At 72.1% G+C, this 55,624-nt stretch carries 56 protein-coding genes and 1 pseudogene (2 of these 57 only partly in view); 30 read left to right on the forward strand and 27 right to left on the reverse strand.

All coding sequences use genetic code 11. The annotated features are described in order from the left end of the window. A protein-coding gene (locus OG570_RS39140) for a putative quinol monooxygenase (RefSeq protein WP_326953845.1) crosses the window boundary here: on the forward strand, positions 1 to 322 show its 3' portion. Its footprint begins 44 nt before the window's first position; the window shows 322 of its 366 coding nt (coding positions 45-366); its start codon lies off the left edge, out of view; it ends in the stop codon at positions 320 to 322. Here OG570_RS39140 and OG570_RS39145 read toward each other — a convergent pair. After that, the gene (locus OG570_RS39145) at positions 288 to 890 is read right to left on the reverse strand and encodes a TetR/AcrR family transcriptional regulator (RefSeq protein WP_326953846.1); all 603 of its coding nucleotides are present in this window, start codon (positions 888 to 890) and stop codon (positions 288 to 290) included. The genes OG570_RS39140 and OG570_RS39145 overlap by 35 nt on opposite strands. Before the next feature lie 113 nt (positions 891 to 1,003). Between OG570_RS39145 and OG570_RS39150 the strand changes: the two genes are divergently transcribed. Then, positions 1,004 to 1,765, forward strand: coding sequence for a class I SAM-dependent methyltransferase (locus tag OG570_RS39150; protein ID WP_326960288.1), 762 nt, complete (start codon positions 1,004 to 1,006; stop codon positions 1,763 to 1,765). 1 nt (position 1,766) lies between these two features. On the opposite strand, the gene OG570_RS39155 is transcribed toward OG570_RS39150, so the two are convergent. Together OG570_RS39155 and OG570_RS39160 are read right to left on the reverse strand one after the other, a co-directional pair. Further along, a complete protein-coding gene (locus OG570_RS39155) occupies positions 1,767 to 2,504 on the reverse strand; it encodes an ABC transporter permease (protein WP_326953847.1) in 738 nt (245 codons plus the stop codon). Next, positions 2,497 to 3,321 carry an ABC transporter ATP-binding protein gene (locus OG570_RS39160; protein WP_326953848.1) on the reverse strand — a complete coding sequence of 275 codons (825 nt, stop codon included), beginning with the start codon at positions 3,319 to 3,321 and terminating at the stop codon, positions 2,497 to 2,499. The genes OG570_RS39155 and OG570_RS39160 overlap by 8 nt, the downstream gene beginning before the upstream one ends. A 63-nt stretch (positions 3,322 to 3,384) precedes the next feature. On the opposite strand from OG570_RS39160, the gene OG570_RS39165 reads away from it, so the two are divergent. Then, positions 3,385 to 4,008, forward strand: a complete 624-nt coding sequence (locus tag OG570_RS39165) for a TetR/AcrR family transcriptional regulator (protein ID WP_326951512.1) — start codon at positions 3,385 to 3,387, stop codon at positions 4,006 to 4,008. A 3-nt stretch (positions 4,009 to 4,011) separates the two neighbouring features. Here the strand turns inward: OG570_RS39165 and OG570_RS39170 are convergent, their stop codons facing one another. The 6 genes from OG570_RS39170 to OG570_RS39195 are packed head-to-tail and all read right to left on the reverse strand — an operon-like array spanning position 4,012 to position 7,568. Then, a complete protein-coding gene (locus OG570_RS39170) occupies positions 4,012 to 4,446 on the reverse strand; it encodes a VOC family protein (RefSeq protein WP_326953849.1) in 435 nt (144 codons plus the stop codon). Between the two features lie 41 nt (positions 4,447 to 4,487). After that, the gene (locus tag OG570_RS39175) at positions 4,488 to 5,165 is read right to left on the reverse strand and encodes a haloacid dehalogenase type II (RefSeq protein WP_326953850.1); all 678 of its coding nucleotides are present in this window, start codon (positions 5,163 to 5,165) and stop codon (positions 4,488 to 4,490) included. Between the two features lie 35 nt (positions 5,166 to 5,200). Then, positions 5,201 to 6,148, reverse strand: coding sequence for an NAD(P)-dependent alcohol dehydrogenase (locus OG570_RS39180; RefSeq protein ID WP_326953851.1), 948 nt, complete (start codon positions 6,146 to 6,148; stop codon positions 5,201 to 5,203). A gap of 60 nt (positions 6,149 to 6,208) precedes the next feature. Next, on the reverse strand, positions 6,209 to 6,595 hold the full coding sequence (locus OG570_RS39185) for a VOC family protein (RefSeq protein WP_326953852.1): 387 nt from the start codon (positions 6,593 to 6,595) through the stop codon (positions 6,209 to 6,211). Beyond that, the gene (locus OG570_RS39190; RefSeq protein ID WP_326953853.1) at positions 6,592 to 6,963 is read right to left on the reverse strand and encodes an SgcJ/EcaC family oxidoreductase; all 372 of its coding nucleotides are present in this window, start codon (positions 6,961 to 6,963) and stop codon (positions 6,592 to 6,594) included. Before OG570_RS39190 ends, OG570_RS39185 begins: the two co-directional genes overlap by 4 nt. Then, a complete protein-coding gene (locus tag OG570_RS39195; RefSeq protein WP_326953854.1) occupies positions 6,960 to 7,568 on the reverse strand; it encodes a hypothetical protein in 609 nt (202 codons plus the stop codon). The genes OG570_RS39190 and OG570_RS39195 overlap by 4 nt, the downstream gene beginning before the upstream one ends. Positions 7,569 to 7,653: 85 nt before the next feature. On the opposite strand from OG570_RS39195, the gene OG570_RS39200 reads away from it, so the two are divergent. The 3 genes from OG570_RS39200 to OG570_RS39210 all read left to right on the forward strand — a co-directional run bounded on the left by OG570_RS39200 (position 7,654) and on the right by OG570_RS39210 (position 9,941). Further along, complete coding sequence (locus OG570_RS39200) at positions 7,654 to 8,616, forward strand: LysR family transcriptional regulator (RefSeq protein ID WP_326953855.1); 963 nt, start codon at positions 7,654 to 7,656, stop codon at positions 8,614 to 8,616. A 102-nt stretch (positions 8,617 to 8,718) separates the two neighbouring features. Continuing rightward, positions 8,719 to 8,850, forward strand: coding sequence for a hypothetical protein (locus tag OG570_RS39205; protein WP_326948963.1), 132 nt, complete (start codon positions 8,719 to 8,721; stop codon positions 8,848 to 8,850). Beyond that, positions 8,847 to 9,941, forward strand: coding sequence for a YeiH family protein (locus OG570_RS39210; RefSeq protein WP_326953856.1), 1,095 nt, complete (start codon positions 8,847 to 8,849; stop codon positions 9,939 to 9,941). The genes OG570_RS39205 and OG570_RS39210 overlap by 4 nt, the downstream gene beginning before the upstream one ends. Positions 9,942 to 9,983: 42 nt before the next feature. Here the strand turns inward: OG570_RS39210 and OG570_RS48465 are convergent, their stop codons facing one another. Next, the gene (locus tag OG570_RS48465) at positions 9,984 to 11,348 is read right to left on the reverse strand and encodes a beta-1,3-glucanase family protein (RefSeq protein ID WP_442788223.1); all 1,365 of its coding nucleotides are present in this window, start codon (positions 11,346 to 11,348) and stop codon (positions 9,984 to 9,986) included. 240 nt (positions 11,349 to 11,588) lie between these two features. Next, positions 11,589 to 11,780, reverse strand: a complete 192-nt coding sequence (locus OG570_RS39225) for a hypothetical protein (RefSeq protein ID WP_326953857.1) — start codon at positions 11,778 to 11,780, stop codon at positions 11,589 to 11,591. Positions 11,781 to 12,081: 301 nt separating this feature from the next. Between OG570_RS39225 and OG570_RS39230 the strand changes: the two genes are divergently transcribed. Next, on the forward strand, positions 12,082 to 13,905 hold the full coding sequence (locus OG570_RS39230) for an arabinofuranosidase catalytic domain-containing protein (protein ID WP_326953858.1): 1,824 nt from the start codon (positions 12,082 to 12,084) through the stop codon (positions 13,903 to 13,905). 224 nt (positions 13,906 to 14,129) lie between these two features. Beyond that, the gene (locus OG570_RS39235; protein ID WP_326953859.1) at positions 14,130 to 14,837 is read left to right on the forward strand and encodes a hypothetical protein; all 708 of its coding nucleotides are present in this window, start codon (positions 14,130 to 14,132) and stop codon (positions 14,835 to 14,837) included. A 115-nt stretch (positions 14,838 to 14,952) separates the two neighbouring features. Here the strand turns inward: OG570_RS39235 and OG570_RS39240 are convergent, their stop codons facing one another. Continuing rightward, positions 14,953 to 15,798 (reverse strand): hypothetical protein, encoded by an 846-nt coding sequence (locus tag OG570_RS39240; RefSeq protein ID WP_326953860.1) that lies wholly within the window; start codon positions 15,796 to 15,798, stop codon positions 14,953 to 14,955. Positions 15,799 to 15,965: 167 nt separating this feature from the next. Here OG570_RS39240 and OG570_RS39245 point away from each other — a divergent pair, with 167 nt between their 5' ends. Both OG570_RS39245 and OG570_RS39250 read left to right on the forward strand, forming a co-directional pair. Next, positions 15,966 to 16,679, forward strand: a complete 714-nt coding sequence (locus tag OG570_RS39245; RefSeq protein WP_326953861.1) for a TetR/AcrR family transcriptional regulator — start codon at positions 15,966 to 15,968, stop codon at positions 16,677 to 16,679. Then, positions 16,676 to 17,815, forward strand: coding sequence for an FAD-dependent oxidoreductase (locus OG570_RS39250; protein ID WP_326953862.1), 1,140 nt, complete (start codon positions 16,676 to 16,678; stop codon positions 17,813 to 17,815). The genes OG570_RS39245 and OG570_RS39250 overlap by 4 nt, the downstream gene beginning before the upstream one ends. 4 nt (positions 17,816 to 17,819) lie before the next feature. Here OG570_RS39250 and OG570_RS39255 read toward each other — a convergent pair whose 3' ends face one another. Further along, positions 17,820 to 18,638, reverse strand: a complete 819-nt coding sequence (locus tag OG570_RS39255) for an NAD(P)H-binding protein (RefSeq protein ID WP_326953863.1) — start codon at positions 18,636 to 18,638, stop codon at positions 17,820 to 17,822. A gap of 82 nt (positions 18,639 to 18,720) precedes the next feature. Here OG570_RS39255 and OG570_RS39260 point away from each other — a divergent pair, with 82 nt between their 5' ends. Continuing rightward, the gene (locus OG570_RS39260) at positions 18,721 to 19,659 is read left to right on the forward strand and encodes an AraC family transcriptional regulator (protein WP_326953864.1); all 939 of its coding nucleotides are present in this window, start codon (positions 18,721 to 18,723) and stop codon (positions 19,657 to 19,659) included. Here the strand turns inward: OG570_RS39260 and OG570_RS39265 are convergent. Continuing rightward, positions 19,646 to 20,170: a winged helix-turn-helix transcriptional regulator gene (locus tag OG570_RS39265; protein WP_326953865.1), complete on the reverse strand. Its 525-nt coding sequence runs from the start codon at positions 20,168 to 20,170 to the stop codon at positions 19,646 to 19,648. The two genes, OG570_RS39260 and OG570_RS39265, sit on opposite strands and share 14 nt — an antisense overlap. A 92-nt stretch (positions 20,171 to 20,262) precedes the next feature. Between OG570_RS39265 and OG570_RS39270 the strand changes: the two genes are divergently transcribed. From OG570_RS39270 to OG570_RS39285, 4 genes and pseudogenes are all read left to right on the forward strand, one after another. Then, the gene (locus OG570_RS39270; protein ID WP_326953866.1) at positions 20,263 to 20,571 is read left to right on the forward strand and encodes a putative quinol monooxygenase; all 309 of its coding nucleotides are present in this window, start codon (positions 20,263 to 20,265) and stop codon (positions 20,569 to 20,571) included. Positions 20,572 to 20,653: 82 nt separating this feature from the next. Next, entirely contained in the window at positions 20,654 to 21,562 is a 909-nt protein-coding gene (locus OG570_RS39275; RefSeq protein ID WP_326953867.1) for an NmrA family NAD(P)-binding protein, read from the forward strand. A 10-nt stretch (positions 21,563 to 21,572) separates the two neighbouring features. Further along, positions 21,573 to 22,450 (forward strand): annotated as a pseudogene (locus OG570_RS39280) (SDR family oxidoreductase). Beyond that, positions 22,362 to 22,970, forward strand: coding sequence for a GNAT family N-acetyltransferase (locus OG570_RS39285; protein ID WP_326953868.1), 609 nt, complete (start codon positions 22,362 to 22,364; stop codon positions 22,968 to 22,970). The pseudogene OG570_RS39280 and the gene OG570_RS39285 overlap by 89 nt, the downstream one beginning before the upstream one ends. Before the next feature lie 36 nt (positions 22,971 to 23,006). Here the strand turns inward: OG570_RS39285 and OG570_RS39290 are convergent, their stop codons facing one another. Further along, entirely contained in the window at positions 23,007 to 26,285 is a 3,279-nt protein-coding gene (locus OG570_RS39290; protein ID WP_326953869.1) for a trypsin-like serine protease, read from the reverse strand. 339 nt (positions 26,286 to 26,624) lie between these two features. Here OG570_RS39290 and OG570_RS39295 point away from each other — a divergent pair, with 339 nt between their 5' ends. The 6 genes from OG570_RS39295 (at position 26,625) to OG570_RS39320 (ending at position 32,802) form a co-directional block, all read left to right on the forward strand. Then, positions 26,625 to 27,560, forward strand: a complete 936-nt coding sequence (locus OG570_RS39295) for an XRE family transcriptional regulator (RefSeq protein WP_247051139.1) — start codon at positions 26,625 to 26,627, stop codon at positions 27,558 to 27,560. A 10-nt stretch (positions 27,561 to 27,570) separates the two neighbouring features. Further along, the gene (locus OG570_RS39300) at positions 27,571 to 28,467 is read left to right on the forward strand and encodes an XRE family transcriptional regulator (protein WP_326953870.1); all 897 of its coding nucleotides are present in this window, start codon (positions 27,571 to 27,573) and stop codon (positions 28,465 to 28,467) included. 175 nt (positions 28,468 to 28,642) lie between these two features. Further along, positions 28,643 to 29,182, forward strand: a complete 540-nt coding sequence (locus OG570_RS39305; RefSeq protein WP_326953871.1) for a CHAP domain-containing protein — start codon at positions 28,643 to 28,645, stop codon at positions 29,180 to 29,182. A gap of 159 nt (positions 29,183 to 29,341) precedes the next feature. Continuing rightward, positions 29,342 to 30,718, forward strand: a complete 1,377-nt coding sequence (locus OG570_RS39310) for a lamin tail domain-containing protein (RefSeq protein WP_326953872.1) — start codon at positions 29,342 to 29,344, stop codon at positions 30,716 to 30,718. 141 nt (positions 30,719 to 30,859) lie between these two features. Then, entirely contained in the window at positions 30,860 to 32,524 is a 1,665-nt protein-coding gene (locus tag OG570_RS39315) for a discoidin domain-containing protein (protein ID WP_326953873.1), read from the forward strand. A 131-nt stretch (positions 32,525 to 32,655) separates the two neighbouring features. Beyond that, the gene (locus OG570_RS39320) at positions 32,656 to 32,802 is read left to right on the forward strand and encodes a hypothetical protein (RefSeq protein WP_326953874.1); all 147 of its coding nucleotides are present in this window, start codon (positions 32,656 to 32,658) and stop codon (positions 32,800 to 32,802) included. 21 nt (positions 32,803 to 32,823) lie between these two features. Here OG570_RS39320 and OG570_RS39325 read toward each other — a convergent pair whose 3' ends face one another. After that, positions 32,824 to 33,588, reverse strand: a complete 765-nt coding sequence (locus OG570_RS39325; RefSeq protein WP_326953875.1) for an AfsR/SARP family transcriptional regulator — start codon at positions 33,586 to 33,588, stop codon at positions 32,824 to 32,826. Between the two features lie 357 nt (positions 33,589 to 33,945). On the opposite strand from OG570_RS39325, the gene OG570_RS39330 reads away from it, so the two are divergent. Both OG570_RS39330 and OG570_RS39335 read left to right on the forward strand, forming a co-directional pair. Beyond that, the gene (locus OG570_RS39330) at positions 33,946 to 34,884 is read left to right on the forward strand and encodes a hypothetical protein (RefSeq protein WP_326948940.1); all 939 of its coding nucleotides are present in this window, start codon (positions 33,946 to 33,948) and stop codon (positions 34,882 to 34,884) included. 90 nt (positions 34,885 to 34,974) lie between these two features. Beyond that, complete coding sequence (locus tag OG570_RS39335; protein ID WP_326953876.1) at positions 34,975 to 36,297, forward strand: cytochrome P450; 1,323 nt, start codon at positions 34,975 to 34,977, stop codon at positions 36,295 to 36,297. A gap of 337 nt (positions 36,298 to 36,634) precedes the next feature. Here the strand turns inward: OG570_RS39335 and OG570_RS39340 are convergent, their stop codons facing one another. From OG570_RS39340 to OG570_RS39350, 3 genes are all read right to left on the reverse strand, one after another. Continuing rightward, positions 36,635 to 37,672, reverse strand: a complete 1,038-nt coding sequence (locus OG570_RS39340) for an ion channel (RefSeq protein ID WP_326953877.1) — start codon at positions 37,670 to 37,672, stop codon at positions 36,635 to 36,637. A 463-nt stretch (positions 37,673 to 38,135) separates the two neighbouring features. Next, positions 38,136 to 39,464, reverse strand: a complete 1,329-nt coding sequence (locus OG570_RS39345) for an LLM class flavin-dependent oxidoreductase (protein ID WP_326953878.1) — start codon at positions 39,462 to 39,464, stop codon at positions 38,136 to 38,138. A gap of 27 nt (positions 39,465 to 39,491) precedes the next feature. After that, positions 39,492 to 40,415, reverse strand: coding sequence for an ABC transporter substrate-binding protein (locus tag OG570_RS39350; RefSeq protein WP_326948937.1), 924 nt, complete (start codon positions 40,413 to 40,415; stop codon positions 39,492 to 39,494). 260 nt (positions 40,416 to 40,675) lie between these two features. Here OG570_RS39350 and OG570_RS39355 point away from each other — a divergent pair, with 260 nt between their 5' ends. Genes OG570_RS39355 through OG570_RS39365 form a run of 3 tightly spaced genes read left to right on the forward strand, consistent with a single transcriptional unit; the run spans position 40,676 to position 44,272 of the window. Next, positions 40,676 to 42,100: a PLP-dependent cysteine synthase family protein gene (locus tag OG570_RS39355; RefSeq protein ID WP_326953879.1), complete on the forward strand. Its 1,425-nt coding sequence runs from the start codon at positions 40,676 to 40,678 to the stop codon at positions 42,098 to 42,100. Next, a complete protein-coding gene (locus OG570_RS39360; protein WP_326953880.1) occupies positions 42,097 to 43,158 on the forward strand; it encodes an LLM class flavin-dependent oxidoreductase in 1,062 nt (353 codons plus the stop codon). The genes OG570_RS39355 and OG570_RS39360 overlap by 4 nt, the downstream gene beginning before the upstream one ends. Further along, positions 43,151 to 44,272, forward strand: coding sequence for an LLM class flavin-dependent oxidoreductase (locus OG570_RS39365; protein ID WP_326953881.1), 1,122 nt, complete (start codon positions 43,151 to 43,153; stop codon positions 44,270 to 44,272). The genes OG570_RS39360 and OG570_RS39365 overlap by 8 nt, the downstream gene beginning before the upstream one ends. Before the next feature lie 10 nt (positions 44,273 to 44,282). On the opposite strand, the gene OG570_RS39370 is transcribed toward OG570_RS39365, so the two are convergent. Further along, positions 44,283 to 45,407 (reverse strand): FAD-dependent oxidoreductase, encoded by a 1,125-nt coding sequence (locus OG570_RS39370; protein WP_326953882.1) that lies wholly within the window; start codon positions 45,405 to 45,407, stop codon positions 44,283 to 44,285. A gap of 88 nt (positions 45,408 to 45,495) precedes the next feature. Here OG570_RS39370 and OG570_RS39375 point away from each other — a divergent pair, with 88 nt between their 5' ends. Continuing rightward, positions 45,496 to 46,185 (forward strand): TetR/AcrR family transcriptional regulator, encoded by a 690-nt coding sequence (locus OG570_RS39375; protein ID WP_326953883.1) that lies wholly within the window; start codon positions 45,496 to 45,498, stop codon positions 46,183 to 46,185. Positions 46,186 to 46,209: 24 nt separating this feature from the next. Here OG570_RS39375 and OG570_RS39380 read toward each other — a convergent pair whose 3' ends face one another. Together OG570_RS39380 and OG570_RS39385 are read right to left on the reverse strand one after the other, a co-directional pair. Continuing rightward, positions 46,210 to 47,337 (reverse strand): mandelate racemase/muconate lactonizing enzyme family protein, encoded by a 1,128-nt coding sequence (locus tag OG570_RS39380; protein WP_326953884.1) that lies wholly within the window; start codon positions 47,335 to 47,337, stop codon positions 46,210 to 46,212. Continuing rightward, positions 47,334 to 48,077 (reverse strand): creatininase family protein, encoded by a 744-nt coding sequence (locus tag OG570_RS39385; protein WP_326953885.1) that lies wholly within the window; start codon positions 48,075 to 48,077, stop codon positions 47,334 to 47,336. Before OG570_RS39385 ends, OG570_RS39380 begins: the two co-directional genes overlap by 4 nt. A 41-nt stretch (positions 48,078 to 48,118) precedes the next feature. On the opposite strand from OG570_RS39385, the gene OG570_RS39390 reads away from it, so the two are divergent. Further along, entirely contained in the window at positions 48,119 to 49,051 is a 933-nt protein-coding gene (locus OG570_RS39390; protein ID WP_326953886.1) for an ROK family protein, read from the forward strand. A 5-nt stretch (positions 49,052 to 49,056) separates the two neighbouring features. Here the strand turns inward: OG570_RS39390 and OG570_RS39395 are convergent, their stop codons facing one another. From OG570_RS39395 to OG570_RS39415, 5 genes are read right to left on the reverse strand one after another with little or no spacing between them, the layout of a single operon-like run. After that, a complete protein-coding gene (locus OG570_RS39395) occupies positions 49,057 to 49,860 on the reverse strand; it encodes an ATP-binding cassette domain-containing protein (RefSeq protein ID WP_326953887.1) in 804 nt (267 codons plus the stop codon). Next, positions 49,857 to 50,651, reverse strand: coding sequence for an ABC transporter ATP-binding protein (locus OG570_RS39400; RefSeq protein ID WP_326948927.1), 795 nt, complete (start codon positions 50,649 to 50,651; stop codon positions 49,857 to 49,859). Before OG570_RS39400 ends, OG570_RS39395 begins: the two co-directional genes overlap by 4 nt. Next, positions 50,648 to 51,526: an ABC transporter permease gene (locus tag OG570_RS39405; RefSeq protein WP_326953888.1), complete on the reverse strand. Its 879-nt coding sequence runs from the start codon at positions 51,524 to 51,526 to the stop codon at positions 50,648 to 50,650. Before OG570_RS39405 ends, OG570_RS39400 begins: the two co-directional genes overlap by 4 nt. Further along, the gene (locus OG570_RS39410) at positions 51,523 to 52,494 is read right to left on the reverse strand and encodes an ABC transporter permease (protein WP_326953889.1); all 972 of its coding nucleotides are present in this window, start codon (positions 52,492 to 52,494) and stop codon (positions 51,523 to 51,525) included. Before OG570_RS39410 ends, OG570_RS39405 begins: the two co-directional genes overlap by 4 nt. After that, a complete protein-coding gene (locus tag OG570_RS39415) occupies positions 52,491 to 54,032 on the reverse strand; it encodes an ABC transporter substrate-binding protein (RefSeq protein ID WP_326953890.1) in 1,542 nt (513 codons plus the stop codon). The genes OG570_RS39410 and OG570_RS39415 overlap by 4 nt, the downstream gene beginning before the upstream one ends. Before the next feature lie 73 nt (positions 54,033 to 54,105). On the opposite strand from OG570_RS39415, the gene OG570_RS39420 reads away from it, so the two are divergent. Next, positions 54,106 to 54,912, forward strand: coding sequence for an IclR family transcriptional regulator (locus tag OG570_RS39420; RefSeq protein ID WP_326953891.1), 807 nt, complete (start codon positions 54,106 to 54,108; stop codon positions 54,910 to 54,912). After that, on the forward strand, positions 54,902 to 55,624 hold the 5' portion of the coding sequence (locus OG570_RS39425; protein WP_326953892.1) for a serine hydrolase domain-containing protein. Its footprint extends 282 nt past the window's final position; 723 of the gene's 1,005 nt are visible here — the first part of the coding sequence; its start codon is at positions 54,902 to 54,904; its stop codon lies off the right edge, out of view. Before OG570_RS39420 ends, OG570_RS39425 begins: the two co-directional genes overlap by 11 nt.

Below are 55,624 nucleotides of genomic sequence, written 5' to 3' on the forward strand. Positions count from 1 at the left end.
CACCCATCTCGGCTTCGCCACGGCCAAGCCGGGGTGCGCGGACCGGGTCGAGGAGCTGATCCTCGGGCTGGTCGAGCCGCTGCGGGCGGAGGAGGGCGCGCTCGAGTTCCACGTCCACCGGGATCGGGCCGACCGGGACACCTTCGTGATCTACGAGATGTTCCGGTCGAAGACCGACCTGGACAAGCACCTGGCCCAGCCGTACACGCAGGAGTTCATCCGGGCGGTCGGGCCGTACGTCACCGGGCCGCTGCGGCAGCAGTTCCTGCGGATGTCGAGCCCGCTGCCTACAGCAGGCGCCGCTGGACGACGTCCGCGATGACCGTCGCCACCAGCTGGTCGACCTCCCCGGCCGGCGGCGGCCCACCGCGGCGGCCGGCGAACAGCAGGTGCCCGGCCCCGATCAGCGACAGCGCGACGTTCTCGACGTCGGCGTCCGCGGCGATGCGGCCCAGCGCTCGTTCCTCCGTGAGGTAGGCCGCGAACATCCCGCGGGCTTCGGCGAGCACCGGCACCCCGTGGGGCAGGCCGGAGCGGCGCAGGCGGGTGCGGACCTCGTCGCGGAAGAAGACCAGGCTGACCATGGCCAGCGCGATCGGGTCGAGCAGCTCCGTCAACGCGGCGGCGAGGTTGCCCGCGACCGTGCCCGTGCCGGCCGCGGCGCGCAGCGACCCGGCCTGGTCGTCGACCCGAATGATGCGTTCGTGGACGAGTTCGGCCAGGAACTCGTCGAAGTCGGCGAAGTGCCGGTGCAGCACACCCTTCGCGCAGTCGGCCTCCGTGGTGACCGATCGGCTGGTCAGCGCGCTCGGCCCGTCCCGGAGCAGGACGCGTTCGGCGGCGTCGAACAGCTGCCGCCGCGCGTCGCGGATGTGCACTCCGGTCGGCACCCGGCCGTCCTCCCTTGCCCGTGTGGGCAAGTGCCCACTATGGTGGGCACATGCCCACTTCCCCTTCGGAACAGCCCTATTCTGCCGGAACCGCGCCCCATCGGGCTCGGCGGATCGCGGAGTCGTTCGGGGTCGATCCCGGACGTTACGACCGCGCCCGGCCGCCGTACCCCGCCGCGCTGATCGAGCGGATCCTCGCGGCCGGGCCCGGCCGCGAGGTCCTGGACGTCGGCTGCGGAACCGGCATCGAGGCCCGGCAGTTCCTGGCGGCCGGCTGCCGGGTGCTCGGCGTCGACCCCGACGCGCGGATGGCCGGGTTCGCCCGCGAGACCGGCGTCGACGTCGAGGTCGCGACCTTCGAGGCCTGGGACCCCGCCGGCCGGACGTTCGACGCCGTCGTCGCCGGCCAGGCGTGGCACTGGGTGGACCCCGTCGCCGGCGCGGCCAAGGCCGTGGAAGTGCTCCGACCGGGTGGCCGGCTGGCCGTTTTCGGGCACGTCTACGACATGCCGCCCGGCGTCGCGGAGGTCTACGCGGCGGCGCTGAAGCGCGTCGCCCCCGACTCCCCCATGAGCGTCGCGGGCCACGACCGCTCCGCGTTGGACATCTACCAAACGATGTTCGCCGCGGCCGCCGACGGCATGCGTCAGGTACCGGGCCTCGGCGAGCCGGAACAGTGGCGGTTCGACTGGGAACAGCCGTACACACGCGACGAATGGCTCGACCTGCTGCCCACCACCGGCGTGCTGACGCGGCTCCCGGCCGGCCAGGTCGCCGACGTCCTGGCCGACGTCGGCGCGGCCGTCGACAAGATCGGCGGCCGGTTCACCTTGCCGTACACGACGCTGGCGGCCGTCGCCCCGCGCGCCGGCTGACTCACCCCCGCAGCCGGCTCAGGCCGCGCTCCAGCCGCACCACGGCAACGGCGCCGGCGACGACGGCCAGCCCGCCGAGGACCGCGGCCGCGCGGAAGACGTCGCCGGACTGCCCTTCGACGGCGCCGCGCAGCATCGTCATCGCCCAGTAACCGGGCGAGATCGGGGCGATCGCGTGCGCCCAGCCCGGCAGCATCGCGGCCGGGATCAACGCGCCGCCGAGCGAGGAGACGACCAGCGAGCCGACGTCGCAGACCGCCGACAGCTCGCCGTGGCTGCGCACGAGCGTCGCCACCGCGGTGCCGACGGCCAGCAGCGTCAGGCTCCAGACGAGCACCGCGAACCCGAGCAGCACCGGCGACGCGGGCGCGGGCATGCCCACCACGTAGTGCCCGAACACCAGCAGCAGGGCCTGCTGCACCACCAGGACGGTGAACACGGGCACCGCCTTGCCCGCCAGCAGTTCCACCGCCGTCGCCGGGGTGGCACGCAGCCGGTCCCACGTGTGCCACGTCCGTTCCGACAGCAGCGCGGTGCCCACAATGGACAGTGCGAGGACGGTGAACATCACCAGCAGGCCGAGCACGGCCTGGGTGGCGCCGTCGGCGATCGACGCGGCGAAGAGCGGCTTGAACACCAGCATCAGCACCATCGGCATCACCGCGTAACTGATCAGGTGACCGGGATCGCGGAGCCGCAGCACCGCGTTGTGGTGCACCAGCACCGAAAACCTACTCATGCGCCACCGCCCGGTAGAGGTCGTCGAGGGTCGGCCGGCGCAGCTCGACGTCGCGGACGTGCGCGGACGTCGTCGCCAGCACACCCGCCAGCGCCGCCCCGGGATCGGTGGCGGCGACGCGGATCTCGCCGTCGTCGGTGCTGAGCAGGATCTCGCCGGGCAGCCCACCGAGCAGGTCCGCCGCGGTGCCGCGGGCGATCACCCGGCCGCTCTTGGCGACCGCGAGGGTCGCGCCCAGTTCGGTGAGCTCGGGCAGGTAGTGGGTGGTGTAGACGACCGCCGCGCCGTCCGCGGCCGCGGCGCGGACGGCGGCGAGCAGGGCGGCCCGGGTCTGCGGGTCGACGCCCGCGGTGGGTTCGTCGAGCAGCAGCAGGCGCGGCCGGTGCAGCATCGCCGTCGCCGCCTGCGTCCGCCTTTGCTGACCGCCCGACAGCACGCCGACCCGCCGGTGCAGGAACGCCGTGAGCAGCAACGCGTCGGCGATCCGGTCGATGGCCTCGGCCAGCGCGCGGCGGCGCAGCCCGGCCAGGCCGCCGAAGAGCCGGAGCGTCTCGGCGACGGTGACGTCGGGGTAGAGCGCCGGTTCTTGCGGTGCGAAGCCGAGCAGGGCCCGGGCGGCTTTCGGTGCCCGGCCGCCGATCCGCACCTCACCGGCGTCCGGCGTGGCCAGGCCGGCCACCAGCCGGGCGAACGTCGTCTTGCCGGCGCCGTTGTGGCCGACCAGGCCGACCACCTCGCCGGGCTCGGCGCGCAGCGTGAACCCGGCCAACGCGCGGGTCGCGCCGTAGTGCTTCACCAGATCGGTGACTTCGAGCATCCCCCACCTCCAGTCTACGGTGTAGACCAGCAATCTACACCGTAGACTGACCCGGTGCGCAAGATGAAAACCGAGCGGCGAGACGAGATCGTCGACGCGGCGATGGCCCTGGCCCGGGAGAAGGGGCTCGGCGCGGTGTCGATGCGCGCCGTCGCCGGGCGGCTCGAGCTGACGCCGATGGCCCTCTACGGTTACTTCCGCGGCAAGGACGACCTGCTCGACGCGATCGTCGGCCGGCTGCTCGGCCTGCTCCCGGAGCCCGACCCGGCCGCGCCGCCGCTCGAGCGGCTCAGCCTGCTCGCGGGCGGTGTGCGTGTCCTCGCCAAGGAACACCCCGCCGTGGTGACCCTGCTCTTCACGCGGCCGTCGGTCACCGAAGACGCCGTCGTCGCGGTCGACCGGATCTACCAGGCGCTGCTGGACGCGGGGGTCCCCGACGCCCACGTCGCCCGCCTCGAACGGCTGCTGACCACGTTCGTGCTGGGGTTCGTCATCTCCGAGACCCAGGGCCGGTTCTCCGACGGCAACCGGGACATGCGCTCACGCCGCGCGTTGCTCGGCCCGGCGGAACTGCCCGCCCACCACCGCCTCGGCCCGCTGCTCGACCCCCAGGTCGACTGGGACACCGAGTTCGACACCGACCTCGCCGACCTCGTCACGGTGATCGAGCGGGTCGCCGGCCGCTGACGCTCAGTCCAGGCAGAACTCGTTTCCCTCGACGTCCTGCATGGTGATGCACGATTCGTTGAAGCCGTCGGCCAGCAGCACCCGCTCCTGGACCGCGCCGAGCGCGACCAGCCGCGCACTCTCGGCCTGGAGGGCGGCGAGCCGCTCGTCCCCCACGAGCCCGGTGCCGACGCGGACGTCGAGGTGCACCCGGTTCTTGACGGCCTTGCCTTCGGGGACACGCTGGAAGAACAAACGCGGGCCTTCGCCGGTGGGATCGACGCACGCGAACGCCGAGCCCTGACGCTCGGGCGACAGGGTGCGGTCGAAGTCGTCCCAGGTGTCGAACCCCTTCGGCGGCGGCGGGAGGACGTACCCCAGCACCTCGCACCAGAACCGGGCGACGCGCTCGGGATCCGCGCAGTCGAAGGTGATCTGTACCTGCCTGACCGAACTCATCGGCCCACCCTAACCGGATCGGCATGTCGACACCCGCTGGTTTAGCAGCCCAGCTGGCCGGCGAGGTCCGCGAGGCCCTCGGCGTGGAGGTCGAACCGATCCGAGGACGCCGGCGGGTCGCCGACGGGCCGGGCGACGTACGCGGTCCGCAGGCCGGCCCGCTGCGCGCCGCGCAGATCCCACGCGTGCGCCGCCACCATCAGCAGCCGTTCCGGCGGACTGCCGGACACCTCGACCGCCAGCCGGTACACCGCCGGGTCCGGCTTGTAGGCCCGCGCGTCCTCGGCGGAAAGCGCCTGGTGCCACCGCAACCCCGCGTGGGCGTTGAGCCCCAGCAGCGCCGTGCGACTGGCGTTCGACAGCCCGATCAGCGGGAACCGGCCGGCGAGCCGCGCGAGACCGCCGACGGTGTCCGGCCACGCGGGGAGCCGCCGGGCCGACAAGGCGAGTGCGGCCGGGTCGGCGATCCCCGCGGCCTCGGCGACGACCTGGGCGGCTTCGCGGTCGAGGACGTCGCTGACGACGTACTGCCGCTCGCCGTCGGCGATGCGCCGCTGCTCGGCCTCGATGTGGTCCTGCCAGCGCCGCACGAGTTCGTCGACCACCGGATCCGCGAGGGCGGGCCCGGACTCGCGGATGCCGGCGCGGATCCCGGCGGGTTCGTCGACGAGCGTGCCGAGCACGTCGAACACCACGGCGTCGAACTCGAAAGCCGGCATCGTTGTCCTTTCGGCGGGCCGAACGCCAACCTAGCTCAGGACAGGTCGACGACGATCTTGCCGCGCACCCCGCCTCGCTCCAGCGCACCGTGGGCGGCGGCGATGTCGGCCAGCGGGAACACCCGGTCGACCTGCGGGCGGATCGCCCCCGCCGCGACCCAGCGGCCCAGCTCGGCCAGCAGCGGCGTGGTCGGGTTGCCGCTGAAGAAGCGGACCCACCGGCGCCGGCGCAGCGCGTTCGCCGCGATGTAGCCCAGGGAGCGGACCGGGCGCCCGGGCTCGAACGCGATCGTGACCATCCGGCCCCGCGGCGTCAGCAAGCGGCGGAAGGCGGGCAGCTCGGTGCCGACCGTGTCGAGGACGACGTCGAAGCGGCCCAGCTTTCCGGGCGCGCGGTAGTCGATCGCCTCGTCCGCGCCCAGCTCCCGCGCCAGGTCCAGGTTGCCCGCGCTCGCCAGGCCGGTGACGTGCGCGCCCATCGCCTTGCCGAGCTGGACGGCGATGTAGCCGACGCCGCCGGTCGCGCCGCGGACCAGCAGCCGCTCGCCGGGCGCGAGGGCGGCCAGGTCGCGCAACGCCGTGATCGCCGTGGTCCCGACGGCGAGCGCGACCGCCTGCACCACGTCAAGTCCTGACGGGACGTGGTCCAGCCGGTCGGCCGGCAGGGCGACGTACTCCGCGGCCGATCCCAGCCGCCGGCCCAGCACGCCCCAGACCCGGTCGCCCGCCGCGAACCGGCTGGTCCCCGGCTCGACGACCTCGCCGGCCAGGTCGACCCCGACGCCCTTCGGGAACTTCGTGCCGGTGAACGGCCGCAGTTTCCCCGCGCGCACGGTGGATTCGCCGCCGTTGACCGACACCGCGCGCACCCGGACCAGGACCTCGCCGGCGCGCGGCCGGGGCAGCGGCGCCGTGGTCACGGACAGGACCTCAGGCGGTCCGTAGCGGTCGTAGGTCGCGAGCCGCATCGAAGTGGATAGCATTCTCCACTTCTAACACGGGATCCGGCCGCAGCACGCGAAGTGAGAAGAGCGCCGGTGGGATCACCCCGCTTCAGTGTTGATGCCGGGCGGCAGGAAACCGTGCTCGGACAGGTCGAACCAGTTCCCCTCCGGATCGATCGCCCGGTACTCGGCGAACGGGCGGTCGCCGCCGCGCAGGACGGGCCGCGGCACGCCGGCCGCGGCGAGGCGGTCGGCGACCGGCGGGACGTCGGCGACCTGGAAGCCGAAGTGGTTGAAGCCGGTCGCGACGTCGCCGTCCAGCCGCTGCTGGATGAGCGCCAGGTTGAGGTACCCGTCGGTGACGAAGCGGCTGCCGTCGGGGTCGGTGTGGAACAGGTCCATGCCGAACTGCGCGCAGTAGAACGCGGCCATCCGCTCGGCGTCCTGGACGACGAACGCGAGGTGCCGCAGCCGGGGGCGGGTCATCGAGGGGGTCCCTTCGGGATCATGTTGTGGAAGGCGGTGATTTCGGGGGCGCCGGTGTGCCGGACCACAGCTTGGGCGTGCGTCACGACGCCGTCGGGCGCGATCTCCGACGTCGCGTGCACCAGGGACAGATCAGGTGTGAGCCGGCGGATCAGCGTCACCGACGCCGACAACGTCGTCCCGCGATAAGCCGTGGCGAAGAGCTGCGCGTGGCCCGATTCGACGGCGTCCCGCCCGGAAAGCGCTTCGCCGCGGACGTTCACGAAGTCGACGTCGGCGGCGAAGACCGAGGCGAACCGCGCGGCGTCACCGCGGGCCCACCCGGCCGTCATGGTGTGCCACAACGCGCGGATCTCCTCGTCCGTCACGCGGTCACCCCCGCCGACGCGAGCACGCGCAACGAGACGGGTGCGCAGTCGCCGTCCCACGCGGCCAGTGAGTAGTAGAACCCGCCGTGCTGCCGTTCCAGGTAGCAGACGACGTTCAGCGGCCAGCCCGCGCCGCGGAAGACGTACTCGTCCATCGGGGTCGGCCGGTCGCTCAGCGGCCGGCCGCGTTCGCACTCCGGGCCGAGCCGGTGCCAGTCCGGGTGCAGGTGGATCGAACCGAGGAGGTCGAGGCCGCGGTCGTCGCCGTCGCGGGAGATGCGGAGCAGGTCGGCGGGCGCGACCCACCACGCGCGCACGGCGTTCTCGTACGCCGAGCCGAACCGCGGGACGATCGTCGTCGCGAACTCCGCCCGCGCGCTGGGATCGGTGGTACGGGCGTTGCGGGCGAAGGCGATGTCCGACACCAGCAGCGCGTCCTCGGCGACCGTGCCCAGCAGCACGCCGAAGCAGGGTCTCGGCGTGTCGGGGGTGATGCAGGCGTACTCGGCGGCCGCGGCGTCCAGGAACCGGCGGACGACGTCGTCCGAGACCAGGGCGGGGAGCGCCGTCTTTCCGCTCAGCGGAACACAAGCCAGTGCTGTCACGCGGAGGAACGTAACCGGGCCGCGGCGGGGGCGGCCATGATCGTCACGGGATCGGCCCTATTGCACCAGGCGATAATGTTTCGGGATGCGTCTGGAGATCCGGCACCTGGAACTCGTCGTCGAGGTGGCGGAAGCCGGCAGCCTGCGACGCGCCGCCGCGCGGCTGCACCTGAGCCAGCCGGCCGTGACGACGCAGCTCAAACGCATCGAGCAGTTCGTCGGCGGCGCGTTGTTCCTCCGCTCCCCCGAAGGCGTGGTGCCGACGCACACCGGCGCGGAACTGATCCGGGACGCGCGCAACCTGCTGCGCCAGTTCGACGCGCTGCAGCGCACCGCCCGCGTCAACGCCGCGAGCGAGTCCGGCGCGCCGGTGAAGGTGGGCGGGATCCCGGCGCAGCAGTTCAGCCTGCTGGTCAACGCCCTGACCGCGATGCTGCCACGCCGCGAGGTGACCAGCCGCACGATCCGCGAAACCGGGACGCTCACGGCGTTGCTGCGCTCCGGCGAGCTGGATGTCGCGGTGCTGCGCCAGTTTTCGGGGTTCCCGGTGAGCCCGCCCGACGGCGTCGAACACCGGTTGCTGGTGCGGGAGCCGTTCTTCATCGGCGTCTCGCGGCGGCACCCGCTCGCCGAGCGCGGCGAGATCGAGCTGGCCGACCTCGCCGACGAGAAGTGGGTCATGCCCGACCCGGACGACAGCGGGATGAACGAGTACTTCGCCCGGGTCTGCGCGGCGGCCGGGTTCGAGCAGCGCATCGCGCACCTCACCACCGAGGCGCACGTCGCGTTCGCCCTCACCGCCGAGAACCGCGGCATCTGCCTGCTCTACCCGATCGGCACGGCCCGCGACGGGCTCGCGACGCTGTCGCTGGCCGGCACGCCGCTCTCGCGCGACCTGGTTCTCGCGTGGCGCAAGGACTCCCGGCTGGCGTCGCTCGTGGGCGAGGTGTGCGCCAAGATCGAGCGCGACTACCTCGCGCTCGTCGAGGCTTCGCGGTTCTACCGGAAGTGGTGGCACGGCGGCGGTTCCGCGTTCGCCCTCCCGTGAGCCGCCGGTCGCCGTCAAGGGCGAACCGGACATCTCCCACCCCTTGGACGCGCGCGCCGCGCGCTGTCCAGTGCGCGTACCGGCGCCTACAGTCCTGCAGTCATGAGTTCCGATTCAGACCGCGAACCGGCGCCGCGCATCAGCGCCGACTGGGCCGCCGTGGCGGTCGCCGCCGTGCTGGTGTTGCTGGCCGCCTTCGGCTTGCTGCCGACGATCACCTTCCTGGTCAAATGACGACGCCGACCGACACCACCACCCGAAGCGGTGGGCTGACGGCGATCCCCGTCCTGCGTTATCTCCCCGGCCTGCTGCTGCTCGTCGCGGTCGGCATCGTGGGAACGCTGGCGCAGAACGGGGTGCGCAGCATCGGCAAGGCGACCGGCACCGCGCTGCCCGACCTCGAGTACGTGCTGTGGGCGATCATCCTCGGGCTGCTCATCCGCAACACGATCGGCGTCCCGGCCGTGTTTCGCCCGGGCGTCGCGACCTACGAGTTCTGGCTGAAGATCGGCATCGTGCTGCTCGGCGCCCGGTTCGTGCTGGGCGACCTGGCCAAGCTCGGCGGCCTGAGCCTCGGCCTGATCCTCGTCGACATGGCCGTCGCCACCACGGTGATCCTCCTGGTGGGCAAGGCGTTCAAGCTCGGCGGGAAGCTCTCGTCGCTGCTGGCCATCGGCACGTCCATCTGCGGCGTCTCGGCGATCATCGCGGGCCGGGGCTCCATCGACGCCGACGACGAGGACTCCGGTTACGCCATCGCCGCGATCCTCGCACTGGGCGCCGTCGCGCTGTTCACCTTCCCGCTGATCGGGCACGCGCTGAACCTGACCGACACGCAGTTCGGGCTGTGGGCGGGCCTGGCCGTGGACAACACCGCGGAGACGACGGCGACCGGCGCGGCCTACTCGCCGCACGCCCAGGACGTCGCCGTCGCGGTGAAGAGCACCCGCAACGCGCTGATCGGCCTGGTCGTGCTCGGGTACGCGGCCTACTGGTCGACCCGCGGCGGCAAGGCCGTCGCGAGTGGACTGAAGGGCCGCGCCGGGTTCGTGTGGCGCACGTTCCCCAAGTTCGTGCTCGGCTTCATCGTGGTGTCCGCGCTGGCCACCGCGCACGTGTTCGCGAAGGCCGACGTCACCAGCCTCGGCAACCTGTCGAAGTGGGCGTTCCTGCTGTGCTTCGCCGGTGTGGGCCTGAACTTCGACTTCCGGGAGATGGCCCGCAGCGGTTTCCGCCCGCTCGTCGTCGCGGCGCTGGGCCTGGTCGTCGTGGCCGCGTGCTCGCTCGGGCTCGTGCTGCTGACGTCCCAGTGGTTCACGTTCTAGCCGGGTGACGGCCCCGGGGATCGCCCGGGGCCGTCCCACCGGTCACCAGCCGACAGCGACCTCCAGCCACTGCGGGTCGCCGTGCGAGACGAACGAGGACTGGCCGGCCACGTCGTCGTACGGGAAGCCGTACGCGAGGTGGTTGATGCCGTGGTCGTGCCAGTACTTCGCGTAGTAGTTCGCCGGGGCGGCCTTGTAGTAGTTCGCCGGGTCCTGCTGCTGCGACGCCGGCAGCTGCGCAGTGTGCCGGTTCAGCGCCGCGCACATGTTCGGGTTCCCGGCCAGCGAGCCGGCGCACCCGGTGATGTTCGACGTCGGCTCGTTGACCCCGACCGACTGGGCGTAGGCGGTGAAGTAGTTCGCGTACTGCCCGCCCGCGCGGAAGTCGGGCGCGCTGCCCGGCGCCGGGATCCGGTACGGCGCGTTCACCGTGGCCAGGCCCTTGAACTCGGTCGGCACCTCGGCCTGGAACCGGGCGAACGTGGCCGCGCGGTCCTCCTGGAAGGTGCCGTAGTCGTCGCCGACCTGCACGTCGTAGCCGTCGTGGGCGTGCAGCCGCATGGCCAGCTTCAGCGCGAACGCGTCCACCCGGGTGGTGTTGCCGTTGAAGACGTCCGGGCCGACGGTGAACTCGATGAAGTCGGCGTACTGGCCGTTCGGGGTGCCGAGGTAGAAGTACATCCGCCCGGCCGAGTTGGCCGGCATGTCGATGTAGGGCTGCTCGGCGATCGAGTGGGTCTGACCGCCGAAGTTCCAGAACACCTGGCTGTCCGGGTACTTGCCGTTGGTCCGGTTGAGGACCTTCACGGTGAGCACGTTCCGCGCGGCCGGGATGCTGGCGGTGTCACCCCAGAAGGAGTCGGGCGGGACGCCGGAGCCGGGCGGCGGGGTGGTCGTGCCGCCGCCGGTGCCGAAGACCTGGAACTCGAACAGCGAGACGCCGTAGGGCGTGGCGCGCGCGGTGGTGTAGAGCCGCACGTACCGGCCGGAGCCGGTCACGTTCAGCGTCTGCACACCGCCGGTGCCGGTGGTCGTCTGGTACACAGTGGACCAGCTGGACCCGTTGGCGGACACCTGGATCTGGAACGCCGTGGCGTACGCGGCCTCCCAGCGCAGCACGACCTGGCTGACGGTCGCCGCCCCGCCGAGGTCGACCTGGATCCACTGTGGATCGCTGAACTGCGACGACCAGCGGGTGCCGGTGTTGCCGTCCACCGCGGCGGTGGCGGGCGTGCCGGCGTTCTCCACCGAGGACGCCGTGACGGCTTTCCCTTGGGAGATCAGCGGATCCGCCGCGTGCGCCGCGGGTGCGGTGAAGCCGAGCGCGGCGACGGCGAGCGCCGCCGCCAGCGTCGTCAACCGGGTACCGGGTCCGCGGCGGCGCCGCGGACGGGCAATCGTGGGCATGGTTCCTCCCTGGCCGGGAAAGTGGGGCGGACCCGCCGCCGGTCAGGGGACGGCGTCGTCCGGCTCGCCCCCTGACCACCGGGAAGGTGCATCCGTGACCGGCCGGGGACGCTCGGTGAAAAGGTTCATACCACTGCCCCCGACCTGTCAAGCCTTGACAGATCGGGGCCCGCGGGCGATATTCGGAACCGATTCACCTCACCTCCTGCGTGTCGCCGCCACCCGCTCAGGGGCCTCTGCTCACCTGGAGTCAGTCATGCCCAGCGGCGTCTTCCACCCCGTCCGGGGTCCGCGCGTCAGGCCGAACCCGGCCGGCACCGCCATCGGGGCGACGCCGGACCGCGATTCCCGCGCCGTGGGCGTCAGCGCGACCGTCGGCACCAGGCCCGATCGGCCGAAGACGGCACGGGAGAACAGAAAGCGGCGAGCCACGACCGGACCTTTCCCGAAGTGCGCCGCCCGCCGGGGCCACCAACCGGACGAATCGCACTGAGCGAGCCGCATCCCCTGGCACGAAACGGATCCCCGCCGGATGGGCCGTCCGGGTGCACCGCCCGGCGAACCGCCGGGGACCGGGCCACCGGCACCTCGTGACCTGTTGACACGATCGAGAACGCCGACCTACTCTCGCCACATCCCCACCGGCTTCCCCGCAGCCCCCTTCTCTCCCGGAAATACAACGTTGTAAAAATCCGCCCGGGTCGCTGACCTGCGGCTTGAGAGTGAGGTCCCCGTGCACCGCGTTTCCGGCCGAAGACTTCTCGCCACGCTCACCACGACGCTGCTCGTCCTCGGGACGATGCTCGGCCTGGCCACCACCTCGCAGGCCGCCGGTTCCCTGCCCTGCGACATCTACGGCACCGCGGGCACCCAGTGCGTCGCCGCGCACAGCACCACGCGCGCCCTGTATTCGGCCTACGCCGGCAACCTCTACCGCGTGCAGCGCGCCTCAGACCGCGCCGAGACGAACATCGGCCTGCTCGCCACCGGCGGGTACGCCAACGCCGCCGCGCAGGACACCTTCTGCGCCGGGACGACGTGCACCATCACGGTGATCTACGACCAGTCCCCGCGCCACAACGACCTCACCGTCGAAGGCCCGGGCACCGCGGGCGGGCAGGACGTCGCCGCGATCGCGTCCGCCCTGCCGGTCACCGCGGGCGGGCACAAGGTCTACGGCGTCTACGTCTCCCCCGGCACCGGGTACCGGCACTACGTCGGCGCCGGCGTCGCGGTCAACGGCCAGCCCGAAGGCATGTACATGGTCGCCAGCGGCACGCACGTCAACGGCGGCTGCTGCTTCGACTACGGCAACGTCGAGGCGCAGATCGCCGACACCGGCAACGGACACATGGACGCGGTGAACCTCGGCACCACGTGCTACTTCCCGCCGTGCACCGGCATCGGCCCGTGGGTGGCGGGCGACCTGGAGAACGGGCTGTTCCAGGGCAACCGCTCCAACACCGCCAACCGCGGCAACGCCACGCCGTTCGTCACGGCACTGCTGAAGAACAACGGCCAGACGACGTTCGCGCTCAAGGGCGGCAACTCCCAGAGCGGCGGCCTCACCACCTGGTACAACGGCGCGCTGCCGTCGGGCGGGTACACGCCGATGCACCAGGAGGGCTCGATCGTGCTGGGCACCGGCGGGGACAACAGCAACGCGTCCATCGGCTCGTTCTTCGAGGGCGTGATGACCGCGGGCTACCCGACCGACGCCGCGGACGACGCCGTCCAGTCCAATGTGGTCTCCGTCGGCTACTCGGGATCCACCGGGACACCGCCTTACGCGGCCCCGGTTTCCGGCCCCGGCGGCAAGTGCCTCGACGTCGCCGGCGACGACACCGGCACCAACGGCACCGCGGCGCAGCTGTGGGACTGCCAGGCGAACGCGTCCGACCAGCACTGGGCGCACAACGCGGACTCGTCACTGTCCACTTTGGGCAGATGCCTCGACGTCGTCGGCAACGGGACGGCGAACGGCGCGTTGCTGGAACTGTGGGACTGCAACGGCGTCGGCGGCCAGAAGTGGGTGCAGCAGGCCGACGGCTCGCTGCGCAACCCGCAGTCCGGCCGCTGCGTCGACGCGCCGAACGGCGCCACGGCCAACGGCACCCGGCTGCAGCTCTGGGACTGCAACGGATCGGCGGCGCAGAAGTTCTCGGTCACCGGCGGCGGCCCGATCACCGGCCCCGGCGGCAAGTGCGTCGACGTGGCCGGCGACGACCACGGCGTCAACGGCACCGGCGTGCAGCTGTGGGACTGCCAGTCGTTCGCCGTGGACCAGCACTGGTTCCACCTGTCGAGCGGCGCGCTGCGGACGTTGGGCCGCTGCCTGGACATCGTGGGCAACGGCACGGCCAACGGCGCCCAGGTCGAGCTGTGGGACTGCAACGGCGTCGGCGGCCAGGGCTGGACGCAGCAGGCGGACGGCTCGCTGCGCAACCCGCAGTCCGGCCGCTGCCTGGACTCCCCGAGCGGCGCCACGGGCAACGGCACACGGCTGCAGATCTGGGACTGCAACGGTTCGACGGCCCAGAAGTTCACGCTGATCTGACGCCGGAGGTCACGCCTGCTGCGGCCGGGTCAGGGAGCGTTCCGGCCGACCCGGCTGCAGCAGGGCCAAGTCAGAAGGCCGAGTCCGGCCGCGAACGCGAGGCCCCGCGCCCACGCGCGCCGTGTCTCCCCCGGAATCCCTCTCGCCGTCGTGACCCGGCCGGCATGCCCGGAATGTGACCTTGTCCCGCTATCTTCCCCGGAACACGACACCGAGGGGGAACCGTGCGGAAGACCGGTCCGATCATCGCCATGGCCGTTTTCGCGCTCACGGCCTGCGATCCGGGACCCGGCAGCGCGCCGCCACCGGCACCCGCGCTCACGGCGCCGGTCACCGACGTCGCCCAGCTGGTGGCGGCGGCGCGGGCCGGGATCGCGCAGGCGCCGTCCGCGGCGTTCACCACGGACGCCGTCGTGGGCCCCGACACCAAGAGCGTCACCGGTTCGCTCCGCTTCGACGGCTCCACGAGCAGCCTCACGATGCTGCTCGACGGCAGCGAGGTCCGGGTGCTCGGCAAGAAGACCTACACCCGCACGCCGGGCGCGGCGATCCCCGGCAAACCGTGGGTCGGCACCGACCCGGACAGCCCCGACCCGATGGCCCAGGCGGCGGGCGTGGTGGTGCCGACGATCGTGCAGCTGCCCGACCTCGGCCGGGCCCTGGCGGAGATCGAACGGACCGGCCGGATCGTGTCGGCCGACCGGACCGGCCTGGCCAACCACTACCGGCTCGAACTCGACCCCACCAAGGCGCCGGACCTCTTCCCGGAGTTCATCCGGGTGCCACTGGACGGGAAGCCCGCCGCGCCTATCACCGGCAAGCTCCCCGCCGAACTGTGGCTCGACGCGGCGCTGCGGCCCGCGCGGTTCACGGTCGACCTGTCCCCCGGCTTCGAGCAGCCGGGCCCCACGGTCAAGGGCACGACCGAGTAGCGCGACTGGGGCGAGCCGGTGACCATCGAGGCCCCGCCCGGCGACCAGGTCGTGGACCTGTCCGAGCTGCTGAAGAAGCTGGGGACCTGACCCGCGGCGCGCTGAAGACGGCCGCTCAGGCCGCCACCGTCGTCACGGCGGTGGCGGAGTTGCCGGACAGGCACGTGCCGGTCGAGGTCGCCGGCGCCGTGACGACCGGGGCGTAGACGACGTAGTCCTGGCCGGTCTGGAGGTTGTGGCAGGCGAGCCGGGCCTGGTAGCGGCCGCTGTCGCACTGGGCGCTGCCCCGGCCGTAGTAGAGCGTGCTGCCCTGGACGATCCACGCGCTCCAGGTCATGCACCCGGCCAGCCCGGTGGCGGCCGGATCGGCGACGGCCTGCACGATCTGCGCGGTGTTCCCGGTGTTGCAGGTGACGGAAACGGCGGCCGGCGCGGTCACCACCTGGGTGCCGTAGAGGATGTAGTAGTCGCCGGTCTGCTCGTTCTTGCACAGCGCCTTGACCCGGTAGCGCCCGGTGTCGCACTGCGCCTGGCCGCGGCCGTAGAACAGGTTGTTGCCACCCTGGTTGACCCACTCGACCCAGGAGACGCACCCGGGCACCCCGGCGTCGAGCGGATCGGTCACGGCGTAGACGGCCTGCGCCGAGTTCCCGGTGTTGCACAGCACGGTCGCGGTCGCCGGCGCGGTGACGACCTGGGTGCCGTAGTTCACGTACCCGGCACCGGTCTGGTTGTTGATGCAGACCGCCTTCGCCCGGTAGCGCCCGGAAGTGCACTGCAGGTTGCCGAGGCCGTAGAAGTAGTTGTTGCCCTGCTGCACCCACTGGATGGAGGTCGTGCACCCGGCCGGCGCCACCTGGGCCACCTGCGCCACCTGCACCGCCGCCGACGCGGGCGCGGCCAAGGCGGCGAGACCGAGCACGGCCGCCACCAGGGCCAGGAACCAACGCTTCGCCACCACTTGCGCCTCCAAGGTGTGGATTCGACTGCCGCGGCGGACCGTAACACCGGAAACCGACGGATTTCACGGCTGCGCAAGGGAATGAGCACAAACGCGGAACCCACGGTCCGGCCTGCCCACCTCAACGACCATGGTCGCTACGACCATGGTCGTGCTACGGTGGCGTCATGCCCCCCGCCGACGACACCCCGGAACCCCGCAGCCGCCGTGATCGGCCGGCGAAAGCCGCCCTGACCAGGCAGGGGATCATCGACACCGCGCTCGGCATCCTGCGCGACGAAGGCCTGGAGAAGGTGACGATGCGCCGCGTCGCCGCCGCGCTCGACTCGGGGCACGCCTCGCTCTACGTCTACGTCCGGAACACCGAAGACCTGCACGCGCAGATCCTCGACGTGCTCTTGGGCGAACTTCAGCCGTCGGTCACCGGCCCCGGCACCTGGCGCGACCGGGTGAAGGGGCTGCTGTCCGGCTACGGGCAGCTGCTGATGCGCTATCCGGGGATCGCCCGGATGGCGCTGTCCACACAACCCAGCGGCCCGAACTACCTGGCGCTGGTCGACACCGTCCTCGCGCTGCTCCAGGAAGGCGGCGCACACGACCGGGCCGCGGCCTGGGGTGTCGACCTGCTCCTGCTGTTCCCCACCGCGGTCGCCGTCGAGTTCAGTGCCCCGGCCGCCAAGACCGAGAAAGCCGCCGCGTTGTCGGCGCTCGCCACGAAGATCACCACCGTGGACGCGGCGCGGTACCCGCACATCGCGCCGCTCAGCGCCGCGCTCGTCTCCGGCGACGGCGGCTCCCGCAGCGACTGGGCCTTCGACGTCCTGCTCGACGGCATCCTCGCCGCGAACCCCCCTCCCGCACCGGAACAGGACCTCCCATGACCAGCTCTTCCGTCACGATCGTCGGCGCCGGCCTGTCCGGCCTCGTGCTGGCCCGCATCCTCCAGAACCACGGGATTCCCGCCACCGTCCACGAACTCGACGCCACCGCCGGCGCGCGCCGCCAGGGCGGCTCGCTCGACATCCACGAGGACACCGGCCAGCTCGCCCTGCGCGAAGCCGGTCTGTACGACGAATTCCGCCGTCACACGCACCCGCAGGGCGAACACGTGCGCGTCCTCGACAAGAAAGCGCACGTCTTCGTCGACGCCGGGCCTGACGGCGGCGAAGGCGGCCGGCCGGAGATCGACCGGACCGTGCTGCGCGACCTGCTCGTCGGCTCGCTCGCCCCCGGCAGCATCGTCTGGGACCACAAGGTCACCGCGGCCCGCACCCTCGGCGACGGCCGGCACGAGCTGACCTTCGCCGACGGCGCCACGACCACCACCGGCCTCCTGGTCGGCGCGGACGGCACCTGGTCGAAGGTGCGGCCGCTGCTGTCGGCCGCGACCCCGGAGTACTGCGGGGTCTCCCACGTCGAGATCCGCATCCCGGACGCGGCGGCGCGGCACCCGGAACTGGCCGCGCTCATCGGGCCCGGCATGGTCTTCGCGCTGTCCGACAACAAGGGGCTCCTGGGCCACGGCGGTAACGACATCGAGCTCGGCGCCTCCTTCCGCGTCCCCGAGGACTGGCTGTCCGCCGGCGGCGTCGACTGGGCCGATCCGGCCGCGGCCCGCGACGCCCTCCTGGAGGAGTTCGCCGACTGGGCCCCGGAACTGACCGACCTCATCCGCCACTGCGAGGACACGATCACGCCGCGCCGGATCTTCGGACTCCCGGCCGGGCACCGCTGGGCCCGCGTCCCGGGCGTGACGCTCGTCGGCGACGCCGCGCACGTGATGTCGCCGTACGCGGGCGAAGGCGCGAACCTCGCCTTGATCGACGGCGCCGACCTCGCCCGCGCGATCATCGAGCACCCGGACGACGTCGAAACCGCCCTGACGCAGTACGAAACGGCGATGTTCCCGCGCGCCGAAGAAGCCGCGCACGGGTCCGCGCAAGGACTCGAGTGGTGCTTCACGCCGACGGCGCCCCGGGAGATCGCCGAGTTCTTCTCGGGGATGGACCAAGGGTAGGCCATCAGGCCCACACCCCCGCGGCGGCCGTTTCGGCGACGTAGTCCTCGAACGACCGCGCCAGCCGGCCGAGGGCGCGTTCGACGTCACCGGTCGGCGCGGGCGCCGAACCGTCGCGGATGGCCACCAGGATCCCGGTGAGCAACTGGGCGACACCGGGTGGGACGCCGTTCGCGACCAACTGTCCGATGTGGACTTCGGGGGCGACGTCGACGTGGCGGACCACGCGTCCGGTGGCCTGGCCGATCAGGTCGACCGCCTCGCCGAAGCCGAGCGCCCGGGGGCCGGTCAGCTGGTAGGTCCGGCCGTCGTGCCGGCTGCCGGTCAGGGCCGACGCGGCGACTTCGGCGATGTCGCCGGCGTCGACGAACGGCGTGCGGCCGTCGCCGGTGGGCAGGGACAGGGTGCCGGCGAGGATCTCCGGCAGCCAGGGGCCTTCGCCGAAGTTCTGCGCGAACCAGTCCGGCCGCAGGATCGTCCACTCGGCACCGGACTCGCGCACGGCCTGTTCGGCGGCCTTGAGCGGATGGCCTTCGCCGGCCTCGCCGACGCCGCCGGCCGACAGCAGCACCAGCCGTCGCACGCCCGCGGAGACCGCTTGGGCCACGAACCTCGGGATGCGGTCGCCGCTCGCGCGCAGGTCGGGTTCCACGACGTAGGCGGCGGTGACGCCGTCGAGCGCGGACGCCCAGGTCGTCGCGTCACCCAGGTCGAAGCCGCCGGTGCGCGACGCCACTTTCGCCGGGTGACCGCCGTCCTTCAGGTGGCGGGCGACGCGGCTGCCGGTCTTGCCGGTGCCGCCGAGGATCAAGGTGTTCGTCATGTCCGGAAGCCAACTCTCCGGGACGTGGACGATCCATGGGAGAACGTCGTGGATACCTTTGTGATCGTCTACCGTGAGTCGCGTGGACGTCCTGAGTGATCTGCTGGACCGGGCCCGCGCGAGCCACGCGCTCGTCCGGCAGCTGATCCAGCGGCCGCCGTGGGCGGTGACCTACGCCGACCCGCCGCCGCTCACCATCCTGACCACCCTCGGCGGCCCCGCGTCGATCCGGCTCGACGACGCCGCCCCCGTGCGGCTGGCCGCCGGCGACATCGCGCTCGTCAAGGGACCCGGCCCGCACACGATCGCCGACGACCCGGCGACGCCGGCCCGATTCGTGATCCGGCAAGGGAAGAAGCACTTTCCCGACGGCGGCGAGGCCGCGGACCAGCGGCCCCGGGCGCCCCGCACGTACGGCGACGGCCTGCCCGGCGCCACGACCATGCTCCGCGGCGGCTACGAACTCCGCGGCGACGCGGGCGGGCGCCTGCTGGACATGGTGCCACCACTGGCGATCGTGCCCGCCGGACCGCGCACCGGCGGCGCGCTGGCGCTGCTCGCCGCCGAGGCCGGCCGCGACGAGCCGGGCCAGGACGCCGTCCTGGCCCGGTTGCTGGACCTGGTGCTCGTGCTGGCGTTGCGGGCGTGGTGCGCCCGGCTGGGTGCCGCGCCGGCCGCCTGGTACCGGGCGCTGGCCGAGCCCGCCGTCGGCGACGCGCTGCGGCTGCTGCACGAGGACCCGGCCCGCCGCTGGACGGTCGCCGCGCTCGCCGCCGAGACCGGCTTATCGCGCGCCGCGTTCGCCGCGCGCTTCACGGCACTGGTCGGCGAACCGCCGCTCACGTACCTCACCGGCTGGCGGATGACCGTCGCGGCGGACCTGATCCGCGACAGCGACGTCACGGTCGCCGCCGTCGCCCGGGAGGTCGGGTACGAGGACGCCTTCGCCTTCAGCGTCGCGTTCAAACGCGTCCGCGGCGTCAGCCCCTCGGCCTGGCGGCGCGCCGTCAGAACGCCGTGACCGGTTCGAGCAGCCGGTGCGGCGTGTTGATCGCGGCGGACAGCGGATCGAGGACCACGCCCGACGGCTCGTAACCGGGGCCGGGTTCGACGCGGATGTCCGGCACCGGGACGATCACGCCGCAGTCCGCGCAGCGGCCGTCCTGGTCGAGCAGGCCGCCGTCGGCGTCGTGCCGGACCGTGCGCTTCGCCCCGGCCGGCGAGTAGTGCGTGTCGCCCCACCCCATCAGGGCGCGCACGATCGGCCACAGCTCGACGCCCTTGGCGGTGAGCCGGTATTCGACGACCCCGCCCGCGGCTTCGTCGCGGGTGAGCACACCTTCCTGCACGAGCGCCTTCAGCCGGCTGGTCAGGACGGCACGCGGAATCCCGAGCCGGGTGGCGAAGTCGCCGAAGCGCCGGACCCCGAAGAACGCGTCGCGGACGATCAGCAACGTCCACCGCTCCCCGACGACTTCCAGGGCCCGCGCCAGGGAGCAGTTGCGGTCCGCGTAGGTGCTGGGAAGAGCCATGCCTCGAGCGTACACCGGCAGTTCGCTCAGTGAACTGGTCTCGTGCTACGGTGAGCTAGTTCAGTGAATGAACTACCGGAAGAGGTCGTCCCGTGTACCAGTTCCTCGTCTCCTTCACCGTCCGGCCGGAGCACCGCGACGACTTCGTCCGGGCGGCCGCCAAGACCGCCCGCGACTCCCTCGCCCACGAACCCGGCTCCCACCGGTTCGAGGTCATCGCCGACGCCGAGAACCCGGCCGTCTTCTACCTCAACGAGGTCTACGCCGACATCGCCGCGTTCGAAACCCACGCCGCCGGTCCGTACTTCGGCGCGTTCTTCGCCGAGGCGAGCGCGTACGCCGAAGGCCCGACGTGGCTGATGCGCGGCACCCTCGTCGGCGAGAACGCCGCCGCCCGGTGAGCACCGGCCTGCTGAGACTGTCGCAAGTGGACGGTGACCGCCGTCGACCGAACCGGCGCACCGCCGCACGAAAGGACCTGACATGACCCACGACGACAGGCTGTTCCTGATCACCGGCGCCACCGGCAAGACCGGGAGCGTGACGGCCGATCTCCTGCTGCGGCGCGGTCACCGCGTCCGGGCGATGGTCCGCCGGGACGACCACCGGTCCCGTGCGCTCGCCGCGGCCGGTGCCGAAGTGGTCCACGGTGATCTGCTGGACCTCGACAGCGTGACCGCGGCGCTCGACGGCGTCAGCGGTGCCTACTTCGTCTACCCCATCCGCGAAGGCCTGCTCGACGCGACGGTCAACTTCGCCCAGGCGGCCACGGAAACCGGCGTCCGGTCCGTCGTCGGCATGTCCCAGATCTCCGCGCGCCGCGAGGCGAAGAGCCACGCGGCGCGGCAGCACTGGCTCGCCGAGCGCCTGCTGGACCGGACCGGCCTGCTCACGACGCACCTGCGGCCGACGTTCTTCGCCGAGTGGCTCTCGACGTGGTGGGAGCTGCGCGACGGCGAAGGCCACCTCCGGCTCCCGTTCGGCGAAGGGCGGCACGCGCCCATCGCGGCGGCCGACCAGGGGCGCGTGATCGCCGCGGTGCTCGCCGACCCCGAACCCCACGACGGCGCCGTCTATCCGCTGCACGGGCCCGTCGAGCTGGACCACCACGAGATCGCCGCGGCCATCGCCGCGACGCTCGGGATTCCGGTGCACTACGAGCCGATCGGCGTCGAGGAGTTCGCGGCATCCATGACGCACCGCGGCTTTCCCGCGCACCTCGTCCAGCACCTGAGCAACGTCGCGATCGACTACCGCGACGGCGTGTTCGCGGGCACGAACGACCACGTCGAGAAGATCGGCGGCCGCGCGCCGCAGTCCGTCGGGCAGTTCGTGCTCGAGAACAAAGCCGCCTTCGACACCAGCGGGCCCAACTTCGTCCCCGCTCCCTGAGGAGACCACCATGTCGTCCGTACTCATCACCGGCGCCTCCCAAGGCATCGGCCGGGCCATCGCCCTCGAACTCGCGGGCCGCGGGCACCGGGTGATCGCCACCGCGCGCCGGCCGGAGACGCTGGCCGAGCTGCCGGTCGCGCAGCGGCTGCGCCTCGACGTCACCGACCAGGACAGCGTCGATCAGGCCCTCCGGGACGCCGGCGAGATCGACGTCCTGGTCAGCAACGCCGGCGCCACCGTGCGCGCGCCGCTGGAGACCGTCCCGCTCGCGGAGTTCGAACGGCTCTTCCAGCTCAACACCGTCGGCGCGCTGCGGGTCGCCCAGGGCGTGCTCCCGGCGATGCGGGCCCGGGGCGCCGGGCACCTCGTCTTCGTCTCGAGCATCAGGGCCGGGTGGTGCTGCCGCTGATCGGCCCGTACGGCGCCGGCAAGTGGGCCCTGGAAGCGCTGGCCGAGACGCTCGCCATCGAGGCGGGTCACTTCGGCGTCAAGGTGAGCATCGCGCAGCCCGGCGCCGTGACGACCGGTGGCGCCGAGCGCGCCAAGGTGTTCGTCGACGAGGACGACCCGTACGCCCCGCTGTACCGGCAGCTCGGCACGTTGCGCGGCGAGACGATCACGGCGGCGGACGTCGCCGTCGCGGTGGCCGACACGATCGAGAAGCCCGACCCGCCGCTGCGCGTGCCGGTCGGCGCCCCCGCCGAGCGCGTCCTGCGGGCCCGCAAACAGGCCCCGAAGACGTGCCCTTCCTGGCGGCCGGCATCGACTGGTAGCCGTCCGTGCCATGATCGGTTCCATGGCCGGACCCCGCATCAGGACCTACCACCCGGACGACCGGGCCGCGCTGTTCGACGTGTGCGTCCGGACCGGGCACGACGGCGGTGACGCGCGGGAGGTCTACCCCGACCAGGACCTCCTGCCGACCATCTTCCTGGCGCCCTACCTGGACTTGGAGCCCGACCTGGCCTTCGTCCTGGACCGCGGCGACGGCACGGCCGTGGGGTACCTCGTCGGCACCGCGGACACCCCGGCCTTCGCGGGGCGGCACCGGCGCGACTACCTGCCGGGCGTCACCGGCCGCTACCCGAAGCCGTCCGGTCCGCCCGCCACGCCGACCGAGGAGATGCTCGGCGTGCTGCACGCGCCGGAGGACATGGTGCGCCCGGAAGTGGCCGATTACCCGGCGCACCTGCACATCGACATCCTGCCGGACCACCAGCGCGGCGGGCACGGCCGCGCGCTGATGACCGCGTACCTGGCCGCGCTGGCCGAGCGCGCGGTGCCGGGTGTGCACCTGGTGATGCCCACGGCCAACCGGCAGGCCCGGGTGTTCTACGACCGGCTCGGTTTCCACGACCTCGGCGTCGAGCACCCGTCGGTCACCTACCTCGCCCGCGCCGTCTGACGGGGGCCGCCGCCATCGGCGACGGCCCCCGGTTCCTCAGTAGACGAGCCAGCTGACCGAGACCCTGCCGGCCGCGCCGGCGCTGTCGGTCGCGGTGACGGGCGAGGTGTAGTTGCCCGTCCTGGTCACGGTGCCGGTGATCAGCCCGGTCCGCGCGTCGAGCGCGAGCCCGGGCGGCAGGCCGGTCGCCGACCACGTGTAGCTGCCCGTGCCGCCGGTGGCCCTGAGCTGCAGGTTCACCGCCTGGCCGTGGACGAACTGGTAGCCGGGATCGGCTACCTTGACCGGCCCGGAACTACCGGTCTGGACGGTCAGGGTGAAGGTGGCCGTGTGCGTCTTCTGCGCGTTCCTCCCGGTGACGGTGATCGGGTAGGTCCCGGCCGGGGTGGACGCGCTCGTCGTGATCGTCAGGGCCGACGAGCCGCCCGCGTCGATCGAGGACGGGTCGAACGCCGCGGCCGCCCCGGTCGGCAGCCCGGACGCGCTCAGCGCGATCCCGCCCGGTGCCGTCGTCCCGTCCAGGTGCGCCTTGATCTCGGCCGCGTACGTCGTCACCCGGGCGTAGACGCCGTAGGTTTTGCAGGCGTTGGACATCCACGAGAAGAACCCGACGATCCGGTTCCCTTCGAGGAACGGGCTGCCGCTGTCGCCCACGCAGACGCCCTTGTGGCCGTCGGCGTAGCCGGTGCAGAGCATCGAGCCGTCGGACCGGTACTGCGTGGTGTCGACGTGCTGGGCGCAGTCCGAGTCCTTCGCGACCGGGAACTCGGCCGTGCGCAGGACGTCCGAGTAGGTGTTCTGCCCGGTCTTGCCCCAGCCGATGCCGCGGCCCATCGTGCCCGGCGCGTTCACCGAGTCGTCGGTCGCGATGGTCGGGTACTGGATGCCGGCCGGGACCGGGACGTCCTTGTCGAGGGTGATGACGGCGACGTCGTGCCCGGTCTGCCAGCCGGTGTAGTCGGGATCGGTCCAGGACGCCTTGATGTCGGCCCGGAACCCGGTGTCGTTGAGGTTGGTGGCGCCGTAGACGAACCACTTGGTGCCGGAGTTCTCCAGCAGGCAGTGCGCCGCGCCGACGACCGTGTGCGGGCCGACCAGCGCCATGCTGCACGACTGCTTGCCCGGGAACACACTTCCCTCCCGGCGCATGGAGATCATGAACGGGTACTGGTCCACTGTGGCCGTGTCACCGCCGACGACACTCGGGTGCGCCGCCGCGGTGGCGGTGGCACTGACCGTCGTCTTCGCCGGCTGGCCGGCCTTGACCGTCGCCGAGGAAGGCGACAGTGCCACGGAGAAGTCGCCCGTGCCGGAACCGTTGACCGTCAAGGAAACCGTGGCGGTGTGGGTGACGTCGGTGCCCTTGCCGGTCACGGTGACCGACGTGGTGCCCGGCGCCGCCGAGGCCGCCGCGGTGAAGGTCAGCGTCGAGGACTTGCCCGCGGTGACCGTCGCCGGGGCGAAGGACGCCGTCACGCCGGCGGGCAGCCCGTCCGCCGACAGCGCGATGTCCTGGGCACTCCCCTTCGTGACGCTCGTGGTGACGGACGTCGTGACCGGCTGGCCCGGGTCCACGCTCACCGACGCCGGTGACGCGGCCACGGAGAAGTCGTTCGCCGGGGCGGGCGCGGTGCCGTTGATCAGCGGGTCGGCCAGGTTGTCGCCCTGCGGCGAACCCCAGCCGGTGCACAGGTCGTAGCCGGTGCCCGCGTTGTAGGTGCCGTTGCCGCCGCTGGTGACGTCGTGGAAGGTCGACGCGTACTGCGCCGAGCCCGCGACCGCGTAGATCGCCGGGTTCATCGCGCCGACCGTGCTCTTGCCCTGGCCCTTGGCCTTCTGGTTGACCATGGCGACGTACCCGGCCCACAGCGGGGACGAGAGGCTGGTGCCGCCGACGTCCTGCCAGCCGCCGTTCATGTACACCGACAGCGCGCCGGCCCCGTAGTCGGCGTCGAGCGCGACGTCGGGCACCGAACGGAACTGGCTGCTGCCCGGCTGCCAGGACGGCTTCGCGTAGATCTGCGAGTAGCCGCCGCCCGAGCGGGTGTTGCCGCTGCCGCCCTGGTTCCAGCACGACTCCGCCTGGTACGTCCCCGCGCTGTCGCTGGTCCGCAGCTGCGTGCCGCCGACACCGGTGAACAGCGGGTCGCTCGCCGGGAAGTCGGCCTGCACGGTGCTGTTGTCGCCCTGGTAGCCGCAGCCGGTGGCGCCCCAGTCGCCGGACGCGGACAGCATCGTGATGCCCTGCGCGGCCATCTGCGTGTAGGAGTCGTGCGACGCCTTGATCGGCGACGACTCGCACTTCTCGCCGTTGAGCCAGGAGCCGGACAGGATGGTGATGCTGTTGTCGCTCGCGATCTTGGCCATCTCGTCGACCCACGCGGCGTCGCTGTTGGGGGCTTCGTAGACGGTCTGGGCCGCGCCCGGAGCCGTCGCCGCCACCGCTTCGACGTCGAGGGTGACTTCGAGCTGGTCACTGCCCGGCTGGGACACCCCGCCGTTGACCGGCACGACCTTCGGGGTCACCGACGGCTGGCCGAAGTTCTTGGTCCAGGCGTCGATGTCGGCCTGCTTGAACGCGTCGAACTCGATGAGCCCGACGTTCTGGCCCGCGCCGGTGTAGGACCCGGACAGCTTGGTCATGCTGTAGGCGGTGCGGAACTGCGCGGGGGTGTAGCCGCCCGCGGGACCGCCGGGCCCGGCCGGCCCCTGCTTGATCGCCGGGCCGCTCGCGCGGTGCGCGACCGGGCGGTCGGACAGGCCGAGCACACTGCGCACGACCCCGCCGAGCGCGGCCGGGATCGACGGCGCCGCGTCGTTGGCGTAGAAGTGCGCGCCGTCCGCGCCGGTGTAGTCGCCGAGCGACGTGCCGAACGCCGCCTTCACCGCGTCGGCCGTGCCGGTGGCGTCGACGACCTGGCGGTTGCCCGCCACCGACGTCACCCGGAAGCCTTGGGCGCGCAGGAAGTACGTCACCTGCGCGACGTCGGACGCGGTCGGGGCGAAGCGCGCGTTGTACTGCTCACTGGTGAGGTAGTGCCGGTAGCCGGGTGAGCGCGGGTCGCTGGCAGCGGCGACGAACCGGTTCAGGCCGGCTTCGTCGTGCGGGCGCAGCGCCACCGCGATCCCGACGCCGCGGTCTCCCGCGACGGCGGCGTCCCGGTGCGCGCCCGCCGGCGCCGCGATGCTGTCCGGCAAGGGGACCCGGGTGTTCTGGGCGTGCGCTACTGGCGGTCCGACGGCCAGCAGCGCCGCAGCGGTGAGGAAGGTGGTCGCCGCGGCGGCCGCTCTCCTGGCGCTGGGGAAGGGGGACATCTGTTTCCTCCGGGAGTGGAGTGGCGACGTTTCCTGCGGCACACCGGATGCAGTCGACGCCGGAGACCGGCCGAACGCTAATCACGGGCCGTCACCCGGAGAATCCCTGCGTGAACGTTCAGTTCCGTTCACAGTGAACCGGTTCGCGCCGGGCTCCGCCGCAGGTCGGCGGCATGTGCCGTAGCCAGTTGTCCACAGAGGTCCGGACGCGTTCAGTGCGGCCGCACCCCGGGCGGATTGCCGCTTATGCCCCGGATTCCACCCTTCGGCCCTACCACCGATCGCGATCACCCGCCTACGGTCCGCGAACCCCTCGGAGTGGCGAGCTGTGGAGGTCCGATGGCCGGGAATGCGGTGGGAACGCGGGCCGTGCCGGTGGACCGCGAGCTGCGCCGGCTGCTGCGGCACGGCACCTTCGCTCAGGTGCTCGACCACGCGCTGGCCGTCCGCGGGCTGAGCCTGGAGCAGGTGCAACGGCGGCTGGCCGCCCGGGGTGTGCGGGTCAGCCGCGCCGCGCTGAGCTACTGGCGGCGGGGCCGCAGCCGGCCGGAACGCGAGGAGTCGCTGCGCGCGGTGCGGGCGCTGGAAGACCTGATCGGGCTCCCCGGCGAGTCGCTGGTGGTGCTGCTCGGCCCACCGCGTCCCCGGGGCCGCGGCGCCGAAACCGAACCGGGCGCGGTCGACCGCCGGCGGCTGTGGCCGTCCTGCGGGCCGGCGCTCGCCGCCATCGACGCGCCGCCGGAAGGCCAGGTGCGGTACCTGGACGTCCACGAGCACGTGCTCGTGGACCAGCGCCGCCGCCTGCGCGAGGTCCGGACGCGGCTGGTGCTCGAGGCGACGACCGACCGGACGGACCGGTGCGTCGTCTACGAATGGGCCGAGGAGTCGTCGCGGCCGGTCCTGGGTGAGCTGCGGTACTGCCGGCAGGGCCGGACCCGGCCGCAGGAGGCGAGCACCGCGACGGTGTGCGAACTCCTGCTGGAGCAACGGCTTTCGGCGGGCGACCGCACGGTCGTCGAGTACACCTGGCGCTACCCGGGCGGTTCGGTGCTGACGTCGTTCCACCGGCGCTTCACCCGGCCCGTGCGGCAGTACCTGCTGCAGGTCGAGTTCACCGGCGAGGTGCCGCCGCACTGCGTCCCGTACCGGCAGCCGACCCTCAACAGTCCTCGGCAGCCGGGGAAACCGTTGTGGATCGGCGGGTCCGGGACGGCGCACCTGGCCGTCCCCGACGCCGGCCCGGGGCTGCTCGGCCTGCAGTGGGACTGGAACTGAGGCACCGCCCGTGTCCGTGGAGTTCGAGTCCCCGCACACGGCGTTCTCGCTCGCGCTGGACGCCGCGATCGCCGAGTCCGGCCTGTCGCTGGAGCGGCTGCAGCGCCACCTGGCCGCCCGCGGCGTGACGCTGTCCCGGGCGTCGCTCTCGTACTGGCGCACGGGTCGCTCCCGGCCGGAACGCGAGACCTCTTTGGACGCCGTCACGCACCTGGAAGACGTCCTCAACGTGCGCCCCGGCACGCTCAAGTCGTTGCTGGGCCCGAAAGCGCCCCGCGGCCGCTGGCTGGGCGGGCCGCCCGAGCGGCTGGCCCGGCACCGGCTGTGGCCCGCGCTGCACCCGCTCTCCGCGGAGCTGAAGCCGCCGCCGGACGGCCACGTGCGGTTCTGGTCCCTCCACGACACGCTGTTCGTCGACGACCACAGCCGTGAGCGGCACCTGCGGGTGCGCATGGTCGCCGAGGCCGCGATGGACGGCGTCGACCGGATCATGACGTTCTTCCAGGCCGACGGGCCCGAGCAGGACGATCCCACCTACGAGGACCTGCAGTCCTGCACCCTGGGCCGGGTGCTCACCGACCGGGTCACCGGCCTGACCGCGGGTGAGCTCCTGCTCGACCGGACCCTGGCCGCCGGCGACGTCGCCGCGGTGACCTACACGCTGAGCTTCGGCCGGGGACACGAGACCGACCACTACCACCACCGGTTCACCCGGCCCGCGCAGCTCTACGTCTGCCAAGTGCAATTCGCTTCCCGCATCCCCCGCCTCGCGCGGGAATTCGAACAACGGCAGCTGGGCGGGCCGCGCACGCAAGGCCGTCCGTTACCCGTGGATTCGGGCCACGCGGTCACTTTCGCCACTCGTGACGTGCACCCGGGCATCCTCGGCGTCAACTGGGAGTGGTAGCCAAATCTGTTTACAGCTTCCGCCACGGGGCCGTTGACCTGGGGTTGTGTGACGCGCCAAGACGGTGACACGTCAGTTGTTCACTTAGCCTGTCCGCTTCCCGTTGCCGCCTTTACCGTTCTGGCCAGCTCCTTTCTTTGCGGTCTCCCCAACTCCCCCGGTGAAGGGAATTCCCATGTCCGTCAAGCACACCCTGTTCGCGGTCGTCGCCGCCGCGAGCGTCGCGCTCGCCGGTGCCCCGGCCGCGGTCGCGGCGCCGGCGACCACCACGGTCCACCACACGACCCAGTCGATGGCCTCGCTCTTCGGGACCACCGCCGCGCCGGCAGCACCCGCCACGATCGGCGACACCTACCCCGCGAAGTGGCGCAACATCCCGCAGGACTCGGTGGTCGACGACTGGAACATGTACAACCGCGAGTGCGTCTCGTGGAACGCCTACAACATCGCCAGGCACGGCAAGAGCGCGAACAACTACGGCGACGCCAAGTACTGGGACGACAACGCCCGCAACCACGGCTTCCGCGTCGACAACACGCCGACCACGGGCGCGACCGCGCAGACCGACGCCGGGCAGTACGGCCACGTCGCCATCGTCGACAGCGTCAACGGCAACCAGGTGACCGTCGAGGACTACAACTGGGACGGCACCGGCCACTACCTGCGGCACACGGTGAACAAGAACGACTTCCGCTACATCCACTTCTACGGCTGACCATCGGGCGCCACTCGCGTCCCGATCACCGGAACGCGAGTGGCGCGCCCACGGACGTTCGGCCATCGTTCAGGGGAAACCCACCTTCCGGAGGGCGTTCGTTCGGCCCGCCCCGGAACGCTGAACCGGCTCTGGATCCCGACCCCGAGGACGGACACCGTGACCGAATCCCGTGCCCGCAGGCGCGTCTTCTGCCTCGTCGCCGGTTCGCTGCTGGCCGCGGCCTGCGCGAGCGGCCCGGCGCACGCCGCCGCGGCCCAGGACGTCCACCTCAACGAGGTCGTGACCACCGGCAGCGTGAACGACTCCGTCGAGCTGTACAACTCGGGCACGGCCGCCGTCGACGTCTCGGGCTGGATCATCAAGGACGACCAGGACAGCTCGAAGTACAAGATCGCCGCCGGGACGTCCCTGGCGCCCGGCGCGTTCCGCGCGTTCGACGTCCACAGCGCCTTCGGGCTCGGTTCGTCGGACAAAGCGCGGCTGTACCAGGCCGACGGCACCACCCTGGTCGACAGCGTCAGCTGGAGCGAGCACTCCGACCCGTCGTGGTCGCGCTGCCCGGACGGGACCGGCCCGCTCACCGCGGCCCCGCTGACGCTCGGCGCCGCGAACAGCTGCGGCTCCGGCACCGCGCCGGTGGCGTGGCCCGGCGGCAGCTCGGTGACGACGGCCGACGCGTCGAACGTCTTCGGCGAGGACCTCAGCGGCCTGTTCCAGGACGGCGGTGTGCTGTGGGCGGCGCAGAACTCCGGAAAGCTGTGGCGCCTGCTGCCCAACGGCTCCGGCGGCTGGAAGCCGGACACCGCGAACGGCTGGTCGTCGGGCAAGACACTGCGATTCCCGGGCGGCTCCGGCAATCCGGACAGCGAGGGCGTGACGGTCACCGGTGGCGCGGCGTTCGTCGCCAGTGAGCGCGACGGTTCCGGCAGCAGCCGCACGTCCGTGCTGCGCTACGACGTGAGCGGCACCGGCTCCACGCTGACCGCGACGAAGGAGTGGAACCTGACCGCGGACCTGCCGCCGGTGGGCGCCAACCTCGGCTTCGAGGGTGTCACCTGGGTTCCCGACGCTTCCCTCACCGGCGCCGGGTTCGCCGACGCCGCGACCGGCGCGGCCTACGATCCCGGCCACTACGGCGCGCACAGCGGCGGCGTGTTCTTCGTCGGCGTCGAGGGCACCGGCATGGTCCACGGGTACGTCCTGCAGGACTCGGGCGCGTTCACCCGCGTGGCGTCCTTCGCCAGCGGGATGAGCGGCGTCATGGAGGTGCAGTGGGAGCCGCAGGCCGCGCGCCTGTGGGTGGTCTGCGACGACACCTGCCACGGCCAGCACCGCACCATGAAGGTGAACTCCTCCGGAGCGTTCGCGACGACCGCGGTCTACAACCGACCGACCGGCATGCCGGACTACAACAACGAAGGCTTCGCCTTGGCCGGCGCGAGCGAGTGCACCGGCGGCACCAAGCCCGTCTACTGGTCCGACGACAGCGACGACGGCGGGCACGCGCTGCGCAAGGGCACCGTCAACTGCTGATCGGCCGCCGTCTCCGACAATTCTTGCAGACTTCAGTACGTAATTTTCTGAAATCGGTCCGACTATTGCCAGTCCTTGACCGGAAGCCTACAGTCGCCTCCCGGAACACGTACTCGTGCAACGGTGCCGAGAGGATCTGCAATGGCGATCTCCCGCAGGACGTTCATCGGCTCGGCCGCGGCGGCATCGGCTTGGGGAGCGCTTTCCCTCGCCGGCGCACCCGGCGCGTCCGCCGCCAGCGCGCCGGGGGACGTCGTCGGCAAGATCACCGTCGGGTACCAGGGCTGGTTCGCCTGCGCCGGTGACGGCGCGCCGATCAACGGCTGGTGGCACTGGAGCCAGAACTGGGGACAGACGCCGTCGACGGGCAACAACGTGATCAAGGCCTGGCCCGACATGCGCGAGTACACCCGCACCTACCAGACCGCATACGCCAACTTCGGCAACGGCCAGCCCGCGACGCTCTTCTCGTCCTACGACCAGCAGACCGTGGACACGCACTTCCTGTGGATGCAGCAGAACGGCTGCGACACCGCCGCGTTGCAGCGCTTCAACCCCAACAGCAGCGAAGGCCCGACGCGCGACGCGATGGCCGCGAAGGTCCGCAGCGCCGCCGAGGCGCACGGGCGGAAGTTCTACATCATGTACGACGCCACCGGCTGGGCGAACATGCAGCCGGAGATGAAGGCCGACTGGACGGCGAAGATGTCGGCGCACACGGCGTCGTCCGCCTACGCCCGCCAGAACGGCAAGCCGGTCGTCTGCATCTGGGGTTTCGGGTACAACGACGGCAACCACCCGTGGGACGCGAACACCTGCCTCGACGTGGTGAACTGGTTCAAGGGCCAGGGTTGTTACGTCATCGGCGGCGTGCCAAGGGAATGGCGCACCAGCGACGGCGGCTCGCGGCCCGGCTTCGGCGACGTCTACCGCTCCTTCAACATGATCTCGCCGTGGATGGTCGGCGCGGTCGGCGACGCGGCGGGCTCGGACTGGATGTACCAGAACCTCACCGTGCCCGACCAGGCCGACTGCAACGCCCACGGCATCGACTACCAGCCGTGCGTGCTGCCCGGCGACGTCTCCGGCAGGCAGCGCGCCCACGGCGACTTCATGTGGCGCCAGTTCTACAACATGGTGCGCGCCGGCGTGCAGGGCATCTACATCTCGATGTTCGACGAATACGGTGAAGGCAACCAGATCGCGAAGACCGCGGAGAACGCGTCGATGACCCCCGCCGGCTCCGGCCTGCTCGCGTTGGACGAAGACGGAACGGCGTGCTCGTCGGACTACTACCTGCGCCTCACCAACGACGGCGGCCGCATGCTCAAGGGCCAGCTCCCCTTGACGGCGACGAGGCCGACATCACCGACCCTGACCACGGGCGGCTCGACCGACCTGGCCCGCGGCCGCACCACGAGCGAAAGCAGCCACACGCAGAACTACGGCGCAGGCAACGCCGTCGACGGAAACGCCGACAGTTATTGGGAAAGCACGAATAACGCGTTCCCCCAGTGGCTTCAGGTCGATCTAGGCGCGTCGACCGCAGTGACGCGGATCGTGGTGGCCGTCCCACCGTCGAGCACGTGGAGCACCCGGACTCAGACGCTGGCCTTGTCCGGATCATCCGACGGAACCACGTTCGACACCCTCTCCCCCGCGACGGGCTACGTGTTCGATCCCGCGCGGGGCAACAGCGTCACCATCACGATCGCCCGCACCAGCCGCCGCTACCTGCGCTTGACGTGCACCGGCAACACCGGCTGGCCCGCAGGGCAGATCGCCCGTTTCGAGGCTTACAGCTGACGGCCGCCCGGATCCGCAACAGCACCACCATTCCCGCCGCAGCCACCGACCGACTCGCAACCGCGGTCGGCCGAGGCAAATCGCTTCGAGCAAGCACAGCTGCGGCGCCGGGTCACAGCCGCCTCACCTCGGTGACCAGCTACGTGCTCGATCCCGCGCGGGGCAACAGCATCACCATCACGGTCCCCCGCACCAACCGCCGCTACCTGCGCTTGACGTGCACCGGCAACACCGGCTGGCCCGCCGGGCAGATCGCCCGCTTCGAGGCCTACAGCTGACGGCGCCGTGCCTGCAGCTGATCACAACGTCGGCTGGGAGGCGACCAGCCGCGTCATGTGCTGTGACGGGAGGACACCCAGCTCGCGGTGCAGCAGCGCCCGGTAGTGCTGGTAGTGCCGCAACGCGGAGCCGCCGTTGCCCTGGGCCAGGTGCGCCGCGATCACCGTGCGGTGCGCGCTTTCCCGCACCGGGTCGATGGTGATCGCGGTGAACGCGGCCTCCAGCGCGGCCAGGTGCGCGCCGGCCGAGATGAGGTGCCGGGCGATCGCCTCCAGCGCGTGCAGCCGGACCTGCTCCCACCGCTGACGTTCGGGCACCAGCCAGTCCTCGGCCCAGTCGGGCAGCAAGTCCTGGGCCAGCTCACCGACCAGTCCCGCACCGGATTCCGGCCGCCCGGTCGGGCCGACGACGCGGTGGGCCGCTTCGAGCGTGCGGCAGAAGTCGACCGGTAGCGCCGCCGCCAGGTGCAGCCGGTCGACCGGCGTCTCCACGACCGGCCGGTCCGTGGCGCGGCGCACCTGCCACAACGCCTGCCGCAGGTTGGCCGCCGCGCGCTGGGGGCGGCTCTCGGGCCACAGCTGCTCGGCCGTCGCGTGCCGGTCGACCGCGGCGCCGTCGCGGATGGCGAGGAAGGCCAGCAGGCGCTGCGAACCCCGGGGCAGCGCGACGCGTTCGCCGCCGGCCCGCAGCTCGAATCGGCCCAGCAGCACCAAGTCCGCGTCCGATCTGTCGCCTTCGCCCATCGCCGTCCCCTCGTCCGCGCCGTCTTCCCCGGCGCCGTCCACCGGTCCACGAGCATGGCACCGCGAGTGTCTCCGGGCCGTCTTCCAGCCGCCTCCGTACGGCAGCGCGGGCGGCACCGGCCCTCAGTCGTGCGCGGGCTTGACTTCCGGCCCGGCGGTCACCCGGTCGGGAGCGTGGCACGACAGCGCGTCGCCGGACCGCGCGGAAACCGGGCGGCGTGGGTACCGCCAATGGCCCAACAGCACCGTTTCCGCCCGTCCAGCCCATCGGGTGACGCAGGCGGCGCGGAGATCACCTGTGGTGCGCGGCGACGACGTGCGCGCGACGGCGCGTCCGGAGGGTGTGGTCCCAGGGTCGCATCGGCCCGGACACCACGCAGCACGAACGAGGAGCACACCATGCCGGACGGACAGCTCAAGAGCGTCGACATCCAGATCGCCGCCGCCGACCTCGAAACCCTCAAGAACAGCCAGTACCAGCTCTGCTTCGCGAAGAAGGTCAACAACTCCTACAACGTCGTGTGGCAGTCGGCCGCCGACTACCTGTCCGAAAACACGTTCGCGTGGCAGCCGCTGTACGAGCTCTTCGGCAGCAACGACTTCAAGGGCGACGTGACGGTGCACGTCGCGACGAACAAGGTGGCGATCGGCCTCGGTGACGAGGCGACGCTGGACAAGAGCGGGGTGCTCGGGGACGCCTCGTCGGGCGGCCCGGCGACCGGCATCACGCTGGTCAACGACTACGGCCCGATCCACCCGGGGCTGAGCGCGTACTCGACCGACATCAGCGGCCGGGGCACGACCACCCCGATCTACGTCGCCGAGAACCAGGTCGTCGCGGGCAACGACGTGCTGACGCCGGTGGAGAGCGTGCAGGTGTGGTTCGAGCAGGACATCGCCACCAGCACGATGTTCAGCACGGCCCGGTCCAACGCCATCGAGATCGACCTGACCGACCACAACACGGCGACCCGGCTCTACAGCGGCGGTGTCTGGTCGACGCCGAAGACCAGCGCGCTGTTCGTCGACCCGAAGGCGGTCCTCACCATCATCGCGGCCCTGGCCGCGGCGGTGGTCGTCCAGGATCTCGCGTCGAAGATCGCCTCGAAGCTGACCGGGGTGTACCGGGACATCAAGGTCGACGTGACCACGATGGGCGGCAACACCGTGAAGATCGAGTACCGGGAGCAGCCGGGCCTCAGCGCGGTCCGGAAGAACCAGAGCCGGTTGCTGCTGCAGAACCAGACGGCCGTCGACCAGCTCGCCGGCTTCGCGCTCGAGTCGTTCGCGCAGCTCGGCGTGGGTTACCTGACGCTGAACGCGACGACGGCGGGCTGACCCGGCGGCCGGCCCCGGAGCCTGCCCGGCTCCGGGGCCGGTGCGGGCTACTCTGGAGTAGACACAGTCGTGCGGCGCAGTGGGGGGAACGTGGCCCGGTTCGGCAAAGCGGTCGTCGAAGGTACTTTGCTGCGGGCGAAGCCCGTGGTCCGGTGGGGGCTCGGGCACGCATTGCCGCGGGCCGTGCTGCTGCGCGGCGCCCGGCGCGGCGACCTGCAGGGCCGGCTGGTCGACGACGCCGCCGCGGGCCGCGACCTGAGCGGGCTGTTCGACGAGATCCGGGCCGCCGGGCCGGTCGCCCGGACGCGCTTCGGCTGGATCACCACGCAGCACGCCGCCGTCCGGGAGGTGCTCTCCAGCGACGACTTCCGCACCGGCGTGCTCGGCTCCGACGGCTCCGCGCTGGGACGGCTGCTGGAGTGGTCGGCCGGCGAGCACCTGCACCCGGTGCGGCCGCCGTCGCTGCTGGCCGTCAACCCGCCCGAGCACACCCGCTACCGCAAGCTCGTCACCGGCGTGTTCACCGCGCGCGCCGTCGAGCAGCTGCGCGGCCGGGTCCAGGCGATCGCGGACGAGGTGCTCGACGCCATCGACCCCACCGGCCCGGTCGACCTCGTCGAGTCCTACTGCGGCCTGCTCCCGGTGACGGTGATCAGCGAGATCCTCGGCGTCCCGCCCACCGAGGTGGGCAAGGTGCTGTCCTTGGGCGCGGCGGCGGCGCCGAGCCTCGACCTCGGCCTGGGCTGGCGCACGTTCCGCGACGTCGAGACGGCGCTGGCGGAGTTCGACACCTGGCTGGGCGAGCACCTGGACCACCTGCGCCGCCACCCCGGCGACGACCTGTTCAGCCGCCTGGTCGCGGCCCGCGACGACGGCGTCGGACTCACCGAGGCCGAGCTGAAGTCGACGGCGGGCCTGGTCCTCGCGGCCGGCTTCGAGACGACGGTCAACCTGCTCGGCAGCGGCATCGCCCTGCTGACGGCCCACCCGGACCAGCTCACGACCCTGCGCGAGCGGCCGGAGCTGTGGGCCAACGCGGTAGAGGAGGTACTACGCCACGACCCGCCGGTCCTGCTGACCGGCCGGCTGGCGGTACGCGCCACGGAGGTCGCCGGCGTCCCCCTGCCACGAGGAGCGCTGGTGACGACGGTACTGGCCGGCGCGAACCACGACCCACAGGTCTTCGCGGATCCGGAGACGTTCGACGTGACCCGGGCCCGAGCCCGCGACCACGTCGCCTTCGGCGCGGGCCGGCACCACTGCCTGGGAGCGGCACTGGCCCGGATGGAGGGCGAGATCGGCCTGCGAACGATCTTCGACCGCTTCCCCGGCTTGGCCCTGAACCCGGGAAGCCGCCGCCGAGAGACCCGAATCCTGCGGGGCTACGAGTACTTGCCGGCCACCCTCACCTAGCGGCGACGGCCTTGGCCGCGGTCCCCCGGCGACGCAACGGCTCGTTGGCGCGACGCGAGCAACCTCCCGGCGCCCCGCCCAGGTGCGGGACACTCCCGACGAAGCCAGCCAAGGGCCCTCTCGGCTCCGGGTGGACCGACTTCCTCGCGAGACCACCCGAACGCCCGCCAAGACCTATCGGCGACGCCACCCGAACGCCCGCCAGACGCGCGAAGACCTCCCGGCGATCCCACCCGGACGCCCGCCAAGCACGGAGACCTCCCGGCGAGGCCACCCAGAAGGCGTCGGCGGGCCGGGTGCAGGGCGGCCTCCGGCAGAAGGGCTCGGCGCGGGCGGCTCAGTGGTGTGCGGCGCGCAGGGCTCGTTCGATCTCGTCCTGGCCGAGTGCGCGCGAGCTGACGTAGTACAGCACCGCGCCGGGTGGCAGGTCGCCGTCCCAGGCGGGGTTCACCGTCAGGCCGTTCGCGCCGCGGACGGCCAGTACCGTGGCGCCGAAGGTCCGGCCCAGTGCGGCACGGCAGCGTTCGACCTGCAGGGCGCCGAGGCGTTCCGGGACGGTGACCGAGTACGTGCCGGCGCCGCCGGCGGTCATCAGTTCGGTGTAGACCTCGGCGATGCCCGGCGAGACCACCTCCTCGACGACCATCCGCGGGGTGTGCCACTGGACGCAGGTGATCCGCGGGTCGACGTAGCCCATCAGCTCGGCCCGTTCCATGTCGCGCATCGTGACCACCACGTGCGCCGACGTCGAGGCGTGCTCGACGAGGACCGCCACCGCCAGCGCCTCGTTGTCGTCCCGCACGTCCACGAGCACGGTGGCGGCCCGCTCGACCCCCGCCCGCGCCAGCACCTCCGGCGCGGTGAGGTCGCCGCGGACGAACTCCACGGGCTGCGCCGGCATCGGGTGCACCGGCACCTCGTCGCCCGCGCACAGCACCAGTCCGGTGATCCCGTCGGCCAGCAGCTGCGCCACGAGCCGCTCGGTGCGGCCGGCGAGGTAGCCGACGAGCACGACGTGGCCGCTCAGCTCCACCGGTTCCAAGCCTTGCATCCGCCGTCCCTTCGCTTGCTCGAGCAGCGCCGCGAGCCGGGTGAAGACCGTGGTGAGCGTGGCGATCCCGCCGACGATCACGTACACCCCGACGAAGTGCCCGACCGCTGTCTCCGGCGAGAAGTCGCCGTACCCGACCGTCGCCGCGGTCACGACGAAGTACCACCAGTAGTTGCCCGGCTGAACGAGGTCGCTGCCGGCCGGCTCGGCCAGCACCATCAGCGGCCAGCTGGTCGCGAACACGAAGACGACGACCACCACTGGGAGCGTCCACCCGGCACGCAGGATCCAGCGCGCGAACAGGCGGGAAAGGATGAAAGGCACGCCCTCTCCTCACCGAACGCCACCACCCGGACACGCCACCTTCAGCGTCCCTTGAGGACAGTTCCGGATCACAAGATCACACGGGCGGACCAGGCACAACGGCCTTTACCCGACCGTGACGGCGGCGCCTCAGGGCCGGACCGCGACCGGCACGCGGACGCCCGGTAGTCACAGCCGGTGCGGATCGAGGTGGTGGCGGGCCGGTTCTCTCCGGCCGCGACCGACCTCGCCGACGCCGACCGTCGGCGAGGCGGAATCCCGATAGCCCACCATCCACGTGTGGGTAAACGGCGCGCGTCGGCCGCGCGCCGTGCCTTGCCGACGTCAGCCACCGGCGGAGATCCGCGTCGGTGCCGACTGCAGGTCAGGAGGTGCCGACTCGGTCAACGCGCGACCTGGCAACCTTCCGGCGAAGTCTCGTCAACGCCGGCCGCAGATTCGGCGACCTGCAGTCCGTGTGTGGCTAGCGGTGCGTGGCACCTCCTGCGGGTGGGCGGTGCAGGCCCAGGTGGTCGCGCAGGGTGGGGCCGGTGTACTCCGTGCGGTAGCGGCCCTTGCGTTGCAGGATCGGGACCACGTGGTCGACGAATGCCGTCAGCTCGTACGGCAGCGTTGAGCCCATGATGGTGAACCCGTCTACCGCGCCGGCGTCCTGCCAGGTCATCATGTGCGTGGCCAGCTGTTCGGGCGTGCCGATGAAGTGGGACTGGCCTGCGCCGCTTTTTAGCTGCAGGGCCAGCTCACGCAACGGTAGCTCCGGCTGTGCGCGCTGGAGGGCGAACAGTTCGTTCGCGCGGCTCGAGACGTTCGCCGTTCCGGTCCACAGCTCTGCGGGCAGCGGGGCGTCCGGGTCGAAGCCGTCCGGGTCCAGGCCGGCCGTGTACAGGATGTTCTGCCAGCGGAACTCCGGGCTCGCCAGCTCTTCCAGCCGGCGGGCCTTCTCCTGGGCCTCGGCCTCGGTGCCGCCCAGTGTCACCATCAGCGCCGGGAGGACGAGCACCTGGGCCGGGTCCCGGCCCGCGGCCGCCGCCTGGGCGTGGAGCTCGGTCCGGAACGCGGCCGCGGCCTCCAGTGACGGCGGTCCGGAGAACACCAGCTCGGCGTACCGCGCGGCCAGCGCGATGCCGGCCGGGGACTGTCCCGCTTGGACCAGGACCGGGCGCCCCTGCGGCGAGCGCGGGAACGGCAGGATTCCCTCGACGTCGTAGAAGTCGCCGTGGAAGCGGGGCGCGTGGAGCTTGGCGCGATCCGCCCACACGCCGCGCTCGCGGTCGCCGACGACCGCGTCGTCCTCCCAGCTGTCCCACGCGCGGGTCACCACGTCGACGAACTCGTGAGCCCGCGTGTAGCGGTCGGCGTGGTCGGGGTGGGCGCGCTCGCCGAAGTTCGCCGCGGCCAGCGGGGTGATGGTGGTGACGATGTTCCAGCCCGCGCGGCCACCGCTGAGGTGGTCCAGCGTCGCGAACCGGCGGGCCAGCTCCCACGGCTTGTTGTAGGTCGTGGAGCCGGTCCCGATCAGGCCGATGTGGCTGGTGACCGCGGCCAGGGCCGAGAGCACCGAGATCGGGTCGAACTGCGTCTGCGGCAGGTGCGTGGCCCGGTACTCGGCGATGGCGATGTTGTCGGCCAGGAAGATCGTGTCCATCAGGCCGCGTTCGGCGATGCGCGCGATGTCCGCGTAGTACGCCAGCCCGAGCACGCCGCGGACGTCGTCCTCGACGACGCGCCAAGCGGACTCGTGGTACCCGTTGGGCCAGATGAAAGCGTTGAAGTGCAACTGATCCGCGCTCACGGAACGACTCCTCGTGTTGTGCCGCCGTCAGGCGAGACCCTGCTGCGACAGCCAGTCCTTCGCGACGTCGGCCGCCGGCTCACCGTCGGAGTCGACGCGCTTGTTCAGCTCGCGCATGCCGTCGGTGCCGAGCTTCGCGCTCACGGCGTTGACGACGGTCGCGAAGTCCGCGCCCCGCGCGTCGAGCACCTTCTTGTTCACCGCCGGCACCACGTTCTCCGTCGGCACCATGCTCAGGTCGTCCTTGAGCGCGACGTACTGCGGGTCACCGGCGGACGGGCTCACCGAGTCCACCGGGATCACCGTGACCGCACCGGAATTGAGCTGCTGCACGCGCGGCCCGACCTCCTGCACGGTCTGGAAGGACGCGTTCGTCAGGTGGTAGATGTCGGTCAAGCCCTTGAAGCACGTCAGCCGCTTCTCACACTCCGGACCACCGGCCAGGACGACCTTGTCGAGCTTCTTCAGGTCGCTGATGGTCGCGATGCCCTTCGACTTCGCGAGATCGGCCTTGACGATGTAGGTGTTCTTGTCCTCGGCCGGGGCGTAGTCCAGCAGCGAGACGCCGCTGGGCTCGAACAGCTTCGCCAGCTGGTCATGCTCCCCCTTGGCGTCCTTGACCGGCTCCGCACCGAAGCCCGTGGTGATCGCGGAACCCTGGTACTCCGGGATGAACTGCAGCTCACCGGACTTCAGGGACGGGTAGATCAGCTCACGCGAGCCCAGGTTCAGCTTCCGGGTCACCGGGTAGCCCTTGGCCTCCAGCGCCTGCGCGTAGATCTCGGCCAGGATCTGGCTGTCGGTGAAGTTGAAGGACGCCACGACGATCGGCGCCCCACCCTTGCCCGGCGCGGCGGGCTTGTCAGCGCTGTCGCCGCCCCCGCACGCGGTCAGGCCGAAGACGGCCACCGCCACCACCGCGGCCGCTCGAAGGTTCCGGCTCCAGCGCACGTGCCCACACTCCTCGTTCCCATGATCCAGACATCCACGACCCTAACCAGCGGGTACGACAGAAACCACATGCTGGGAACACGGCGACACAGGCTGTGCCCGCCGTAACCCGATCCGGTCAACTAACCTCGCTGGTCACTTTTACAGGTTAGGATGAACCCAGCGAACTTGTCAACCGGCGAGGTCCACATCCTGAACACCCGTGCGGGGACCACCCGCGACGGGATACCTGTGCAGTACCCGGAAGCGAGGTGGTGGGCATGGCATCCGACGACGTCGAGGCGTTCGACTCCGTGCTCGACGCGATCGGCGGCACCCCGCTGATCCGGCTCGCGCGGATCGCGCCGCCGGCCGGCCCGCGGATCTACGTCAAGGCCGAGTTCCTCAACCCGGGCGGCAGCGTCAAGGACCGCGCCGCGCTCTCGATGGTGCTCGACGCGGAACGCTCGGGTGCGCTGCCTCCCGGCGGGCTGATCGTCGAAGGCACCTCCGGCAACACCGGGATCGGGCTGGCGATCGTGGCGGCCCAGCGCGGCTACCGGCTCACCGTCGTGCTGCCGGACAAGAGCAGCCGGGAGAAGACCGCGATCCTGCGCGCCTACGGGGCCGACGTCGTGGTCACCCCCGGTGCCGTACCGCGCGAAGACCCGGCCCACGTCTCGCAGGTCGCGCGCCGGCTCGCCGAAGAGAACGGCGGCTGGCTCGCCGACCAGTACGACAACCCGGCCAACCCGGCCGCCCACGAAACGACGACCGGGCCGGAGATCTGGCGGCAGACGCGGGGCCGGATCACCCACTTCGTCGCCGGGATCGGCACCGGCGGCACCATCAGCGGCGCCGGCGCCCACCTCAAGCGGGTCAGCGGCGGCCGGGTGCGGGTGATCGGCGCCGATCCCGAGACCTCCGTCTACTCGGGCGGTGACGGCAGCCCTTATGTAGTCGAAAGCATCGGGCACTACCTGCACCCGGACACCGTCGAGGACACCTGGCCCCGCTCCTACCACCGCGACGTCGTCGATCACGTCGAACCGGTCGGCGATCGCGAGTCGCTGCTGACCACGCGACGACTGGCGCGCGAGGAAGGGTTGCTGCTCGGGGCTTCCGCGGGCACGGCCGTCGCCGCCGCGCTGCGCCTGAGCGCCGGGCTGGGTCCGGCCGACCTGATCGTCGTCGTGGTCCCCGACTCCGGCCGCTCGTACCTGTCCAAGTACTACGACGACGACTGGCTCCGGCACCTCGGCTTCCTCACCGAGCACGCGGGTGAGCAGACCGTGGCCGAGGCCGCCGGCCCGTTCCCGGCGGCCGCACCCGGCCTGGCGGCGACGGCGTCGGTCGGCAGCGCGCTCGCCGTGGCCGACCGCCATCCCGGCGCCGGACCGCTGTGGCCGGTCGGCCCGGACCGGCCCGGCGCCACGGGGCCGCCGTCGGTGGCCGAGGTGACCGGCGGGCTCGACGTCACGGAGCTCCGCTTGCTGATCGCGGCCGGCATGGCCCGCCCGGCCGACCCGATCGCCGGTTACGTCACCGGTCCCCTGCCCGCGGTCGGGATCGGCGAAAGCCGCCGGGCCGCCGCGGATCGGCTCGGCTCGCACGAAACCGCGTGGGTCCTCGTCGACGGGCGCGTCGCCGGATCCGTCCACAAGGGACAGCTAGAACCAGCCGGAGAAAGGACTGCGGGCACGTGAAGTTCCTGCTCATCACCCTGATCACCCATGTACCGGACCCGGTCACCGGCGTCCTCACCCCGACCGACCAACGACTGCTGGACGTCGTCGCGAACGCCGAGCTGGCCGAAGAACTCGGCTTCGACGGCTACGGCGTCGGCGAGCGGCACGAGCGGCCGTTCATCTCCTCCTCGCCGCCGGTCGTACTGAGCCACATCGCCGCCCGGACGTCCCGGATCCGGCTGTTCACCGCCGTCACCACGCTCAGCCTGCTCGACCCGGTCCGCGCGTTCGAGGACTACTCGACCCTGGACAACCTCTCCGGCGGCCGGCTCGAACTGATCATCGGCAAGGGCAACGGCGCCGCCCAGCGCGAGCTGTTCCACGTCACCCCGGACGACCAGTGGGACCGCAACTCCGAAGGCTACGAGCTGTTCCGGAAACTCTGGCGCCAGGACAAGGTCACCTGGTCCGGGCGGTTCCGGCCGTCGCTGACCGACGCCGAGGTCTGGCCGCGGCCGCTGCAGCAGCCGATCCGCGTCTGGCACGGCAGCGCGACCAGCCGCGAGTCCGTCGACCTCGCCGCGAAGTGGGGTGACCCGCTCTTCTCCGCGAACGTCACCAACCCCGTCGAGCCCTACGCCGAGCTGGTCCGCCACTACCGCGAGCGGTGGGCCCACCACGGCCACGACCCCGCGGCCGCCGTCGTCGGCGCCGGGACCGCCGGGTACTACGCCGCCGAGACGTCGCAGGAGGCGCTCGAGGTCTACCGGCCGATCTTCGAGAGCCGGCTGGCCCTGCAAACCCGGCTCGGCCTCGAACCCGTCTTCCCGACGCTCGAGGACTTCGTCGAGCGCAGCTCGGCGCTGATCGGCAGCCCGGCCCAGATCACCGAGAAAGTCCTGCGCTACCAGAAGGAACTCGGGCACCAGGTGATGCACCTGCACGCCGACCGCGACGGCCTCACCGCCCGGCAGCACCGCGCCACCCTCGAACTGTTCCAGTCGGACATCGCGCCCGCGCTGCGGCGGGAGATCCCCGACCCGCCGTGGCCCGCCGGAAAGGACCGTCATGCCTGAAGTCCCGTTGTCGGTGCTGGACCTCGTCCCGATCAGCACCGGGTCCGGCGCCGCCGAGGCCGTGCGCAACACCGTCGACCTCGCGCAGCACGCCGAACGCTTCGGCTACCACCGCTACTGGTTCGCCGAGCACCACCTCAATCCCGGCGTCGCCGGCGCGTCACCACCCGTGCTGATCGCCCTCGTCGCCGGGGCCACCAAGACGATCCGGCTCGGGTCCGCGGGCGTGCAGCTCGCGCACCGGACGCCACTGGCCGTCGTCGAGGAGTTCGGTCTCGTCGCGGCACTGCACCCGGGGCGGCTGGACCTCGGGCTCGGCCGCAGCGGCAAGCAGCTCGTCCGCGAATACGCCGCTGCCGCAGCCGCGCCACCGCCGGCCACGCAGGCGAGCAACGGCCTGCTCATTCCCGAGAAGCCCGACTTCAGCACGCTCGCCCGCTCGTCGCGGATCGGCCTGACCTTCGGGCTGCTGCAACAGCCCGGCGCCGAATCACCCGACTACGGCGAACAGGTCGACGACATCCTCGCCTTCCTCGGCGGCACCTACCGTTCCGCCGAAGGGCTCGACGCGCACGCCGTGCCCGGTGAGGGCGCGCAGGTCGAGATCTGGATCCTCGGCAGCAGCGGCGGGCAGAGCGCGTCCGTGGCCGGCCGCAACGCCCTGCGGTTCGCCGCGAACTACCACGTCAGCCCGTCCAGCGTGCTCGACGCCGTCGACGCCTACCGGCAAGCGTTCGTGCCCTCGGCGACCCTGCCGAAACCGTATGTCGCGGTGTCGGCCGACGTCGTCGTCGCCGAAGACGACGCCACCGCGCGGGAACTGGCCAGCGGTTACGCCCTCTGGGTCCGCTCCATCCGCCGTGCGGAGGGGGCGATTCTCTTTCCCACGCCGGAAGAAGCCGCCGCCCACGTCTGGAGCGACGAGGACCGGGCCCTGGTCGCCGACCGCGTCGACACCCAGTTCGTCGGCTCCCCCGCCACGGTCGCGGCCCGGCTGCGGCAGCTCCAGGAGGCGACCGGCGCCGACGAGCTCGTCATCACCACCATCACCCACGCGCACTCCGACCGGGTGCGGTCCTACGAACTGCTCGCCGAGCAGTGGAACCGGGGGTGAGGCCAGTGGACTAAGCCTGCCCGGTCAGCAGCTTGACGAGACTGTGCGGGGTCTCCTCGCCGAAGCAGAGGTCGAAGTCGCGCGCGGCTTCGGTGGCGGCTTCGGCGCTGCGCGGGAACAGCGCCTGCTCGTAGTCGGCGAGCGCGGCTTCGACGTCGCCGGGGTGCGCGGCGATCGCCTTGCCGAGCTCGGCGGCGTCGAACATGGCCAGGTTGGCGCCTTCGCCGTTCGGGACGCAGAGGTGGGCGGCGTCGCCGAGCAGGGTCACTCCCGGCACCCGGTCCCACCGGTGCCCGGTCGGCAGGGTGTTGATCGGGCGCAGCACCGGCGGGGTCTCGCCGTCGGTGATCAGCGCGGTGAGCTCCGGGACCCAGCCGTCGAACTCCGCCGCGATCCGGGTGGTGGACGCCGCGGCGTCGGTGAAGTCGATGCCGGCGAACCACTCCTGCGGCTTCGACAGCACCACGTAGGTGTGGAGGTTCCCGCCGCTCTCGCGGTGCGCCTGGATCCCCTTGCCCGGTTCGAGCGAGAACAGGGCCCCGCCGCCGACCGCCTTCGCGCTGTCCGGGTGCCGGGTGTCGCTGTCGAAGAGGTACGTCTCGACGAACGACGTGCCGACGTACTCGGGTGTGGCGTCCGAGAGCAGCGATCGGACCCGGGACCACGCGCCGTCCGCGCCGACCAGCAGGCTCGTGGCGACGCTGTCGCCGTTGGCGAAGGTCACTTCGTGGCGGCCGTCACCGAGGGTGCGGACGCCGCTGACCTTGTGCCCCCACCGGACGGTGCCATCGGGGAGCGAGTCGAGCAGGACCTGGCGCAGCTCGCCGCGTTGCACTTCGGGGCGGGCGCCGGTGCCGTCGTCGGGTTCGTCGAGCAGCACGGTTCCGTCCCGCTCGAGGATCCGCGTCGCTTCGCGGCCCTCCAGGATCAGGTTGCGGAATTCCTCGGTGAGGCCGGCGGCCTCGAGAGCGAGCTGGCCGTTGTAGTCGTGGATGTCGAGCATGCCGCCCTGCGTGCGCGCGGCCGGCGACGCCTCGGCCTCGTAGACCGTGGCCGGGATGCCGTGGACGTGCAGGACGCGGGCGAGGGTGAGGCCGCCGAGACCGGCGCCGATGATCGTGACCTGGGTGTTCATGGTGTCTCCTCCGGGTTCGAGGCCGTCGGGCCTCACTGGAACGTCATTCCATCTTGGAACACCATTCCAGATGTGTCAAACTGGAGGCATGGCTACACGCACGCGCCGGGCCCCGCGGCGCACAGAGGCGCTCTCCCGCGAGCGCATCGTCGAGACCGCCGTCGAAGTGCTCGACGCGGCCGGCGAAGGCGGGCTGACGTTCCGGGTGCTGACCGAGCGCCTCGCCACCGGCGCCGGCGCGATCTACTGGCACGTGGCGAACAAGGGCGAGCTGCTGGCCGCCGCGACCGACGCCGTCGTCGCGCGGGCCATGGCGCCCGGGAAGGCCCAGGGCACCCCGCAGGACGAGGTGCGCGCCGTCGCGCTCGGCCTGTTCGAGGCGATCGACGACCACCCGTGGCTCGCCACGCAGCTCACGACGCAGTTCGCCCGCAGCCCGTGGGGCTCGGTGACCCCGCGGATCTTCGAAAGCCTCGGCCGGCAGGTCCGCGCGCTGGACGTGCCCGAAGGCAGCTGGTTCACGGCGACCTCGGCGCTGGTGCACTACATCCTGGGCGCCGCCGGCCAGAACGCCGCGAACTCCGCGAGCGGCCGTGCGCTCGAGCCCGGCGTCGACCGCTCCCAGTTCCTCGACGCCGTGTCGACCGCCTGGGAAGAGCTCGACCCCGACGAGTACCCGTTCACCCGGGCCGTCGCGGCGCAGCTGCGCGAGCACGACGACCGCGAGCAGTTCCTCGCCGGGGTCGATCTGATCCTGGCCGGCATCACCCACCGGTGAGCCGTGTAGGGCGTTATACGGTTCTCAGCCGGTGAGGTCGCCTTCCTCCTCGTTGCGCGCGGCGTAGAAGGCCAGCTTGTCCTCGTCCACCGTCACGCCGAGGCCGGGGCCGGCCGGGACGCGCAGGCGGCCGTCGGTCAGTTCCAGTGGTGCGACGATGTCGTCCGCGTGCAGGTAGTACATGCTGTCGATGGCCCGTGACAGGACCGGGGTGCTCGCGACCACGGCGAGGTGCGCAGCCGTCGCGATGCCCAGTTCGCCGCCGCTGTGGAGGTTCATCCCGAGGCCGAACGTCTCGCAGTGGGCGGCCAGCGCCTTCGTCGCCGCGATGCCGCCCCACTTGTAGACGTCGCCGTGGATCACGTCGACCGCGCCGAGCCGGACCGCCGGGGCGAACTCCTCGAAGCGGACCACGCACATGTTGGTGCACAACGGGATCCGCACCTTCGCCCGCACCTGGGCCATGCCCTCGATGCCGACGCACGGGTCCTCCAGGTACTCCAGGTCCAGCTCCTCCAGCGCCAGCCCGGCGCGGATCGAGTCGGGCACCGACCACGCCGCATTCGGGTCGACGCGCAGCTCGACGTCCGGCAGCGCCTGACGCAGCTCGCGCATGATCGCGACGTCGCCGCGGACGTCCTTGGTGCCCTTGAGCTTCACGGCCGTGAAGCCGCCTTCGGCGACCACCTTCGCCGCGTACTCCCCCAGCCCCTGGGCCAGTTCGCGGCCGGCCGCGCCGGGCGCGTCGGCGCGGGTGATCAGCGCGGTGATCGGCACCTCGTCGCGCACCGGGCCGCCGAGCAGGTCGGTGACCGACTGGCCGGTGGCCTTGCCCATCAGGTCCCAGCAGGCGACGTCGAGCGCGGCCAGCGCCGCGTACCCGAGGTAGCCGTGGAAGAACGGCACCATGTGGTGCCGCCGGTGGAACGCCTCCAGCGCGAACGGGCTCGTGCCCACCAGCTCGGCGCCGAGCTTGCGCACCAGTTCCGCGACCGGGCGGCCCCACATGGTCTCGCCCCAGCCCTCGACGCCGGTGTCGGTGCGCAGCCGCACGACGGTGCGGGTCTCGCCCGTCTTCGTCTCGAACGAGCTGGTGAACGGGTTGGTCAACGGCAGGTTCACGACCCGCACGTCGACGTCGGTGATCTTCATGCCTCCCCTTCGGCGTGGGTTTCGCGGGTGGCCGCGTCGAACGCGCGGATCGCGTCCGCCAGCGCGGTCACCCGGTCTTCGAGCAGGTCCGCGCCGCCCTCGGCGGTCGCGGTGGTCGCGTCGTCGGTGCTGCCGCCCGCGCGGGCCCATTCGCCGTGGCGTTCCACGGTCAGGCCCGGGTACGGCGGGTACGCGAACAGCGGTGGCGGCGTGACGTCGGCACGTGGTTCGGGCGGCCGCACCAGGTCGCCGTGGGTGGCGAGCATCAGCGACGTCTCGAACACCCCGGCGTGGCCCGGCGAGGAGCCGTCGCCGAGCGAGAAGTAGGAGCACGCCGCGAGCGCGACGTCGGCCCGCAGCGCGTACTCCTTGACGGCGAGGCGCATGATCTCGTCGTTGCCGCCGTGGCCGTTGACCACGAGGATCCGCCGGAAGCCGCTGCCGGCGAGCGAGTCCAGGACGTCGGCGAGCACGGCCTGCAGGGTCGACGCCCGGAGCGAGACGGCGGCGGCGAACAGGTGGTGCGGGCTGTGGCCGAACGGCAGCGCGGGCAGCCGCACCACGACCGGGTCGGCCACCCGCGCCAGCGCGCCGTCGACGACGGCTTCGGCGAGCATCGTGTCGGTGCCCATCGGCAGGTGGGCGGCGTGCTGCTCCTGCGAACCGATGGGCAGCAGCGCGATCGCCGACCGCCCGGCGTCACGCACCTCCCGCCAGGTCATCCGCGTCAGTTCCGGCACGTGGTCTCCCCTCCGGAGCCGGGTCGTGGCATCGTGATCGCATGAGCACCGGCGAACGCCCGGCCCTGCGGCTGGTCCCGGCGCCGGCCGCGCCCGAGGCCGGCGCGGGCCCCGTGCTGGGCGCCGTCGAGCTGCTGCCGGGCCGGGTCCGGGCCGCGCTGCTCGACCTGTCCGGCACCGTGCTGTGGCGCGCCGAGGCGACTTACCCGCGCGACACGTCCGACCGGGCCGAGATCGACGCCGCACTGGCCGAAGTCGCGCGGTTCCCCACGCCGCCGGTGGGCGTCGGCGTGGCCGCCGCGGGCCTGGTCGACGCCGACGCGGGTGTGATCATCGAGGTCAGCGAAGTGCCCGCGCTGCACGGTTATCCCGTCGCGGCCGTGCTCGCCGAGCTGGTGCACGCGCCGGTCCACATCGAACACCGGGCGCGGCTGCAGGTCCTGGGCGACCGCTGGTTCGGCCCGGGTCGCGGCCGCACGACGTTCGCGTCCGTGTCGACGGGCGAGGTGCTCGGCGTCGGCCTGCTGTACGACGGCGAGGTGCTCGCCCCGCCGGGTGGCCGCAGCGGCGCGCACATGACGGTCGCCGCGAGCGGCCGGCCGTGCACCTGCGGCGCGCGTGGCTGCTGGAAGACCGTCGCGACGACGCCGTGGCTGCGCGCCGAAGCCGAGCGTCGTGGTCTCGGCGCGCGCACGGTGCGGGAGCTGGCGGGTGACCCGCTGCTCGACGAGTATGCGGCCAACATCGCGCTGGGCCTGGTGAACATCCAGCAGCTCTTCGCGCCGGGCCTGTTCGTGCTGCACGGCGAAGCCGCCGAGGGCGGCGAGCGCTTCCGGGCGCGGATCGAGCAGCGGCTGCGCGAGGACTCGTCGTGGGCGCTGACCGCCGAACCGCCGACGGTCGTCGTGAACCCCGGCCCGGCCGACGACGTCGCGCTGCTCGGCGGCGCCGGGCTCGTGCTGTCCCACCACTGACGCCTTCACGCCGTCACCTGGCGGCGGCGCGCGAGCCGGGGATCCGGGTTCGGGACCGCGTCGAGCAGGCTCTTCGTGTACTCGTGCGACGGCGACGCGAACAGCCGAGCCGACGGCGCCAGCTCCACGATCTTCCCCGCCCGCATCACCGCGACGCGGTCCGCGATCTGCTGCACCACCGCCAGGTTGTGCGACACGAACACGTACGTCAGCTTCAGCCGGTCCTGCAGGTCGGCCAGCAGGTCCAGCACCTGGGCCTGCACCGAGACGTCGAGGGCGCTCGTCGGCTCGTCGAGCACCACCAGCCGGGGCTCCAGGGCCAGCGCGCGGGCGATGGAGATCCGCTGCCGCTGGCCGCCGGAGAACTCGTGCGGGTAGCGGTCCTGGACCTGCGGTGCCAAGCCGACCGCGTCCAGCAGGCCCGCCACGCGGTCACGCACCTTCGCCCGGCCGCGGCGGCCCCGCAGTGAGGCGTCGTGCGTCACCAGCGGTTCGGCGACGATCTCCGTCACGCGCAGCCGCGGGTTCATGCTCGAATACGGGTCCTGCAGCACCACCTGCATCTCGCGCCGCACCTTGCGCAGGCTCGCCGCGCCCAGCGCGTGCAGGTCCGCGCCGTCGAACCGGACCGTGCCCGCCGTCGGCTCGATCAGGCACAGCAGCAGACGGGTCAGCGTGGTCTTGCCGCTGCCCGACTCCCCGACGACGGCCAGGGTCTCCCCCGAGACGACGTCGAGGTCGACACCGTCCACCGCGGACAGTGCGCCGTAGTCCTTGCGCAGCCCGCGTATCTCGACCAGGTTCGTCATACCCGCTCCAGCTTCGGTGTCGCGCGCAGCAGTTCGCGTGTGTAGTCCTCGCGCGGCGCCTCGAACAGCGGCACCACGTCCCCGGTCTCGACGACCCGGCCCGACTTGAGCACCACGACCCGGTCGGCGACCTCCGCGACGACGCCGAGGTCGTGCGTGATGAGCAGGATCGCCATCCCGTGCCGCCGTTGCAGGTCGACCAGCAGCTCCAGGATCTGCGCCTGCACGGTGACGTCCAGGGCCGTGGTCGGCTCGTCGGCGATGAGCACCCGGGGCCGGCCGACCAGGGCCATCGCGATCATCACGCGTTGCCGCAGCCCGCCCGAGAGCTGGTGTGGGTACTGCGAAGCGCGCGCCTCGGGATCGGGAATCCCCGCTTCTCGCAACGCTTCGACGGCAGCGGCCCGCGCGTCGGAGCGTGACGCGTTCTGGTGCTTGCGGACGACCTCGGCCACCTGCGCGCCGACGCGCTTGACCGGGTTGAGGCTCGTCATCGGGTCCTGGAAGACCATGGCGACGTCGTTGCCGCGGATCCCTCGCAGGTCCTTTTCGGACAGTCGCAGCACGTCACGGCCGTCGAGGAGGATCTCGCCGCCCGCGTACACGCACGGTGGCTCGGGGTTGAGCCGCAGCACCGACAACGCGGTCGCGGTCTTGCCGCTGCCCGACTCCCCCACCAGCGCGAGGGTCTCGCCCTCGGCCACCGAGAGACTCACGCCGTCGACGGCGGTCACGGTGCCGGTGTCCACCCGGAACTCGACGCTCAGGTCGGTGATCTCCAGCAGGCTCATGAGCGGTACGCCTTCGGGTCCGCGACGTCGCGCAGGACGTCGCCGGTGATGTTGACGGCCAGCGCGGTGAGCATCAGCGCGACGCCGGGGAACACGGCCACCCACCACGACGTGCCGAGGTAGAGCTGGCCGTCGGCGAGCATCCCGCCCCAGGTCACGGTCCGCTTGGGCACGCCGAGGCCGAGGTAGCTCAGCGACGCCTCGGCGACGATCGCCGCGGCGACGTGCAGGGTGCCGATGGTCGCCAGCGGCGCCATCACGTTGGGCAGCAGGTGGCGGCGCATGATCGTGAAGTCCGTGACGCCGATCGCGCGCGCCTCGGTGACGAACTCCCTGGTGCGCAAGGAAAGCACCTCGGAGCGGATCACCCGGGCGTAGGACACCCAGCCGGTGAAGCCGAGCACCAGCACGACGTACCAGAGGCCGGAACCGAGAAACCCGACGATGGCGAGCGCGAGCAGGATCGACGGGAACGCGAGCTGGATGTCGGCGATCCGCATCAGGATCCGGTCGAACCAGCCGCCGAGGAATCCGGCGACCAGGCCGATCGCGGCGCCGACGACGCCGGCCAGCAGCGCCGCGCACGCGCCGACGAGCAGCGAGACGCGGGCGCCGTAGCACAGGCGCGACAGGATGTCGCGGCCCAGCTGGTCGGTGCCGAGCAGGTGCGCGGAGTCGCCGCCGGCGGCCCACGCGGGTGGGTGCAGCCGCACCAGCAGGTCCTGCGCGCCCGGGTCGTACGGCGCGATCAGCGGCGCGAGCAGGGCGACGAGCACCATCAGCGTCAGCACGCTCACGGCGACGACACCGAGCTTGTTGCGCAGGACCCCGCGCACCACACCCGGCCGGGCCAGGGGAACAGCGATGGCGGTCACGCGGTCACCCGCACCCTCGGGTCGAGAATCGTGTAGGACAGGTCCACCAGCAGGTTCACCACGACGAACGTCGCGGCGAAGAACAGCACCGCGGCCTGCACCAGCGGGAAGTCGCGGTTCTGGATGGCCTCGACGGTGAGCCGGCCGAGGCCGGGCCAGGAGAACACCTGCTCGGTGAGGATCGCGCCGCCCAGCAGGCTGCCGACCTCCAGGCCGACGACCGTGACGACGGGCAGCGCGGCGTTGCGCAGGCCGTGGCCCAGCACGATCCCGCCGGGGCTCAGGCCCTTGGCCCGCGCGGTGCGGATGTAGTCGGAGCCGAGGACGTCGACCAGGGAGCTGCGCAGCAACCGCGCGATCACCGCCACCGAGTACACCGCCAGCGTGATGGCCGGGAGCACGAGGTGCTCGAAGCCGCCGTAGCCGGACGCGGGCAGCACCTGCAGCTGCACGGCGAAGATGAGGATCAGCAGGATCCCGACCCAGAACGCGGGCGTCGACTGGCCGACGAGGACCCCGGTCATCACGCCGGTGTCGCCCGCGCGGCCGCGGCGCAAGGCGGCGAACGTGCCCGCCGGGACGGCCAGCACGAGCGCCACGAGCAGCGCGGCGCCGGCCAGTTCCAGCGTCGCGGGGACGCGGGAGAACAGGACTTCGGCGACCGGCTGGTCGTAGACGAGCGACGTGCCCAGGTGCAGCCGCGGCAGGCCGCCGAGGTAGTCGAGGTACTGGGTGAGCAGCGGCCGGTCCAGCCCGAGGCTCGCGCGCAGCGTGGCCTCCTGCGCCGCGGTGGCGTCCGGCGGCAGGATCAGCTTCACCGGGTCGCCGGACAGCCGGACCAGGAAGAACGCCGCGGTGGCCACGAAGAACAGCACCACGATCGCGGTCAGCACCTTGGTGACGACCACACGGAGCACCCCGCGGCCCGGGGCGGCCGGGCGGACCACGGCGACGGCCGGCGCGGTCACGGGGTCACCGTCGCCTTCGCCATGCCCAGCACACCGACCACACCCGGTGTCCACTGTGGACGGGTGTTGACCGCGTAGACGTTGTCGATCTGGTAGAGGAACACGAACGGCGCCTCCTGCTTGAGAAGTTGCTGGAGCGAGGTGAAGGCCCGCTGCCGGTCGGCGGGCGCGAGCGACTGCTCCTCGGCGTCCACGAGCCGGTCGGCCTCGGGGTTGGTCCACCGGCTCTGCCGCCGGTCGTGGCGGACGTTGGACTGCACGAGGCTTTCGGCGTCGAGGGTCCAGCCGGTGCTGGCGGCGAGGTAGATCGGGCCGAGCGCGCCGCGGTTGCTGGACGTCAGCCGGCTGCTGTACGTGCCGGGGTCGACGAGGTCCACGCGGGCTCGGACGCCGACGCGGGCGAGGAGCCCGGAGATCGCCTCGGCGAGGTTCGAGTCGGCGGTCTGCGCGGTGATCGAAGTGTCGAACCCGGCCGCGAAGCCGGCTTCGGCGAGCAGCTGCTTCGCCAGGCCGACGTCACGGGTGAAGGGCGTGATCGCCGGGTCGAAGCCGAACGCCTCGCGCGGGAACATCGTCGGCACCTCGCGGGCCTTGCCGTCGAGCACGGCCTTGATCAGCAGCGGGACGTCGACGGCGTGGTTGAGCGCGCGGCGCACCCGGACGTCGCGCAGCGGGCCGGCGGTGGTGTCGAGTGAGAGGTACGACGTGCGGATGCCCGGGTAGTGCCGGATCGAGACGCCGGTGTAGCCCTGCAGCTGGAGCGCGGCGTCCGGGGTGAGCCCGGCGACGATGTCGACCTCGTCGCTCTGCAGCGAGGCCAGCGACGAGGACGCGTCGGGCATCGGGAGGAACACCAGCTCGTCGTAGGCCGGTTTGCCGCCCCAGTACGCCGGGTTCGCGCGCAGCCGCAGCTGGTGGTCGCGCTGGAACTCCTCGAAGATGAACGGCCCGGTGCCGACCGGGTGCTTCGCGAAGCCGGCCGAGCCGACCTGCTTGAGGTAGCCGGGCGGCACGGCGACGCCGCCGAACAGCGAGACTTTGGCCGGGATGATCGGGTCCGGGGCGCTGCAGCGGAGGTCCACTGTGGACGCGTCGAGCGCGACGGCCTGCTTCACGTAGCGCAGCTCGACGATCGGCGACTTCGTGGCCGGGTCGAGCAGCCGGTTGATGCTGAACGCGACGGCGTTGGCGTCGCAGGGCTCGCCGTTGTGGAACTTCACGCCGGGGCGGAGCTTGAACCGCCAGGTCAGCGGGTCGGGCGAGGTCCACGACAGCGCGAGCCCGGGCGCGAGCTGGTTGTCCGGGCCGCGGGTGGTGAGCGTGTCGAACAGGTTGGTCAGCACGTTCATCGAGGTCAGGTCGCCCTGCTTCTGCGGGTCGAGCGTCTTGGGGTCCGACGACTGCGCGACCCGCAGCACGGTGCCGGTGGTGCCCGAGGCGCTGCCGCACGCGGAGAGCAGGCCGGGCAGGGCCAGCGCGGGGAGCGCGAGACCGCCGAGCCGGAGGGCGTCGCGGCGCGACAGCCGGGAACGGGCCACGGTCACCACCTATCTTCCGTCTTGTGAAACGCCGTTCCGTCAGATGGAACGCGATTGCGCTAAGGTAGGCGGCGTGAACAACGCTGTCAACACTTCGCCCGGCAGCTCGCCCGGCAGCTCGCGTGGTGCGGTCGAGAAGGCCCTGGAGGTGCTCGCCACCCTCTCGGCCCCCGGCGGCCCGCACCGGCTGGCCGACCTCGCGCAGGCCTGTGACCTGCCGAAACCGACCGCGCACCGGATGCTGCAGACGTTCACCGAGGCCGGGTACGCGGTCGGCGCGGGCAGCGGGCGCTACACGGTCGGGCCGCGGCTGCTGGGCCTGTCGGCGGCGGCGCTGACCAGCACGCGGCCGCTGCGCCCGGTGCTGGCGGACCTGCAACGGCGCAGCGGGCACACGGTGCACTACGCGGTGCGCCACGCCGACCGCGCGGTGTACGTCGAGAAGCTCGAACCGGACCAGGCGTACCGGCTCAACACCCGGCCCGGCGGCGAGGTGCCGCTGTACTGCACCGCCGTGGGCCGCGCGATCCTCTCGCGTCTGCCCGAGGCCGACGTCGCCGCGGCGCTCGCCACGCCGCTCACCGCGCGCACGGCCAAGACCTTGACCGACCCCGGCGCCGTCCGCCGCGAACTGGCCACTGTGGACAGTGCGGGTTACGCCGTGGACGACGAGCAGTTCGAGGCGCACGTGCGCTGCCTCGGCGCGCCGGTGCTGGACGCCGAGGGTGCCGTCGTCGGCGCGGTGAGCGTGTCGGGGCTGACGTTCACCCTGCAGCCGTCGAGCTTCGACGTCCTGGGGCCGCTCGTGGCCGAGGCGGCGAACCGGCTGTCCGCCGTCCTGGCCGGAACGGCGCCGCGGGCGGTGCCCGATGCTCGCTGACCTCCTCGCCCGGGCCCGCGACGCGCGGGTGTTCTCCGCCGCCGCGTGGTCGGTGGGCACCGCGGACGGTGTCCTCGACCGGGGCGTTCTCGGCACGCGGTGGCAGGACGGGCCACCCGCCGGCGAGACGAGCCGGTGGGATCTGGCGTCGGTGACCAAGCCCGTCGTGGGCATCGTGGTGGCCGCGCTGGCCGAGCGCGGCGTGCTCGCCCTCGACGACCCGCTCCCCCGCCACCTCCCGGCCTACGCCGGCACCGACAAGGCGTCGATCACCGTGCGGCAGCTGCTCCTGCACACCTCGGGCCTGCCCGGCGGCACGCCGTTGTGGCGGACGCACGACACCCGCGAGGCGCTGCTGGAAGCCATCCGCACGACGCCGTTGCCCGTCGCCCCCGGCACGCGAGTGGAGTACTCGTCGCAGGGGTTCATCCTGCTCGGCCTGATCGCGTCGGCCGCCGCCGGAACGCCGTTGGACCGCCTGGTCGCGGACCTCGTCACGACACCGGCGGGGATGCCGGACACCGGCTTCGGTCCGGTGGCCGACGCCGTGGCGACCGAGAACTGCCCGTGGCGCGGCCGGGTCGTGTGCGGGCAGGTGCACGACGAGAACGCCGTGGTGCTGGGCGGAATCTGCGGCCACGCCGGGCTGTTCGCGCCGCTGGGCGACGTCGAGCGCCTCGGCCGGGTGCTCGCCGGCGGCGCCGCACCGCTG

It is taken from the genome of Amycolatopsis sp. NBC_01286, assembly GCF_035982555.1.
Taxonomy (GTDB): domain Bacteria; phylum Actinomycetota; class Actinomycetes; order Mycobacteriales; family Pseudonocardiaceae; genus Amycolatopsis.

What these genes read in the sequence shown, in the direction of transcription:
- OG570_RS39400 (WP_326948927.1), bottom strand. Translation starts at nt 50,651, where the DNA reads ATGAGCCTGCTGGAGATCACCGACCTGAGCGTCGAGTTCCGGGTGGAC.
- OG570_RS39210 (WP_326953856.1), top strand. Translation starts at nt 8,847, where the DNA reads ATGACGACGCCGACCGACACCACCACCCGAAGCGGTGGGCTGACGGCG.
- OG570_RS48465 (WP_442788223.1), bottom strand. Translation starts at nt 11,348, where the DNA reads ATGCCCACGATTGCCCGTCCGCGGCGCCGCCGCGGACCCGGTACCCGG.
- OG570_RS39200 (WP_326953855.1), top strand. Translation starts at nt 7,654, where the DNA reads ATGCGTCTGGAGATCCGGCACCTGGAACTCGTCGTCGAGGTGGCGGAA.
- OG570_RS39205 (WP_326948963.1), top strand. Translation starts at nt 8,719, where the DNA reads ATGAGTTCCGATTCAGACCGCGAACCGGCGCCGCGCATCAGCGCCGAC.
- OG570_RS39290 (WP_326953869.1), bottom strand. Translation starts at nt 26,285, where the DNA reads ATGTCCCCCTTCCCCAGCGCCAGGAGAGCGGCCGCCGCGGCGACCACC.
- OG570_RS39390 (WP_326953886.1), top strand. Translation starts at nt 48,119, where the DNA reads ATGAGCACCGGCGAACGCCCGGCCCTGCGGCTGGTCCCGGCGCCGGCC.
- OG570_RS39355 (WP_326953879.1), top strand. Translation starts at nt 40,676, where the DNA reads ATGGCATCCGACGACGTCGAGGCGTTCGACTCCGTGCTCGACGCGATC.
- OG570_RS39275 (WP_326953867.1), top strand. Translation starts at nt 20,654, where the DNA reads ATGACCCACGACGACAGGCTGTTCCTGATCACCGGCGCCACCGGCAAG.
- OG570_RS39165 (WP_326951512.1), top strand. Translation starts at nt 3,385, where the DNA reads ATGAAAACCGAGCGGCGAGACGAGATCGTCGACGCGGCGATGGCCCTG.
- OG570_RS39170 (WP_326953849.1), bottom strand. Translation starts at nt 4,446, where the DNA reads ATGAGTTCGGTCAGGCAGGTACAGATCACCTTCGACTGCGCGGATCCC.
- OG570_RS39295 (WP_247051139.1), top strand. Translation starts at nt 26,625, where the DNA reads ATGGCCGGGAATGCGGTGGGAACGCGGGCCGTGCCGGTGGACCGCGAG.
- OG570_RS39160 (WP_326953848.1), bottom strand. Translation starts at nt 3,321, where the DNA reads ATGCTCGAAGTCACCGATCTGGTGAAGCACTACGGCGCGACCCGCGCG.
- OG570_RS39180 (WP_326953851.1), bottom strand. Translation starts at nt 6,148, where the DNA reads ATGCTATCCACTTCGATGCGGCTCGCGACCTACGACCGCTACGGACCG.
- OG570_RS39380 (WP_326953884.1), bottom strand. Translation starts at nt 47,337, where the DNA reads ATGAAGATCACCGACGTCGACGTGCGGGTCGTGAACCTGCCGTTGACC.
- OG570_RS39255 (WP_326953863.1), bottom strand. Translation starts at nt 18,638, where the DNA reads ATGACGAACACCTTGATCCTCGGCGGCACCGGCAAGACCGGCAGCCGC.
- OG570_RS39395 (WP_326953887.1), bottom strand. Translation starts at nt 49,860, where the DNA reads ATGACGAACCTGGTCGAGATACGCGGGCTGCGCAAGGACTACGGCGCA.
- OG570_RS39365 (WP_326953881.1), top strand. Translation starts at nt 43,151, where the DNA reads ATGCCTGAAGTCCCGTTGTCGGTGCTGGACCTCGTCCCGATCAGCACC.
- OG570_RS39185 (WP_326953852.1), bottom strand. Translation starts at nt 6,595, where the DNA reads ATGACCCGCCCCCGGCTGCGGCACCTCGCGTTCGTCGTCCAGGACGCC.
- OG570_RS39155 (WP_326953847.1), bottom strand. Translation starts at nt 2,504, where the DNA reads ATGAGTAGGTTTTCGGTGCTGGTGCACCACAACGCGGTGCTGCGGCTC.
- OG570_RS39250 (WP_326953862.1), top strand. Translation starts at nt 16,676, where the DNA reads ATGACCAGCTCTTCCGTCACGATCGTCGGCGCCGGCCTGTCCGGCCTC.
- OG570_RS39370 (WP_326953882.1), bottom strand. Translation starts at nt 45,407, where the DNA reads ATGAACACCCAGGTCACGATCATCGGCGCCGGTCTCGGCGGCCTCACC.
- OG570_RS39245 (WP_326953861.1), top strand. Translation starts at nt 15,966, where the DNA reads ATGCCCCCCGCCGACGACACCCCGGAACCCCGCAGCCGCCGTGATCGG.
- OG570_RS39175 (WP_326953850.1), bottom strand. Translation starts at nt 5,165, where the DNA reads ATGCCGGCTTTCGAGTTCGACGCCGTGGTGTTCGACGTGCTCGGCACG.
- OG570_RS39315 (WP_326953873.1), top strand. Translation starts at nt 30,860, where the DNA reads ATGGCGATCTCCCGCAGGACGTTCATCGGCTCGGCCGCGGCGGCATCG.
- OG570_RS39330 (WP_326948940.1), top strand. Translation starts at nt 33,946, where the DNA reads ATGCCGGACGGACAGCTCAAGAGCGTCGACATCCAGATCGCCGCCGCC.
- OG570_RS39265 (WP_326953865.1), bottom strand. Translation starts at nt 20,170, where the DNA reads ATGGCTCTTCCCAGCACCTACGCGGACCGCAACTGCTCCCTGGCGCGG.
- OG570_RS39375 (WP_326953883.1), top strand. Translation starts at nt 45,496, where the DNA reads ATGGCTACACGCACGCGCCGGGCCCCGCGGCGCACAGAGGCGCTCTCC.
- OG570_RS39305 (WP_326953871.1), top strand. Translation starts at nt 28,643, where the DNA reads ATGTCCGTCAAGCACACCCTGTTCGCGGTCGTCGCCGCCGCGAGCGTC.
- OG570_RS39285 (WP_326953868.1), top strand. Translation starts at nt 22,362, where the DNA reads ATGGCCGGACCCCGCATCAGGACCTACCACCCGGACGACCGGGCCGCG.